This is a genomic window from Enterobacter cloacae complex sp. S2 (genome assembly GCF_015159675.1).
Lineage (GTDB): Bacteria > Pseudomonadota > Gammaproteobacteria > Enterobacterales > Enterobacteriaceae > Enterobacter > Enterobacter intestinihominis.
The window spans coordinates 1-48,764 of the sequence record NZ_JADDTS010000055.1; the positions used below are offsets into that span (position 1 = coordinate 1).

Here is a 48,764-nt window from a genome sequence, read left to right on the forward strand (position 1 = left end):
TCTGCTTATAGCTGCCGCGTGTGGCTTCATTCACCGGCGGGAAGTCGTTGGCCTCGGCCAGACGCTGCACGTCACGCAGGCCGGTGTCACCGCTGATAGGACGCGCGCCCTTGCGCACCAGCTTCATGCCGTTGTAGTCCATCGGGTTATGGCTGGCCGTCACTTCGATACCGCCGTCCACGCCCAGGTGGAAGGTGGCAAAATAGATCTCTTCGGTACCGGAAAGGCCAATGTCCAGCACGTCGACGCCCGCGTCCTGTAGCCCTTTCGCCAGCGCCAGCTTCAGGGATTCGCTTGTCAGACGCACGTCGCCGCCCAGCACGATAGTTTTTGGTTTCAGGTATTCGCCGTACGCGCGACCGATGCGCCACGCAATGTCTTCGTTCAGCTCTTCGCCCAGCTTGCCGCGAATATCGTAGGCTTTAAAACAGGTTAATTTTTCCATGATGACCCCTTTTTCAGGCAACAGTTGGCCCTGACCATGTAATGGCCAAATTTATTTTTGTCATTCGTAGGCCCGGTAAGCGCAGCGCCACCGGGCATGATGCGGAGTGCTACACGCGCCCGTAGCGATCCTGGAAGCGGATGATGTCGTCCTCTTCCAGATAGGAGCCGGAACGCACCTCAATTAAGTCGAGCGGAATTTTCCCCGGGTTTTCCAGACAATGCGTGGCGCCCAGCGGAATATAAATGGACTCGTTTTCACCGAGCAGCTTCACTTCACCATCGATGGTCACTTTGGCGGTCCCCGCCACCACCACCCAGTGTTCGGCGCGGTGATGGTGCATCTGCACCGACAGCCCTTCTCCCGGCTTCACGGTGATGCGTTTCACCTGATAACGCTCGCCAGCGTCGATGGAGTCATATTTGCCCCACGGGCGGTAAACTTCACGGTGAATATGGTGTTCGTGGCGGCCATCGGCCTTGATCTTCTCCACCACTTTTTTAACGTCCTGCACGGCATTACGGTCGGCAATCAGCACCGCGTCTTTGGTCTGCACGACCACCAGATCTTTCACCCCTACCGTAGTGACGAGGCCTGATTCGGCGTAGACGTAGCTGTTTTCCGTTTTGTGGCTGATCACATCCCCGTGATGGACGTTACCCTCCGGGGTATGCGCGCTAATCTCCCACAGTGACGACCAGGAGCCGACGTCGCTCCAGCCCGCATCCATCGGTACCACTACCGCATCTGCCGTACGTTCCATCACCGCATAGTCAATGGACTCTTCCGGACAGGCGAGGAAGGCTTCTTCGTCCACGCGGATAAAATCGAGATCCGGATCCACCACCGCCATCGCTTTTTCGCAGGCGCGCAAGATATCCGGGCGATATTTTTCCAGCTCTTCCAGGTAGCGACCGGCGCGGAACAGGAACATACCGCTGTTCCAGTAGTATTCACCGCTGGCGACATACGCCTGCGCGGTTTCCAGATTCGGTTTTTCGACAAACTGCGCCACGTCAAAGGCCACGCTGTCGCCTTCACCCGGCGTAACGCTGCCGCGGCGAATATAGCCATAGCCGGTTTCCGGGAGATCCGGCACGATGCCGAAGGTCACCAGCTTGCCGTTCTCGGCGTAAGGAATCGCCGCGCGTACCGCGTCGCGGAAGGCCTCTTCCTGCTGGATGACGTGGTCAGCCGCCAGCACCAGCATCAGCGGGTCGCAGTCCGGGCTGCTGCGTTTTGCCGCCAGCGCCGCAAGGGCAATGGCAGGCGCCGTGTTGCGTCCGGCAGGCTCCAGAATGATATTTTCGGTCAGTTTGTTCAGCTGGCGCAGCTGCTCGGCAACGATAAAGCGGTGCTGTTCGTTACAGATCACCACCGGGCTTTCACACTCCACGCCGTGCAGACGGTTAACCGTCGTTTGCAGCATGGTGAGGTCGCCTTTCAGGCACAGAAATTGTTTTGGATAAAGCACGCGGGACAGTGGCCACAACCGGCTCCCGGATCCACCCGCCATTACGACCGGATACAAAGTGGTTTGACTCATGATTTATCCCCGTATATCTGCAATAAATTGGCTCAGCACGTTCTCTTTCTCGAGCGTGCGTTCGGCATATTCACGTGCCACCGTGTTCTCTTTTGGCATGGCGAGTGCCTGCTCAATTCCGGTCACCAGCGCAGGAACCGATTCCGGCTCCACGCAAACGGCAATGCCCGGGTAGCTGTTGCACAGCTGGCCTAATTCTGTTGCGGCTTCTGCCGTAATCACCGCGTTTCCGCCCACTGCCAGAATGTTGGTCAGCTTGGACGGCAGCACCGCATCCGCCGCGCCGCGTTTTTGCACCACCAGATGGCAATCCGCCATTTTCAGCAGCGCGGGCAGCGCGTCATAAGACTGAAGCGGGAAGAAGCGGATGTTGGTCAGTCCGCGCTCGCTGGCCATTTTTTCCAGCCGCGCTTTACCGCCGCCCTGCCCGACTATCACGAACATCCACGGGTGTTCGCTCAGCTGAAGCGCGGCGTCAATCACGCTCTCCAGCCCCTGTTTTTCGCCGATGTTGCCTGAGTAAAGAATGATTTTTTGCTCAGCAGGCAACCCGAGCTGCGCGCGTAACGCCTGCGCATCCTGGTCTGTCACATCGCGGAAGCGCGCCACTTCGGACCAGTTCGGAAAGAAGATCACTTTTTCCGCCGGGACGCCCTTCTCCTGCGCCTTGTTCATCATCGAGCGCGAGATGGTCGAGACGTAATCCACGTTGTGCAGGCCGCTGCGCTCAAAGGCGCTGGCGAGCTTCGCCACCTTGCCGCCCTTGCCTTTCCCGGCCATCCCCAGCCCGAGCATGGCGTCCACTTCATAATCCTGAATGTGCAGCAGGGTGCGCGCGCCGGAGAGTTTGCCCAGCAGGCGCATGCCTGGCGTGCAGAACAGCGTCGGCACCACGCCGATGATGCGATCCGGCTTCCAGCGACGCTGCGCCATCAGCGGGAAGAAACTGCTCAGGGCAAAGCTGCCCAGATGAATTAAACGTTTCAGCGTCGAGGGCTGTTTCGGCACGTAGAGCGGGCAGCGCCAGACGGTCGCGGCGCCCTCTTCGCGGCGGTAGCGCCAGCTGGAATAGCGTTCGCCTACCTTCCACTCCGGGTAATACGGCGGGGCAGTAATCACCCGCACGTCATGTCCCTGGCTCGCCATCCACTCGACCATCTCGCCGGTGTATTTCCCGATACCGGTAAGCTCCGGCGAGTAGTTAATTCCGTAGACGAGGATTTTCATAGACCTGGCACCTCGGCCTGACGTTCCGCAAGGAAGTACGCCCGACTGTTGTCATGGACGTTGTCGCTTGCCAGCAGCGCCTCTGGCGTTAACCAGCGGTAATCGTCATGCTGAGAATCAGGCAGACGCAGGTCTGCCTCACTCACCTTCAGGCGGAACCCCAGCACGATGTAGTGCGTGGTGAACCCGGTGCCTGAAAAGTTATCGTCATAGAAGTGCTGCCAGACCCCGTAAAACTGGCCCGCTGCCATCGGCAGTTGCAGACCCAGTTCCGCCAGAGTGAGACGCTCAAACGCATCGGTAAGCGTCTCATCCTTCTGCACGCGCCCGCCGGGCACGAACCAGAAGCCCTGTGCAGGACGATTGGTTCGTTTCCCCAGCAAGAACTCGCCGCGTTCGTTCTCCACGATCAAATCAATTGAGATCAGCGGAGTGGAACGCACTACCGTGGCAAAATCTTCCTGACTTAAAAACATCATTACCCCCGGAAGCGGTGCTGGTTTTCCAGGAACCACTGGTAGGTGCTGGCCAGCCCCTGCTCCAGTGAGACCTCGTGATACCAGCCCAGCTGATGCAGACGGGTCACGTCCAGCAGCTTGCGCGGCGTGCCGTCCGGTTTGGTGGCGTCAAACACCACGCGTCCTTTGTAGCCCACCACCTGCGCGATGGTCTGTGCCAGCTCGCGAATGGTGCAGTCCACGCCGGTCCCGACGTTAATGTGCGACAGCATCGGCTCGGTGTTTTCCTGCCACACCTCGCGATCCAGCTCCATGACGTGAATGCTGGCCGCCGCCATGTCGTCCACGTGCAGGAACTCGCGCATTGGCGTACCGCTACCCCACACCACCACATCCGGGGCGTTTTCGGCAGTCGCCTCGTGGAAACGACGCAGCAGCGCCGGGATCACGTGCGAATTGCTCGGGTGGAAGTTGTCGTGCGGTCCGTACAGGTTGGTCGGCATCACCGAGCGATAGTCGCGGTTATACTGACGGTTGTAGGATTCACACAGCTTGATCCCGGCAATTTTGGCAATCGCATACGGCTCGTTGGTGGCTTCAAGCGTGCCCTGCAACAGTTCGCTCTCGGCGATCGGCTGCTTCGCCATTTTCGGGTAGATACAGGATGAGCCGAGGAACAGCAGTTTATTCACGTTGTGCAGATGCGCCGCGTGAATGATGTTGCTCTCAATCATCATGTTCTCGTAGATGAAATCCGCCGGGTAGGTGTTGTTAGCGACAATGCCGCCCACCTTCGCCGCCGCCAGATACACCTGGTCGATACGTTCGCTGGCGAAGAAGTCCTGCACCGCAAGGCTATCAAGCAGGTTCAGCTCGTCGCGGGTGCGAACAATCACCTCAACGTCGCCGCGCTGTTCCAGCTGGCGAACAATCGCGGAACCCACCATTCCGCGATGACCGGCGACAAAAATACGTTGTTTTGTCATTCTCAGGACTCCAGCGCGATGGCAACCTCGTAGCCATGAGACTTGAGCAGGGAGTGTTTTTTCGCTGCTTCAAGATCTTTGGCCACCATCTCGGATACCATTTCTTGCAGGGTGGTTTCTGGTTTCCAGCCCAGCTTCTCGTGCGCTTTGGTTGGGTCGCCCAGCAGGGTTTCCACTTCAGCAGGACGGAAGTAACGCGGATCAACCTGGACAATCACGTCGCCTGGCTTCACGCCCGGTGCGTCGTGGCCGGTCACGGAAACAACGATACCCTTCTCTTCCACGCCGGTGCCTTCGAAGCGCAGCTTGATGCCCAGCTGTGCCGCAGCCATCTCAACGAACTGACGCACGGAGTACTGCACGCCGGTCGCGATCACGAAGTCTTCTGGCTGTTCCTGCTGCAACATCATCCACTGCATTTTCACGTAGTCTTTCGCATGGCCCCAGTCACGCAGGGAATCCATGTTGCCGAGGTGCAGGCAAGACTCCAGGCCCTGAGCGATGTTGGCGATCGCGCGGGTGATTTTGCGGGTCACGAAGGTTTCGCCGCGACGCGGAGATTCGTGGTTGAACAGAATGCCGTTACAGGCGTACATGCCGTAGGATTCACGGTAGTTCACGGTGATCCAGTAAGCGTACAGTTTCGCCACAGCGTACGGAGAACGTGGGTAGAACGGCGTGGTCTCTTTCTGCGGAATTTCCTGCACCAGACCGTACAGCTCAGAGGTAGATGCCTGGTAGAAGCGGGTTTTCTTCTCAAGACCAAGGAAGCGAATCGCTTCCAGCAGACGCAGCGTACCCATCGCATCCACGTCAGCGGTGTACTCCGGGGACTCGAAGGAAACCGCAACGTGGCTCATTGCCCCCAGGTTGTACACTTCATCCGGCTGTACTTCTTGCAGGATGCGGGTCAGGTTGGAGGTATCGGTCAGGTCGCCGTAATGCAGATGGAATTTCGGGTTTGCCGCATGCGGATCCTGGTAAATGTGATCGACACGCTCGGTGTTGAATGAAGAGGCACGACGCTTAATACCGTGAACTTCATACCCTTTTTCCAGCAGCAATTCTGCCAGGTAAGAACCATCTTGTCCGGTAACGCCGGTGATGAGAGCGACTTTAGACATGTTTATATTCCTCTGTACTTATCAAAGTTTTTCAGTTTCAACGCGTTCGCGTATCACCACTGCGGGGTTGCCACGGCAAATTTTATTTGCCGGAAGCGATTTAAAAACGCTGCTGCGGGCACCGACTACCGTGCCATCGCCAACAGAAACACCGGGTGCAACAAAGACGTCTGTTGCCAGCCAGCATTTTTCACCGATCACAACAGGCGAAGCGGTAATATCAAAATGCGGGCTCATAAAATCGTGGCTGCCGGTGCACAAATAACACTTCTGTGAAACCACCGAATTTGCGCCAATCGTAATCTCGCCAAGGGTATATAACACCGCGTCATCCCCAACCCAGGCGTAATCCCCAAGCGTTAATTTCCAGGGATAAGTAATTTTCACCGAAGGTCGAATGACTACGTTTTTTCCTATTTTTGCGCCAAACAGACGCAGTAAAAATGCGCGCCAGCGGTACAGTATTTGCGGCGACCAGGCAAATAACGTTGCCTGTACAGCCCACCACAGTTGAACTTTAATACCGCTCCCGCCCCGAAAACCTTTCGGCACGGAGAATCCATTTAATTCCTGCATTACGTTTCCTTATATCTCAGGCTTTGTTATATAAGGCTTTCGCTTTACCCGTCGTTTTCAGACGTAAGAAATAAGATAATTCCGCCCAGAACCCCGGCACGCGTAATATTTTACGCTGCACGTTTTTGGCATCCTGGCACAGTTCCAGATTATTCGAGGTTGACACGCCACCCATTGAAAATTCAGATACCAGTCCTTTAATTCGACGGAACGGGTAGCCAGATTTGTACAGGCTGGCCGCCAGGGCATAATCTGATGACACTTTATAGCGCAAATCGTAAGGCTGTTTTTTCAGGCCGCTCATTGGGAAGAAAATAGCCTGATGGCTGGCCGGCAGACTGTGGTAGATATACCAGCCTGGTTTCGCGCCGCGCAGCACTTTTTTCCCCTCGCCGAAATCAAGCAGCGCATCACCAATAAACATGGCATCTTCTTTCTGGCGCGCCAGCTGACGGGCAAACAGCGCCACATCTTCATGGAACACATCGCCGGAATTGAGGAAGATCGCGTAACGCCCCTGCGCCATGTTGATGCCTTTATTCATGGCATCGTAAATACCTTTATCTTTCTCGCTGATGTAACGTAAGTTGAACTCACCGTTGAGTTTTTCCAGGAACTCCGCCGTGCCGTCGTTCGAGCCGCCATCGACCACGATCCACTCAAAGGTGAGGCTCGGATCGCGCGCCAGGTTGCGCAGCGAGCGCCAGGTTTTTACCACCCCTTCGTAGTTACGAAAGGCGACAGTAATGACGCTAAGAAACATAAATCACCTCATTTCGTCATACGCTCGTAATATTCAGCGCTTTGCGCAAAATAAACGGACATACAATTAAGAATGCATATTCCGGGCTAAATATTGACCCGGTAAAAAACAACGACACCGGTGTGAACAGATAAAGTTGCACGCGAAAGTTCTGGTTATCACCAAACGCGTTAATCATCATTTTGAAAACTTTAAACAGATACCACAGTGTCAACAGTACGGCGAACCAGGAAAAATAGATAATTAACAGATACAGACCATTGTCTATGGTTTTACCGACATCCGCACCGTTAAAGATTCCGAATGATGCAACATATTCGTAAAGTGAGCCGAATCTTACTACGCCATCAATATGGGTTAAGGAATAACCCACCATCACCAGTGGACCAATGATGCGATAATAGGACGACGAACCTTCCGTTCCCAAATCACCCAGACGTTCAGAAATGTACGGAAACGCAAATATTACGCCCACTAAAAATACCGTCAGAGAGATTATCGCCAGCGGCAGTTTTTTCTTAATCGCCTCTTTGTTCAGGTACTGGAACGCCCACTCCAGCAGGTAAAACAGAATAAACGTCATTACCCCGGAGAACGACCCTGACAGAACGATTCCTGCAAGAATCATAGCATCGGTCTTGGGGGTTTTGATACCGAACTGTTTGATGCTGAGCCAAATTGAGATTAATGCCAGAGCAAAAAACGCCGGTTCAAAATAGAGCGCGGTTGTACGCTTGCCACCAAACTTAATGAAGTTCAGTACATAGCTGTTACTGTATATAAGATATTTCGAAATTATTTCCATCAGGCTACTGCCGCCTGTGAGAATAATTTGCGCCATCTCCATTGCCGCAAGCACAACAATCAGCCCGACGACAATATAAAAGAACCTGAGGATTTTCCTATAATTGTGCGGAGAAATAGTTTTAAAGCGAATACTCCACACCATGCCAATAATGATAACGATATAAACAAACAGCATGGTGGAGGTGACATATTTGCTGGCGTCCAGCGACTGACCAAAGATGTAGTTAAACGCCGTCAGACCAAACCCGATGCCCAATGAAATCATCAGCTTTTTGAGGTTAAGCTTGTCAACGTAAAGCAACAGCAGAACCGGCAGGAAGGTGACGATAGTGATCGGGAAGCTTTCACCGAGCTGGGCAATCTTAACGTTGACCAGCAGGTAGATCAGCGGCAGCAGCAGATAACTACAGATTCTGATAGAACGAGACATACTCCTCCAGCATCTGTTGTCCACTGTACGCTTTGCGGCTACGGTTGCGGAACGATTCCAGGTCCGTGCCAAAAACAGCCTGCGCGATATCGGCCTTCGACAACTGCACCAGCGGCAGCACCTCATTTTCACTGAAGGTTTTACCGCCGGATTTCTCCAGCACTTCCCGCGCGGCGTCGCTGTGGGTGGCAATCACCGGTACGCCGATGGAGAGCGCTTCGCACAGGATCAGCGGGTAGTTGTCCACGCGGGAGCTGAACACCAGCGCGTCCATACCGTTCAGCGCGCTCATCAGTTTGCGCTTGTCGGTTTCAAACCCGTGGTTCACCACGTTAGCGCCATCAAACGGCGAGAATTTGCCAAAGGTATGCAGCTCAATTTTGTCGCCGAGCGCCATCATGTCGCGCACCAGCTGCTGGTTGGTTTTGCCGTCGTAGCGCAGGTCATGGGCGACGACCGCAATTTTCGGCTTACCGGGGGTAACGGCTACGGGCATCAGTTCGGCCAGGATCGCTTCCGTTGCAACATCAATACCGTTGTTGATGATCTGGCAGCGCCCTGCTCCGTACAGGCTATTAAAAGCGTCCGCCACGTGCTGGCTTGGGGAGATAAAGGTGCAGCCGAGCGAGAGCATATCGCGGAACAGCTGACGCTTACCCTCAACCAGCTGATGCGCGCGATCGACCTTCACCGGCGGGTAGTTGCTGAGCGTAGGGCATTTCTGGCAGTTATCTTTCCAGCCTTCGCAGCCGTCGGTAAAGGCGCAACGTCCGGTCACGCTCCAGTGGTCGTGCAGCGTCCAGACAAATCGGGTATCCGGCTTGTGCGCCTTCACCTTGCCACAAAACGCCACTACCTCTTCCAGATTCAGCCAGTAGCTGTGCAGCACGTGGAAGTGCAGCACAACCGGGCCGCGAGTGCGGGTGACGGTGCGGTAGAGATTATTCAGGTTGCCGAACAGGTCGCGGTTAAACAGGCGGAACAGCGCAATATTGGCGATGGAGGTCAGACGTGGCGTCTGCTTCAGCACCTGCGGATAGTTATCATGGCTAACGCTTTTCTTGCCGCCTTTACCGTAACCGTAAACAAAGCGCGACTGGAGTCCTTTTTGCAGCGCGCGCTGGTGCAGATCCAGCGCTACGCCTGCCGCCCCGCCCTCTGCGAGGCGTACGTTAAATTGCAGAATGTTCATTTAATCACCTTCACGCGGGCTTTCTCGCCCACCGCCAGCGCGTTGTCCGGAATGCTGTCCAGCACCACGCTGCCTGCGCCAATCGTCACGTTATTACCCACGGTAATGTCCCCGATCATCACCACGTTGGCGCCCAACTCGACGTTATTGCCAATCACCGGGCAAGCCAGGCTGTCTGGCCCGCGGTTGCCGATTGTCACCCCGTGACGAATGGTGAAATCATCACCCGCGACGACGAACTTGTTGATGACCACCGCATAGCCGTGATGAATGGTAAAGCGGCGGCCAATGGTGGCAGCGGCCTGAATTTCATAGCCAAAAAAGCATTCGGTGATGATGCGGTACAGCACCAGCACTGGCGCGGCCCAGATATTGTTCAGCACATTTTTTTTGCGCCACACCGAGCAAAAGTGCGCAATACGGTAGGCCAGAACCATGCAGCACGGGCGCAGGCTCCAGCTGTTAGCGCGGCAATCTTCCAGAAACATTATTTCCCCCGAAGCCCGTCAGCCAGACGCTTGCCGTTACGTACCGACAGCAGCGTCAGCAGCGTGCGCCAGTTCATGCGCTTATTACGGATCTGATACAGGGTGAAGAGCTGATACTTCCGGCTGGCACGGTCAAACTTGTCCTTGTGCTTGCGGTAAAAATGGAAGTAGCCCGAGAATTTCTTCGGTGACGAGGTGATTTGCATCTCCCCGTGATTGATGTGCAGGATCTGCGTGGCCTCTTCCACCTTCCACGGCTCGCCGTACTCCACAACCATCCGCAGGAAGATGTCGTAATCCTGCGCGGCCTTCAGCTCGGTATCGAACAGGCACTCCTTAAAGCGCCATGCCCAGGTAAACACCTGATTGCCGATAATGTTGCGCTTGTAGAACAGGCGGCGGGAATACGGTGATTTCGGATACAGCGGCAGGCTGGCTGGCTGCGAATAGACCTCGCCCTGGCAAACATAGTCATTGGCATACAGAAACGCGTGGGTCACCAGCTGCGCTTTGTGCGACAGGAAGATGGACAGACGGTTTGGCGTCCATTCGTCATCGTCGTCGATACCGGTCAGATACTGCCCTTTCGCCTGCATAATCGCCTGGTTGCGCACCGCACACGCCCCGGAGTTGATGGCGTTGTGAGTGTACACCACGCGCGGGTCGTTCAGGTCTTCAACAAACTTTTGCAGTTGTTCGTAAGAGGAGGAACAGTCATCCACGATAATCAGTTCCCAGTTATCGTAATCCTGACGCAGGACCGATTTAATCGCGCGGATCGCCAGCTGCTGACGATTCCATGTCGGCATATAGATAGAAATCAAAGGGCGTTGTGTGGTCATGGTCTTCCCCTTATCCCTCACCCCGACCCTCTCCCGGAGGGAGAGGGAGAAAAGCTGCACCATGCAGTCCTCTCTCCCCCCTGGGGAGAGGGTTAGGATGAGGGGGATTATTATTTACTGTCAGACTTGTATTCGTACTCGTAGTAGCCGTAATCCTGATACCCGGTCGCGCGGCGGAAGATGGAGTTCAGAATGACCCCCTTCACCTCAATACCGTTCTGCTCAAAGCGGCTCAGGCTGGTTTCCACTTCCTTCAGGGTGTTCACCGCATAGCGTGCGACCATCAGCGTGGTGCCCGCATGACGCCCTACCACGGCAGCGTCGGTGACCGCCAGAATTGGTGGGGTATCGATCAGCACCAGGTCATAGTTTTTGCTCGCCCACTCAATCAGCTGCGTGAAGCGCTCGCTCATCAGCAGTTCAGACGGGTTCGGCGGCACCTGGCCACGCGGGATCAGGTCAAATTTCGGAATCGACGTCGGCTTGGCGCTCTCGCTGATTTCCCCTTTACCGAGCAGGATTTCCGACAGACCGTTAACGTTGTTGGTCCCCAGCAGCTCATGGGTGTAGCCCTTACGCATATCGCAGTCGATCAACAGCACGCGCTTGTTGGTCTGGCTCACCACCGCCGCCAGGTTGGCGCAGACGAAGGTTTTACCGATTGACGGGCTGACACCGGTCATCATCAGGACGTTGTTTTTGGCCTGCATCATGGCGAAATGGAGGCTGGTACGCAGGCTGCGCACCGCTTCAATCGCCAGGTCAGTCGGGTTACCCACGGCCAGCAGCTGGCTCTGTTTGTAACGCTTGACGCCCTTAACGGTTTTGACGCTGTCACGGGACTTCTGCCACTCTGAAAGCGGGATGCTGGCGTACACGCTGATCCCGTTCTCTTCCAGCACCTGCGGGCTTTCGATACCGCGGTTGAACAGCGAGCACAGCAGCACGCCGACAATGGAAAGCATCAGGCCGAGAATAATGCTGCCGAGGATAATCAGCGCTTTCTTCGGCTTCAGCACGCCCGGCTGGGTAATCGCCGGGTCAACGATACGCACGTCGCCGACGGTGCTGGCTTCGGTGATTTTCAGCTCCTGCTGTTTGTTCAGCAGCTGCATGTAAACCTGCTGGCCGGATTCCACATCACGCGTCAGTCGTACAATTTCCTGCTGCGTCTTCGGCATCGCGGTCACGCGGTCATTCAGCTTCGCCTTCTCTTCTTCCAGGGTACGACGTTTCTCCAGCAGCGTGCGGTACGCCGGGTGACGTTTGGTATAGAGCTTGGAAATCTCCGCCTCTTTGAAGGTCAGCTCGTTCAGCTGCGCATCAATATTCACCATGGAGTCGAGAACCGATTTCGCCTCCAGCGGCAGATCGACGGAATCCTTGTCCTGACGGTACGCGTTCAGCTTGTTCTCAGCGTCATCCAGACGGGCACGCACCTCCGGCAGCTGTTTACTGAGAAACGCCAGGCTTTTTGCAGCTTCCGCTGACTTACGCTCAACGTTCTGCTCCAGATAGTTGCGGGTGATGCTATTGAGGATGTCGCGAATTTGATCCTTGTCTTCACCGGTGAAGGTCATGCTCAGGACGCCGGTGTCCTTGCCGTTTTCGGTGACGGTCAGGTTGTTTTGCAGGTTGTTGATCATCCCGAGCGTCGAGAATTTGGTGACCGTAAACTCCCCGCCCTCATGCGCCTGAATTGCGCTGACCTTGATGCTGACGCCCTCTTTGGTCAGCATCTGCCCCACCTCGCCGCGTGCGCTGAAGCCCGCGTCGCTGGTCAGCTGATACTGTTTTGGTCCCAGCACTGTCAGGGTAAAGGTTTGGTCCCCTGCCCCTTTTGGGATCACGAAGTCGGTCACTTTTACCGTATCGTTACTGCGCCCCATCAGGCGATCCCAGCCTGCGCCAAATACCGGGAAGGTGTTTTTGGTGACCGCGATATCCAGCCCCAGGTCATGAACCGTTTTGCCCAGTACCAGGCGCGACTGGATCAGCTGAATTTCGGCTTCCGATGCCGGCGGCTTGTTGGCCAGCGCCGAGCCGATATCCTGAACCAGCGAGTTTCCGGTATTTTGTTCGATCTGCACCAGCGCGTCGGCGCTGTAAATAGGCGTCGCGAACAGCGTATAAACGATCGCCGCCACGGCAAAGATGGCGGTAATACCCAGCACCCACCATTTCGCTTCAATAACGGTCCCGACCAGGCGACCGATATCGATTTCATCACTGCCCGACGTCGGGGCGGCAGAAGGTCTTGTTTTTTCTGTCATTGTTATCCCTGCTGAGCTTTCAGTGCCTGCGCCCACTGACGGGCAGACTGGTCTAGTAAGGTGTATACCGCCTCAAAGGCCTCGCGGCTCTTGCGATACGGATCGGGAATTTCGCGCTCACCATCCCAGTGACCAAACAGCATCACCTTGCCGCGCATCTCCGGTGCGATATCGCACAGCGCGTGAATGTGGCGTTTTTCCATCGCGAGGATCAGGTCATATTCCCGGCACATCCGGCCAGAGACCTGACTGGCAACGTGCCCGTCGAGTGAGAGGTTATGCTCAAGGGCAACGCTTGCGGCACGTTCGTCGGCACCTTTTCCGACCAGCGCGCCCAGCCCTGCGGAGTCGACCGTTAACGCAGGCTGGTAATTTTTCAACAGCCTTTCAGCCGTGGGGGAACGGCAAATGTTCCCCACGCACACCACCAGAATTTTGTTAAACATCGCGGCTTACCAGTTATGAACGTCGCTCGCCGTATCCGTCATGTAGCGAACGCCACTGATGGTAGGCAGCAACTGGTTGATCAGACGGTTCCAGCGGGCAACCGGCGCGGTGGTGACATAGACCACATCGTACGGCTGGAGACGGAACGACGTTGCCATGACCAGGGACGTCGCGTCGGACATATCCAACTGGTAGATGTTGGCAATCTTGCCCTTCGCGTTTTCGCCTTTGATAGGACGGATCACGAAGATACCGCTGGCGTTGGAGGCGGTCAGATCGATGCCTTCCGCATTGCCCAGCGCTTCGGTCAGGGTCATACCGCTGAAGTCCATCTTGAGGGTGCTCTGTTTTTTCACTTCACCCATCACGAACACTTTCAGATCGTCGTTGCGCGGCACGTACAGAATATCGCCCGGATAAAGGAGGCGGTTCTGGGTCAGGTCACCGTTTTGCATCAGCGCCTGAAGCGAAATGCGCTGCTCTTTGCCGTTGTGGGTCAGCACCACGTTGCGCCAGTCAGCGCCGTCGGTTAAGCCCCCTGCGGCATTGATCGCATCGAGAACGGTGAGCGGGACGTTAGTGATAGCCTGCTGGCCGGATTTATTGACCTGGCCAGAGATATAGGCTTTCTGGGATCGGAACGCGGCGATATTAACGTCCACCTGCGGGTCAGCAATGTACTGCGCCAGGCGGCCGGTAATATCACTACGGATCTCAGCAAGCGTTTTGCCCGCGACGTGCACTTTGCCAATGTAGGGATAGAACATGGTGCCATCGGACTGTACCCAGTTACCGGTGTCGCTTGAGCTGCGGTACTGGCCCGCAGGCGTGGTCAGTTCAGGGTGATCCCAGACGGTCACATTAATGACGTCACCCGGACCCACGCGATACTGGTAAGAGGCAATTTCCTGGTCCAGAGACATATTTGGCTGAGCAACATTTGGACGTGGGCGTAATTGTTCCACCAGACGTGGGGTTAATGGATACACATTCACCATTTTGTCGAGATCAAAATCAGCATCCTGCTGTTTAATCACATCCTTGCCCATTGTCGACATATTGCTGCCGGGAAAGACCGTGCAACCACTCATCAAGGTCACAGACACCAATAATGGCATCAATTTCATTTTGGATTTCATCATTGATTATTTATCACTTTGGCAGAGTAATTATCCTGTGCAATTAAAATAAGCGCGGGTCGTGGTGACAATCAGAATGCAGTTAATCATTTAGCAATATAACTGGCATCAGTCCTAAAAAAAGCTTATTCATCCATTGGCTATTGACAGAATAATTGAGGCTGATTCACACGCTTTCAGGCACGCTACCGCCCTTGGCTTTCAGTTACCAATCCACTGACTAAACAATGCGTTATGGTTAGACACCCTCTTGGATAAGGCCTTTTGCGAAATATATCAAACGCCTCACAGGGGCGATTGATAATGTATAACCTTCACCAAAGACCGAAACAAAAATAGCAACAAGGAGATTTAACATTTGATGCTGGAAGAATTGTTGCAGCTAACCTAATAGCAGGCAAGGAGACAACCGTCCTAATATTCGTTTTTAAGATTAATATTAAGAGCAAAGTTTTAAGGTTTTCGGATTTTCTTTATATTGACAAAATAGATCGCCGGACCATTTATTGCGATATATCCTAAATATCGTCTTATGTAATTAAATCTTCGCAATTAACTTATTTACACCGCCCGGCAAATGGGGTTTACCTGAGTGTAGCATTAAGAGAAATCTCACCCCGGCATTGCAATTTCCGTCGGCTTTATCCATGATCGAAGTGTGACATTAGTCATATAACAGAAGGTATTGCATTTACTATGGAATGGATTGCCGATCCATCAATCTGGGCCGGGCTGGTGACGCTGGTCGTCATCGAATTAGTGCTCGGCATTGATAACCTGGTGTTTATCGCCATCCTTGCCGATAAATTACCCCCTTCACAACGCGACCGCGCCCGCGTGACGGGTCTTCTGTTCGCCATGGTGATGCGTCTGCTGTTACTGGCCTCAATCTCCTGGCTGGTGACGCTGACCAAACCCTTATTCAGCGTGCAGGGTCTGAGCTTTAGCGCCCGCGACCTGATCATGCTTTTCGGCGGATTGTTCCTGCTGTTCAAAGCCACGGTTGAGCTTAATGAGCGGCTGGAAGGAAAAGACAGTGAAAACCCCACCCAGCGACGCGGTGCAAAATTCTGGCCAGTGGTCGCGCAGATAGTGGTGCTGGATGCCGTCTTTTCTCTCGACTCCGTGATCACGGCCGTCGGGATGGTTGACCATCTGGCGGTGATGATGGCCGCGGTGATCATCGCCATCACCCTGATGGTGCTCGCCAGTAAAGCCCTGACGCGCTTCGTGAACAGCCACCCGACTATCGTCATCCTCTGTCTGAGCTTCCTGCTGATGATTGGCTTTAGCCTGGTCGCGGATGGTTTTGGCTTCCATATCCCGAAAGGGTATCTGTACGCCGCCATTGGTTTCTCGGTGCTGATTGAGTTTCTCAACCAGCTGGCCATTTTCAACCGTCGCCGTTTTCTCTCCGCGAACCAGACATTACGACAGCGCACCGCAGATACGGTGATGCGCCTGCTGAGCGGCAAAAAAGAGGATGCCGAGCTGGATGCTGAATCCGCGGCGATGCTTGCCGACCACAGCGACGGGCAGATCTTCAACCCGCAGGAACGCCGGATGATAGAGCGCGTGCTTAACCTCAACCAGCGCTCGGTGAGCAGTATCATGACCTCCCGCCATGACATTGAGCATATTGACCTGACGGCGCCGGAAGAGCAGATCCGCGCCCTGCTGGATAAAAACCAGCACACCCGCGTGGTCGTGACCGGCGGTGAAGAGGAAGAGGAGCTGCTGGGCGTGGTACACGTGATTGACCTCCTGCAACAGCAGCTCCACGGCGAGCCGCTCAACCTGCGGGCGCTGGTGCGCCAGCCGCTGGTGTTCCCGGAAGCGCTGCCGCTGCTCTCCGCGCTGGAGCAGTTCCGCAACGCGCGTACCCACTTCGCGTTTGTCGTTGATGAGTTTGGTTCTGTGGAAGGGCTGGTAACGCTCAGCGACGTGATGGAAACCATCGCTGGTAATCTGCCTAATGAGGTGGATGAGATCGATGCGCGTCACGATATTCAGAAAAACGCCGACGGCAGCTGGATCGCCAACGGCCATATGCCGCTCGAAGATCTGGTGCAGTTCGTTCCGCTTCCGCTGGATGAGAAGCGCGAATACCACACCATCGCCGGTTTGCTGATGGAATATCTGCAACGTATTCCGCAGCCGGGCGAAGAGGTCCAGGTGGGGGATTACATGATTAAAACCTTGCAGGTAGAGAGCCATCGCGTGCAGAAGGTGCAGCTGATACCGCTGCGCGGTGAAGATGAGATGGATTTTGAGGTGTAAAAAAGCCGGGTGGCGCTTCGCTTACCCGGCCTACGGTGTCTGGCTTTTGTAGGCCGGGTAAGGCAAAGCCGCCACCCGGCACAACAGGCATCACAGCTTATCGAGCAGCTTTTTCACGTCCTTACCTGACTGAGACTCTTTATTGCGGTCCGCCCAGTCATTCAGCCGACGTTTCGCTTCATCCTGAAGGTGCTTCCGCAGGATCTGATCGACCTGCAAACTGTAATTCAACTCCTGCCATTTTCCGTACACGCGCAGCGGTATCGGCGTCTCTTTCAGGAACTCCACAAGCTGGCCTTCGCCTTCCCAGCCAGCCTTCACGCGGACGTTGAAGCGGGTGTCTGCCGTCTCTTTCACCAGATCCAGCGCGCCGGTTCCGGTCAGCGCCAGCAGTGACGACGTCCCCTGCATGTCGTCAAGCGAGAGCTGACCGTTGTCGAGGGCAAGCTCGCTGGTAAAGCTGTCCAGACGGGTTGCGCTGTCGTAGTTTTCATTCGCTTTCACGCTGCTGCTGCGCTCTACCGCCTGCTGCACCAGCTGCTGGAAGTTCAGCCCTTCCATGCGCGAATCTTTCAGCTCAACGTGCGCCTGCCCCTGCCAGCTACGACGGAAGGCGTCCGCATCAATCTTCGTACCAGAGAAATCCCCTGCCAGCGACAGCTGCCCCGTGAGGGCAATCGGGTAATTAAAGGCTTTCAGGATGGTGCCAATCTCAACGTTTTCCAGACGCGGCTGGAACGCGGCGCTGGCAACGTCTTTGCGTACATCCAGCGAGCCCGGCAGGGAGAGGTTCCCTGCTCCCATTTTTCCGCTGAGCTCGGAGATGACCAGCAGGCCGTTGTGGTTGAACATCTGGCTGCTGACGTCAGTAAAATCAATCCCACGCCAGCGCACGCTGTTCGCTTTCAGCAGAATGTCGGCGGTAAATCCGCGCAGGCCATTGTAGTCAGGCTGATCGAGATTTGAGGAGATCACCGGACGCGACTGCGTAACCTGGCTTTGCCCCACCTGCGTGGCTCCCTCATCGGTCGCGTTCACCGGTTGGGGCGGAAGCAGGTTCTCGAGGTTCAGCTTGTCGAATTGCAGATCCAGCACCCACTTAGGTTTCTCATCAAGCGTGACGCTCGCCTGCCCCTTCAGGGCGCTGTCGTTGGCCTGGAGGTTGAGCGCGTTCAGTTCGAGCTGTTTGCGCTCTTCATGCCACACCGCCTGCATCGTGCCCTGGCCGGCAATCCCCTTCGCGGGTAAATCCGCGCCGGTCAGCTGCCAGTTAAGCTGCTGAACGTCCGCCGTCAGCTGGTGCGGATAATCAGAGGCGTTCACGTTCGCGTTCATCGACAGGTTGAGATCGCGCTGATTGCGGTTGATCCGCCCGGAGAACTCCATGGTGGCGTGATGGTTGGCATCCTGCTCCATCCTGAGGTTGATATTGCGTACGGTGATCTGTTCGTCATCTTCATGCTGGAAAACCAGCACGCTGTCAGCAACTTTCAGATTACCAATATCGAACGACCAGCCGGTGTCAGACGGGACGTCAGGCAAGGTGTTTTCACGCGGTGCGACCGGAGCATCCGCCTGACGAACGGCTTCGGTTTGCGGCGTAAGCTGAATCACCGCCCCTTTCAGCATCACCTGTTCAACCTGGAGCTGATGGGATAAGAGCGGGATGAGCGCGACATCAAGACGCATGTTATCCGCCGTGACCAGCGGCTGCGCGGCACCCGGCGCGGTGAGGGACATACGTCCGGAGAGAATGCTGAGCTGAGGCCAGACGTGCCAGCGCAGCGGCCCGTCCAGCTTGAGTTCATACCCGCTGCGCGCTTCCACCTGCCGCACCATGTAGGCCCGGAAGTCATTCGGGTTAACCAGCAGCACCAACGCTGAAAGGCCAGCCACCAGCACCACCAGCAAAATCATCAGCGTTGTCAGAACTCTTCTCATGGCTTCCTCAGTGAACTCACAGATCAGTCTTTATCGATACGACTGGCAACCGCACCCTGCTGGTCGCGATATTTTGCGTCCTGACGGCGGTTATAAGGACGGTCTGCCGGGCCGGTTAGCGGTTCGAAGCTCAACGCACCAATCATCATTCCCGGGCGAAGCGCCAGCGGCAGTTTACCGGCGTTAAAGAACTCCAGCACGATACGGCCAGACCAGCCCGGATCGATACGGTGCGCGGTGACGTGCACCATCAGGCCCAGACGCGCCAGGGAAGAGCGTCCGTCAAGCCAGCCGACCAGGTCCGCAGGCAGCGTGACCGATTCAAAGGTCACCGCCAGCGCCAGTTCGCCAGGATGGAGATAAAACGCCTCTCCTTCTTCGATGACGATTTCGTCGCTCATGACGCGATCCAGCGCCGCACTGACTTCGTCTTTCGGCCCGCTGAGGTCGATAAACGGTGCCGTGTGGCCGCTGAAGGTGCGGAATTTATTCCCCAGACGCACATCGACGGTCACGCCGTTAATACGCTCAACCGGCGGACGCGGGGTGATAGACAGGCGGCCTTCATCCAGCCAGGCTTCTATATCGCGGTCACAAAGACGCATGGCACTTTCTCCTTTCGTGCATCGCGCCCTGAAGCCTTACGGCGTCAGGACAAAACCAGGTTATCTCTGAACGGTACACAATTCACACGGCTTATTCAAAAAACTGACTGATTTTCGCTTTTAAGATATCAATGGCAATACGGTTTTTACCGCCGCGAGGCACGATAATATCGGCGTATTGTTTCGAAGGCTCAATAAATTGCAGGAACATCGGGCGAACGGTTTTCTGATATTGCGCCATCACGGAGTCCATGGAGCGGCCGCGTTCGTTAACGTCGCGTTTAATACGCCGCATCAGGCAGATATCCAGCGGAGTGTCGACGAAAATCGAGAAGTTCATAGATTCGCGCAAACGGGCGTCGGTGAGCAGCAAAATCCCTTCAAGGATAATCACCTTCTTGGGCTCGATACGGATCGTTTCCTGGGTGCGGGTATGTTCCACGTAGCTGTAGACGGGCAGCTCAATCGCCTCGCCGCGCTTCAGCGCTTCCAGATGCTGGAACAGCAGGCTGTGATCCATCGCACTGGGGTGGTCGTAGTTGGTTTTTACGCGCTCTTCCATCGAAAGATGGGATTGATCTTTGTAATAGCTATCTTCGGGAATCACACCGATATGCTCATCACCCACTTGTTCACGCAGTTCGCGATAAAGCGTACTGGCAATAAGACTTTTACCTGAAGCCGATGCGCCGGCGATGCCTATGATGACGCACTGATGAGACTTATCAGTCATAAATTTAGCGACCTGATTAACCTGGATGTAAGGAAGGACGACGCCGGAGCGTCAAACGCGGCAATTATAGGGATTTCGGGGGCGTGATACCAGTCGAATGCGCAGGTTATGCGAGGCGGGCTGAAAAGCGCCGTTTCACGCCTTTAGCGAAATTTTTACGCGCGGTTTTTCGCCATTTCATCACCCTTCTTCGCAGAGTAACTATTTTATAAGTCTATGAAGTCAAAATCTGACCACTCAGCATATGAATTGTAAAATGTTTGTACTAGCATAAACCAAATTATTAATTTCACGCGTCCGGACCTGGCTCCTGACAACATGGCGTCCCTGGATAGAGCGGTAATGAATAAACAATACCAGCGGGTTTTGGTTACTACCCCACATCCTTTACTGCGGCTTGTCTGTCTGGGTCTGGTCACGTTCATCTTCACCTTATTTTCCCTCGAGCTGACTCGCTTCGGTACGCTGCTGGCGCCACTATGGTTCCCGACTTCAATTATGATGGTGGCGTTTTACCGCCATGCGGGAAAAATGTGGCCCGGCATTGCGCTCGCCTGCTCCTTTGGCAATATTTTTGCCTCGTGGATGCTCTTCTCATGGGCATCGATCAACATCACCTACACGGCGATCAATATCATTGAGGCCACGGTTGGCGCGCTGTTACTGCGTAAGCTGCTCCCCTGGTATAATCCGCTGCAAAACCTCAACGACTGGGTCCGGCTTGCCCTCGGCAGTGCCCTGGTGCCGCCGCTGGTGGGGGGCGTTCTGGTTCATTTTCTGGTGCCGAGCGCGGAGCCGCTGCGTAATTTCCTTGTCTGGGTACTTTCAGAAGCCATTGGCGCACTGGCGCTGGTGCCGTTAGGTCTGCTGTTTAAGCCGCATTACCTGCTGCGCCACCGCAACCCGAAACTGCTGCTGGAAACGCTGGTGACCCTGGTCGTCACGCTGGTTCTTAGCTGGACGGCAATCACCTGGCTGCCGTGGCCATTCACCTGCATTATCGTTCTGCTGATGTGGAGCGCGGTACGTCTGCCGCGTATGGAAGCGTTCCTGATATTTTTATTCACCATCATGATGGTGTCCCTGATGATGGCGCGAAATCCGCTCTCCATGACGCCCTCCAGCATGATCGTCACCTTCAACGCGCCGTGGCTCCCCTTCCTGATGATGCTGCTCCCCGCCAACATTATGACGATGGTGATGTATGCCTTCCGGGCCGAGCGTAAACATATTACGGAAAGCGAAGAACGTTTTCGCAATGCGATGGAGTATTCCGCGATTGGTATGGCGCTGGTGGGCATTGAGGGCCAGTGGCTCCAGGCCAACAAGGCGCTGTGCAATTTCCTCGGTTACAGCCAGTCCGAGCTTCAGTCGCTCACGTTCCAGCAGTTAACCTGGCCGGAAGATTTAAATACCGACCTGGAGCAGCTGCAACAGCTGATTCACGGCGAGATCAACACCTACACCCTCGAAAAACGCTACTACACCCGCAGCGGCGAGGTGGTGTGGGCGCTGCTGGCCGTCTCCGTTGTGCGCCATGCCGACGGCACCCCGCTCTACTTTATTGCCCAGATTGAAGACATCAACGATCTGAAACAGACCGAGTGGGTGAATAAGCGTCTGATGGAGCGTATCACTCTCGCTAACGAAGCCGGCGGAATCGGGATTTGGGAGTGGGATCTCGAGCCGGACGTAATCAGCTGGGATAAACGGATGTTTGAGCTGTACGAGATCCCCTCGCACATTAAACCCACCTGGCAGCTCTGGCATGCGGCCATGGTGCCTGAAGATCGTACGCACGCCGAACAGGTCCTGCGTGAGTCACTCCAGGCCAGGGTACCTTTCAAGCTGGAATTTCGCATTCGCGTCAAGGATGGCATTCGCCACATTCGTTCGCTGGCGAACCGGGTGCTGAACAAACAGGGCGAAGTGGAGCGGCTGTTAGGGATCAACATGGATATGACCGAGGTGAAGCAGCTGAACGAGGCGCTGTTCCAGGAAAAAGAGCGCCTGCATATCACCCTCGACTCTATCGGCGAAGCGGTGCTGTGTACCGACATCGACATGAACATCACCTTTATGAACCCGGTCGCCGAGAAGATGAGCGGCTGGTCGCAAAGCGAAGCGCTGGGTCAGCCCATTCTGAAGGTGCTACACATTACCTTCGGCGAGAACGGTCCGTTAATGGAAAACATCCACAGCGGCGATATGTCCCGTACCGATATCGAACAGGATGTGGTGCTTAACTGCCGCAATGGCGGCAGTTTCGACATTCATTACAGCATAACCCCCCTCAGCACTCTGGAAGGACACACCATCGGCTCGGTGCTGGTGATTCAGGACGTCACCGAGTCGCGCAAAATGCTGCGCCAGCTGAGCTACAGCGCTTCCCATGACGCCCTTACCCACCTGGCGAACCGCGTCAGCTTTGAAAACCATCTTAAGCGCCTGTTGCAGACGGTACAGGAGACCCATCAGCGTCACGCGCTGGTCTTTATCGATCTTGACCGTTTTAAGGCGGTGAACGATACGGCAGGCCACGCGGCGGGCGACGCTCTCCTGCGCGAACTCTCTTCGCTGATGCTGACCATGCTGCGCTCCAGCGACGTGCTGGCGCGTCTGGGCGGCGACGAGTTTGGCCTGCTGCTGCCGGACTGCAACGTCGAAAGCGCACGCTATATTGCGGGCCGGTTGATCGACGCCATCAACAACTATCATTTTTCCTGGGAAGGACGCCTGCACCGCATTGGCGCCAGCGCGGGGATTACGCTGATTGACGACACCAATTACCAGGCTGCGGAAGTGATGTCTCAGGCCGATATCGCCTGCTACGCCTCGAAAAACAGCGGGCGCGGCGTGGTCACCGTCTACGAACCCCAGCAGGAGCGGATCCACAGCGCGCGCAGCATGATGTCGCTGGATGAGCAGTGGCACATGATTAAAGATAACCATCTGCTGATGATCGCCCGCAGCGTCGCCTCGCCGCGCATTCCCGAGAGCAGTAGCTTCTGGCTGATTTCCTTGCGGCTGTGGACCAGCCAGGGAGAAGTGCTGGAAGAGCATGCCTTCCGCGCCGGGCTGGCGGAGCCGGAGCTGCTGCACGCCCTGGACCGACGGATATTCAGCGAATTTTTCCGTACCTATGCCGCACAGGTGGCGGCCAAAGGAATGGGCGTCGCGCTGCCGCTCTCAGAAGCGGGTTTAGCCAGCGTCACGCTGGTGGATGAGCTGCTCGACCTGATCACCAGAGGTCCGCTGCCGGCGCGGCTGCTGCATCTGGCGATCGCCGTTGATGTGCTGAGCAATACGGATGAAAACGTGCAGCAGGGTCTGCAAAAGCTTCGTCAGGCCGGCTGTCGCGTGGTGCTGACCCGGGTCGGACGCGATATGAACGTCTTCAGCCAGCTCAGCGCCAACACCGCCGATTATCTGCTGCTGGATACAGACATGGTGACCAACGTCCACGGCAATCTGATGGATGAGATGATGGTGACAATCATTCAGGGCCACGCCCAGCGTCTGGGCATAAAAACCATTGCCGGGCCATGCCATCAGTCGATCATGATGGATACGCTGTCGGGCATCGGCGTTGATTTTATTTACGGCGACACCATCGGGGAAGCGCAGCCGCTTGATCTACTGCTGAATACCAGCTATTTCGCCATCAACTGACGGCGACCAGCCGTCGGTGTACCAGATATGTAACAGCGCATACGAGCGCCACGGCTGCCAGCGTTCGGCATAGCGACGGATCTGCGCGGGCGTCATACCGGCAAAGCGCTGTTTAATCAGATAGTCATCCGGCAGGAAAACATCCTTCGCCTGCCAGCCGCGCAGGGCCAGATAATTCGCGGTCCAGCGCCCGATGCCGGGGCGCTGCTGTAGCGCCTTCATCCCGGCCTCAACGTTCGCAGGCGGGAACAGCGGGAATTCACCGTCCACCGCCGACTGCGCCAGATGAATCAACGACTCCGCACGCCTGAGCGGCATCCCGAGGGCTTTCAACGCCAGCGGATCTGCCGCGGCCAGCACCTCTGGCGGAGGAAAGCAGAGATAGCCCGGCGCATCCTCAATGGGTTCACCGCACAGCGCCACCACCCGTGACGCCAGTTTTGCCGCCATCGCCACGCTCACCAGTTGCCCGAGAATGGCGCGCACGCCCTGCTCGTATGCATCCATCGCGCCGGGCAAACGTAAGCCCGGCCGCGCCGCGCCGAGCTCGCCGAGAGTCTGCGCAATGTGCAGCGGGTCGCAATCGAGGTCAAACAGGCGGGAGATGCGGTCGAGGCAGATATCCGCCACCGGGATCAGGCCAGGGCTGAGCGACACCGCCAGCGTAGGGGTTGCGCTGTCTGGCGTAACCCGGAAAACGCCCTGGTGCCCGGCATAGCCAAAACTGCGCTCGTAGTAATCCTCCGTAACGGTCTCAACCCCCCTGACCGCACGCGCGGCAAGAAAGCCAAACATCCACGACCAGTCGTAGGGCGGTTGCCAGTTCAGGGTGTACATCGTCTCTCCTTTTGTATTTACCTCAGCATAAACCGAAAGATCGCCTTGCGCCTTGCTTTCATATTCCTGTTGTCGCCTGGCAGACATTTCGCTAAAGTCTCGCCCCTTCTCACCGGCATGGGGATTTATTGTGTTTATTGGATTCGACTACGGCACCGCAAACTGCTCGGTTGCGATAATGCAAAATGGACAACCGCAGCTCCTGAAAATGGAAAACGGCAGTACGCTGTTGCCGTCAATGCTTTGTGCGCCCACGCGTGAAGCGGTGAGCGAGTGGCTGTTCCGCCACCATCAGGTTCCGGCCACGGCGGCGGAGACCCAGGCGCTGCTGCGCCGTGCGGTCAGCTTTAACCGCGAGGAAGATATCGACGTTACCCCGTCCAGCGTGCAGTTCGGCCTCTCTTCCCTCGGGCAGTACATTGAAGACCCGGAAGAGGTCTACTTCGTTAAATCGCCGAAATCCTTCCTCGGCGCCAGCGGCCTGAAGCCGCAGCAGGTGGCGATGTTTGAAGATCTGGTCTGCGCGATGATGCTGCACATCCGCAATCAGGCGCAGTCCCAGGTGCCGGATGCCATCACCCAGGCGGTGATTGGCCGTCCGATTAACTTTCAGGGGCTGGGCGGCGACGAAGCCAACCAGCAGGCGCAGGGGATCCTTGAGCGTGCAGCGCACCGGGCAGGCTTCCGTGACGTGGTGTTCCAGTATGAGCCGGTTGCGGCGGGGCTGGATTTTGAAGCCACGCTGACGGAAGAGAAACGGGTGCTGGTGGTGGACATCGGCGGCGGTACGACGGACTGTTCATTACTGCTGATGGGTCCCCAGTGGCATCACCGTCGCGATCGTGAAAATAGTCTGCTGGGGCACAGCGGCTGCCGCGTGGGCGGTAACGATCTTGATATTGCCCTGGCCTTCAAGAGCCTGATGCCGCTGCTCGGTATGGGCGGTCAAACCGAGAAAGGCATCGCCCTGCCGATCCTGCCGTGGTGGAACGCGATTGCCATCAACGACGTCCCTGCCCAGAGTGATTTTTACAGCACCGCGAATGGCCGTTTCCTCAACGATCTGGTGCGTGATGCGCAGGATGCAGAGAAGGTCGCACTTCTGTATAAGGTGTGGCGTCAGCGCCTGAGCTACCGCGTGGTGCGCACCGCCGAAGAGAGCAAAATTGCCCTATCCGATCGTCCAGAGCATGCGGTTTCGCTGCCGTTTATCAGTGACGATCTGGCTACGGCTATCACTCAGGAAGGGCTGGAAATGGCGCTGACTCAGCCGCTTCAGCGTATTCTGGAGCAGGTGCAACTGGCGCTTGAGAACGGCAACGTGAAGCCGGACGTAATTTACCTGACTGGCGGTAGCGCCCGTTCGCCGCTGATCAAGAAAGCGCTGGCGGAACAGCTGCCGGGGATCCCGATTGCCGGCGGCGATGACTTTGGCTCCGTTACGGCAGGGCTGGCGCGCTGGGCGCAGGTGGTGTTTAGCTAATGGGGTTGTGCCGGGTGGCGGCTTCGCCTTACCCGGCCTACAAGATCCTCCAACCGTAGGCCGGGTAAGCGCAGCGCCACCCGGCGAAGGCGAAACCGCTGCGCCACACTCAGACAATTCCCGACAGTCTTCCATATTTCCTCCATTTTTTCGCTGTGTTAGCTGACTAAACTAGTATCATTCCCCGAAAGAGTTTCAGGATGAGAACGTATAACGATGAAAGGCAGTAACAAATCCCGCTGGGCAATCGCCGTTGGTCTGATTGTGGTGGTCCTGGCCGCCGCCTGGTATTGGCACAGCCAGTCCGCGAACTCCACGGCACCTGCTGGCGCTAATAGCCCCTCACAACGCTCAACGGGCGGCGGGCGCCACGCTATGCGCGGCGGTGCGCTGGCACCGGTGCAGGCGGCAACGGCGGTGAATAAAGCGGTGCCTCGTTATCTCTCCGGGCTGGGAACCATCACCGCCGCCAACACCGTGACGGTACGTAGCCGCGTGGACGGTCAGCTGATGGCCATCCATTTCCAGGAAGGTCAGCAGGTAAAAGCCGGCGATCTGCTGGCGGAAATCGATCCAAGCCAGTTTAAGGTTGCCCTGGCGCAGGCGCAGGGGCAGCTCGCGAAAGACAAAGCCACCCTCGCCAATGCCCGCCGCGATTTAGCCCGCTATCAGCAGCTGGTAAAAACCAACCTCGTGTCGCGCCAGGAGCTGGACACCCAGCAGTCTCTGGTCAGTGAATCTCAGGGCACCATCAAGGCCGACGAAGCCGCGGTCGCCAGCGCCCAGCTCCAGCTCGACTGGAGCCGGATCACCGCGCCGATTGACGGCCGCGTAGGCCTGAAACAGGTTGATATCGGCAACCAAATCTCCAGCGGCGATACCACGGGCATCGTGGTGATCACCCAGACGCACCCTATCGATCTCGTCTTTACCCTGCCGGAAAGCGACATTGCGACGGTGATACAGGCGCAGAAGGCCGGAAAAGCGCTGGTGGTTGAAGCCTGGGATCGCACCAACAAGCAGAAGCTGAGCGAAGGTTCGCTGTTGAGCCTGGATAACCAGATCGACACCACCACCGGCACCATTAAGCTAAAAGCACGCTTCAACAATCAGGACGATGCCCTGTTCCCGAATCAGTTCGTCAACGCGCGAATGCTGGTCGCGACCGAAGAAAACGCGGTAGTGATCCCGACGGCGGCCCTGCAAATGGGGAGTGAAGGCAACTTTGTCTGGGTGCTGAACAGCGAAAACAAGGTCAGCAAACACCTGGTGAAAACCGGCATCCAGGACAGCCAGACGGTGGTGATCAGCGCCGGGCTGTCCGCTGGCGACCGCGTCGTGACCGACGGTATTGACCGTCTGACCGAAGGGGCGCAGGTCGAGGTGGTGGAAGCGCAGAATACAGGAGCAAAAGCCTGATGCAGGTGATGCCGCCGAGCTCTACAGGTGGGCCATCACGCCTGTTTATCTTACGTCCGGTTGCGACGACCCTGTTGATGGTGGCGATCCTGCTGGCCGGGATCATTGGCTACCGTTTTCTGCCCGTGTCGGCGCTGCCGGAAGTGGACTACCCGACCATTCAGGTTGTCACCCTCAATCCGGGCGCCAGTCCGGATGTGGTGACGTCCGCCATCACCGCCCCGCTGGAGCGTCAGTTTGGCCAGATGTCTGGCCTGAAGCAAATGTCCTCCCAGAGCTCCGGTGGCGCTTCGGTCGTCACGCTTCAGTTCCAGCTCACGCTGTCGCTGGACGTCGCTGAGCAGGAGGTGCAGGCCGCGATTAACGCCGCCACAAACCTGCTGCCGTCTGACCTGCCGAATCCACCTGTTTACAGCAAGGTCAACCCGGCGGATCCGCCGATCATGACCCTTGCCGTCACCTCCTCCGCCATGCCGATGACCCAGGTGGAAGACATGGTTGAAACCCGCGTGGCGCAGAAGATTTCGCAGGTGACCGGCGTGGGGCTGGTGACGCTGGCGGGCGGTCAACGCCCCGCCGTGCGCGTCAAACTGAATGCCCAGGCCATTGCCGCGCTGGGGTTAACCAGCGAAACCATTCGCACCGCCATCAGCAGCGCCAACGTCAACTCAGCGAAGGGTTCGCTGGACGGCCCGACCCGCGCGGTCACGCTCTCCGCCAACGACCAGATGCAGTCCGCCGATGAGTACCGTCAGCTGATCATTGCCTACCAGAACGGCGCGCCGATCCGTTTGGGCGACGTGGCAACCGTTGAACAAGGCGCGGAAAACAGCTGGCTCGGGGCGTGGGCCAATAAGCAGCAGGCGATTGTCATGAACGTTCAGCGCCAGCCGGGCGCGAACATTATTGATACCGCCGACAGCATTCGCACCATGCTGCCGCAGCTGGTGGAAAGCCTGCCAAAATCGGTCAGCGTGAAAGTGCTCTCTGACCGCACCACGAATATTCGCGCGTCAGTGACCGACACCCAGTTCGAGCTGATGCTGGCGATTGCGCTGGTGGTGATGATCATCTACCTGTTCCTGCGCAACGTCCCGGCAACCATCATTCCCGCCGTCGCCGTGCCGCTCTCGCTGGTCGGAACGTTCGCGGTGATGGTGTTCCTCGACTTCTCGATTAACAACCTGACGCTGATGGCGCTCACCATCGCCACCGGGTTTGTGGTGGACGACGCCATCGTGGTAATCGAGAACATCTCGCGCTATATCGAAAAAGGTGAAAAGCCGTTAGCCGCCGCGCTGAAGGGCGCGGGGGAGATCGGCTTTACCATTATCTCGCTCACCTTCTCGCTGATTGCGGTGCTGATCCCGCTGCTGTTTATGGGCGATATCGTCGGGCGGCTGTTCCGCGAGTTTGCCGTGACGCTGGCGGTCGCCATTCTGATCTCTGCCGTGGTGTCGCTGACGCTGACGCCGATGATGTGCGCCCGCATGCTGAGCCACGAGTCCTTGCGCAAGCAAAACCGCTTCTCGCGCGCCTCCGAGCGGATGTTCGAGCGCATTATTGCCGCCTATGGCCGCGTGCTGGCGAAAGTGCTGAACCATCCGTGGGCAACGCTCGGCGTGGCGCTCGGCACCCTGGCGCTCAGCGTCATGCTGTGGATTTTCATTCCGAAAGGCTTCTTCCCGATTCAGGACAACGGCATTATTCAGGGCACGCTTCAGGCGCCGCAGACGGTCTCCTTCGCTAACATGGCGCAGCGCCAACAGCAGGTATCTGAGATCATCATGAAAGATCCGGCCGTGGAAAGCCTGACTGCCTACGTGGGCGTGGACGGCACCAACCCGTCGCTCAACAGCGCGCGCCTGCAAATTAACCTTAAACCGCTCGATGACCGCGACGATCGCGTTAACGCGGTGATTGAACGCCTGCAAAGCGCGGTGGCGCGCGTGCCGGGCATTGAGCTGTATCTGCAACCGATCCAGGATTTAACCATTGATACGCAGGTGAGCCGCACGCAGTACCAGTTTACGCTCCAGGCCACCTCGCTTGAGGCGCTGAGCACCTGGGTGCCGCAGCTGGTGGACAAGCTGAAAGCACTGCCGCAGGTTTCTGACGTCAGCAGCGACTGGCAGGATAAAGGGCTGGCGGCGTACGTGAACGTCAACCGCGACACCGCCAGCCGTCTGGGCATTACCATGTCCGACGTGGATAACGCCCTGTATAACGCCTTTGGCCAGCGCCTGATCTCCACCATTTACACCCAGGCCAACCAGTATCGCGTGGTGCTGGAACATAACACCGAGAACACGCCCGGGCTGGCCGCGCTGGACACGGTGCGCCTGACCAGCAAAGACGGCGGGATTGTGCCGCTCAGCGCCATTGCCAGCGTGGAAGAGCGCCACACCCCACTGTCGATTAACCATCTCGATCAGTTCCCGTCCACCACCATTTCCTTCAACGTGCCGGACGGGTATTCCCTGGGCGAAGCGGTGGAGGCCATTCTGGGCGCGGAGAAAGAACTCAGCTTCCCGTCCGATATTCAGACCCAGTTCCAGGGCAGTACGCTGGCGTTCCAGGCCGCGCTGGGCAGCACCGTCTGGCTGATTGTCGCGGCGGTGGTGGCGATGTATATCGTGCTTGGCGTGCTGTATGAAAGCTTTATCCATCCGATCACCATCCTCTCCACCCTGCCGACGGCGGGCGTGGGGGCGCTGCTGGCGCTGATGCTGGCGGGGAGCGAGCTGGACGTCATTGCGATCATCGGCATCATCCTGCTTATCGGCATTGTGAAGAAAAACGCCATCATGATGATCGACTTTGCGCTGGCCGCCGAGCGCGAGCAGGGTATGGCGCCGCGCGAGGCCATTTACCAGGCCTGTCTGCTGCGTTTTCGTCCGATCCTGATGACCACCCTCGCCGCCCTGCTGGGCGCGCTGCCGCTGATGCTGAGCACCGGCGTGGGGGCCGAACTGCGCCGTCCGCTGGGCATCGGGATGGTGGGCGGCCTGCTGGTGAGCCAGGTGCTGACGCTGTTTACCACGCCGGTTATCTACCTGCTGTTTGACCGTCTGGCCCTGTGGACGAAAAGCCGCTTCCCGAAACGTGAAGAGGAGGCGTAAGTGAAGTTTTTCGCCCTCTTCATTTACCGTCCGGTGGCGACGATTTTACTCTCCGTCGCTATTACCCTGTGCGGCGTGCTGGGCTTCCGGCTGCTGCCGGTGGCCCCGCTGCCGCAGGTCGATTTCCCGGTGATCATGGTCAGCGCCTCGCTGCCGGGTGCCTCGCCGGAAACCATGGCGTCATCGGTGGCGACGCCGCTTGAGCGCTCGCTTGGGCGAATTGCCGGGGTTAACGAGATGACCTCCAGCAGTTCGCTGGGCAGCACGCGCATCATTCTGGAATTTAACTTCGACCGGGACATCAACGGCGCGGCGCGTGACGTGCAGGCCGCGATAAACGCCGCCCAAAGCCTGCTGCCAAGCGGCATGCCGAGCCGTCCAACCTACCGTAAGGCTAACCCATCCGACGCGCCGATCATGATCCTGACGCTCACGTCAGAGACCTACTCCCAGGGCGAGCTGTACGATTTTGCCTCCACCCAGCTGGCGCAAACCATCGCCCAGATTGACGGCGTGGGCGACGTGGACGTCGGCGGCAGCTCCCTGCCCGCCGTGCGCGTGGGGCTGAATCCGCAGGCGCTGTTTAACCAGGGCGTATCGCTGGACGACGTGCGTTCCGCCATCAGCAACGCCAACGTGCGTAAGCCGCAGGGCGCGATTGAGGACAACAGCCACCGCTGGCAGATCCAGACCAACGACGAGCTGAAAACCGCCGCCGAGTATCAGCCGTTGATTATTCACTACAACAACGGTGCGGCGGTGCGCCTGAGCGACGTCGCCAGCGTCACCGATTCGGTGCAGGACGTGCGTAACGCCGGGATGACTAACGCCAAACCGGCGATTTTGCTGATGATCCGCAAACTGCCGGAAGCCAACATCATCCAGACGGTGAACAGCATCCGCGCGCGCCTGCCGGAGCTTCAGGAAACGATTCCGGCGGCCATCGACCTCCAGATTGCGCAGGACCGCTCCCCTACCATTCGCGCCTCGCTTGAGGAGGTAGAGCAAACGCTGATTATCTCCGTCGCGCTGGTGATCCTGGTGGTGTTCCTGTTCCTGCGCTCGGGGCGCGCCACGCTGATCCCGGCGGTGGCGGTTCCGGTATCGCTGATAGGCACCTTTGCCGCCATGTACCTGTGTGGGTTTAGTCTTAACAACCTGTCGCTGATGGCGCTGACGATTGCCACCGGGTTTGTAGTGGATGACGCCATCGTGGTGCTGGAGAATATCTCGCGCCATCTGGAAGCGGGCATGAAGCCGCTCCAGGCGGCGCTTCAGGGGACGCGCGAAGTGGGCTTCACGGTCCTGTCCATGAGCCTGTCGCTGGTGGCGGTGTTCCTGCCGCTGCTGCTGATGGGCGGCCTGCCGGGGCGACTGCTGCGCGAATTTGCCGTCACGCTTTCCGTCGCCATCGGTATCTCCCTGGTGATTTCGCTGACGCTGACGCCGATGATGTGCGGCTGGATGCTAAAGCGCAGCCAACCGCACTCGCAGCCGCGCAGGCAAGGCTTTGGCCGCGTCCTGATAGCGATGCAGTCAGGCTATGGCAAATCGCTGAAATGGGTGCTGAACCACTCGCGTCTTGTCGGGCTGGTGCTGATCGGCACCATCGTCCTCAACGTCTGGATGTATATCACCATCCCGAAAACCTTCTTCCCGGAGCAGGATACCGGCGTGCTGATGGGCGGTATTCAGGCGGACCAGAGTATTTCGTTCCAGGCGATGCGGGGCAAACTGCAAGACTTTATGAAAATCATCCGGGAAGATCCGGCCGTGGATAACGTCACCGGCTTTACCGGCGGCTCGCGCGTTAACAGCGGGATGATGTTTATTACCCTTAAGCCGCGCGGTGAACGTCACGAAACGGCGCAGCAGATCATTGACCGCCTGCGGCTGAAGCTTGCCAAAGAGCCGGGGGCAAATCTGTTTTTGATGGCCGTTCAGGATATCCGCGTCGGCGGACGACAGGCTAACGCCAGCTATCAGTACACCCTGCTCTCAGATGACTTAGCCGCCCTGCGCGAATGGGAGCCTAAGATCCGTAAAGCGCTGGCCGCGCTGCCGCAGCTGGCGGACGTGAACTCCGACAGCCAGAATAACGGCGCGGAGATGGCGCTCACCTACGATCGCGAAACCATGTCCCGCCTGGGCATTAACGTTGAAGCGGCCAACAGCCTGCTTAACAACGCCTTCGGGCAGCGTGAAGTCTCCACCATCTATCAGCCGATGAACCAGTACAAGGTGGTGATGGAAGTTGATCCGCGCTACACCCAGGACATCAGCGCGCTGGACAAGATGTTTGTGATCAATAATGACGGCAAGGCGATCCCCCTGTCGTACTTCGCCAGCTGGCAGCCGTCGAACGCGCCGCTGTCGGTGAACCACCAGGGGCTTTCCGCCGCCTCGACCGTGTCGTTTAACCTGCCAACCGGCTCGTCGCTGTCTGAGGCCAGCGACGCCATCAACCGCGCCATGACCCAGCTCGGGGTGCCCTCCTCCGTGCGCGGCAGCTTTGCCGGTACGGCGCAGGTGTTCCAGGACACCATGAACTCGCAGGTCATTTTGATCCTGGCGGCTATTGCCACGGTTTATATCGTGCTGGGCGTGCTGTACGAAAGCTATGTGCACCCGTTGACCATTCTCTCCACGCTGCCTTCTGCGGGCGTGGGGGCGCTGCTGGCGCTGGAGCTGTTCGGTGCCCCGTTCAGCCTAATCGCGCTCATCGGGATCATGCTATTAATAGGTATTGTGAAGAAAAACGCGATTATGATGGTCGACTTTGCCCTGGACGCCCAGCGTAACGGCAACCTGACGCCGGACGAGGCGATATTCCAGGCCTGTCTGCTGCGTTTTCGCCCGATCATGATGACCACGCTGGCCGCGCTGTTCGGTGCGCTACCGCTGGTCATATCCGGTGGTGACGGCTCTGAACTGCGCCAGCCGCTGGGGATCACGATTGTCGGCGGCCTGGTGATGAGCCAGCTGCTGACGCTCTACACCACGCCGGTAGTCTATCTGTTCTTTGACCGACTGCGGCTGCGTTTTTCGCGTAAAAAGAGAACCACGGTGACCGAGTAAATGACCGACCTACCCAGTAACGTTCGCTGGCAATTGTGGATCGTCGCGTTCGGCTTCTTTATGCAGTCGCTGGACACGACCATCGTGAACACCGCCCTCCCCTCGATGGCGAAAAGCCTGGGGGAGAGCCCGCTGCACATGCATATGGTGATTGTCGCCTACGTGCTGACGGTCGCCGTGATGCTGCCCGCCAGCGGCTGGCTGGCGGATAAAGTCGGTGTGCGAAACATCTTCTTCACCGCCATTGTGCTGTTTACCACCGGGTCGCTGTTTTGCGCCCAGGCCAATACCCTCGACCAGCTGGTGATGGCGCGCGTGCTACAGGGCGTCGGCGGCGCGATGATGGTGCCCGTCGGGCGGTTAACGGTGATGAAAATTGTTCCGCGCGCGCAGTATATGGCGGCGATGACCTTCGTCACCTTGCCCGGTCAGGTCGGCCCGCTGCTTGGCCCGGCGCTGGGCGGTATTCTGGTGGAGTATGCCTCCTGGCACTGGATCTTCCTGATCAACCTGCCGGTCGGTATTATCGGCGCGATTGCCACCCTGACGCTGATGCCGAACTATAAAATGCAGACCCGGCGCTTTGATTTCGTTGGCTTTATCCTGCTGGCGGCTGGCATGGCGACGCTCACCCTGGCCCTCGACGGGCAAAAAGGGTTGGGGATCTCCTCCCTGTCGCTCGCCCTGCTGGTGGCGCTGGGGATCACCGCGATTCTCTGGTATCTGTGGCATGCCAGAGGCAACGCTAACGCGCTGTTCAGCCTGAATCTGTTCAGGAATCCCACCTACCGTCTTGGTCTGTTCGGCAGCTTTGCCGGACGCATCGGCAGCGGCATGTTGCCGTTTATGACGCCGGTGTTTTTACAGATTGGGATGGGCTTCTCGCCGTTCCACGCCGGGCTGATGATGATCCCGATGGTGCTCGGCAGCATGGGGATGAAGCGTATTGTGGTGCAGGTGGTGAACCGCTTTGGCTATCGCCGGGTGCTGGTGACCGCCACGATCGGGCTGGCGTTGGTTTGCCTGCTGTTTATGGCCGTGGCGCTGCTGGGCTGGTACTACATCCTGCCGCTGGTGCTGTTCTGCCAGGGGATCATCAACTCCATGCGCTTCTCGTCGATGAACACCCTGACGCTAAAAGATCTGCCGGACGAGCTGGCGAGCAGCGGTAACAGCCTGCTGTCGATGATCATGCAGCTCTCCATGAGCGTGGGGGTCACGGTCGCCGGATTGCTGCTCGGCATGTACGGGCAGCACCATCTCAGCGCCGACACCCCCGTCGCGCATCAGGTATTTTTATACACTTACCTCAGCATGGCGGTAATTATCGCCCTGCCCGCTTTTATCTTTGTCAGAGTACCGAATGACACGACCAAAAACGTCGTGATCCGACGCGGCAAAAGGAGTGCACCATGAAATTCTGGCGTCCGGGGATCACCGGTAAGCTTTTTGTGGCGATTTTCGCCACCTGTATCGTTCTGCTGATTACCATGCACTGGGCGGTGCGGGTCAGCTTTGAGCGCGGCTTTATTGACTACATTAAACACGGTAACGAACAGCGACTACAGGGCTTAAGCGACGCGCTGGGCGAACAGTATAGCCTGCACGGTAACTGGCGTTTTCTGCGCAATAACGATCGCTTTGTGTTTCAAATCCTGCGCTCGCTGGAGCACGATAATGACGACGACCGCCCGGGGCCGGGCATGCCGCCGCACGGCTGGCGCACCCAGTTCTGGGTGATAGATCAGGAGATGCGCGTGCTCGTTGGCCCACGCTCTCCGGTACCGCCGGACGGTACAAAGCGCGCCATCACCTCGAACGGCGCGACGGTGGGCTGGGTTATCGCCTCGCCGGTCGAGCGGCTGACGCGCAACACCGACATCAACTTTGACCGCCAGCAGCGTCAGACCAGCTGGCTGATTGTCGCGCTTTCTACCCTGCTTGCGGCGCTCGCCACCTTCCCGCTGGCGCGCGGCCTGCTGGCGCCGGTTAAGCGCCTGGTGGAAGGCACGCACAAGCTGGCGGCGGGTGATTTCTCGACCCGCGTGGACACCCGCAGCCAGGATGAACTGGGCAAGCTGGCGCAGGACTTCAACCAGCTCGCCAGCACGCTGGAAAAAAACCAGCAGATGCGCCGCGATTTTATGGCCGACATTTCGCACGAGCTGCGCACCCCGCTGGCGGTGCTGCGCGGCGAGCTGGAGGCGATTCAGGACGGCGTGCGGCAGTTCACCCCCGAGTCCGTGGCCTCGCTTCAGGCGGAAGTCGGCACGCTGACCAAGCTGGTGGACGATCTGCATCAGCTTTCCATGTCCGACGAAGGCGCCCTGGCCTACCAGAAAGCCCCAGTCGACGTGATCAATATCCTTGAAGTCGTGACCGGCGCATTCCGCGAGCGCTTCGCCAGCCGTGACCTGAAAATCAACCTCTCGCTGCCGGACAGCGCGGTGGTATTTGGCGACAGAGATCGCCTGATGCAGCTGTTCAATAATCTGCTGGAGAACAGCCTCCGCTACACCGACGGCGGCGGCGCGCTGCATATCTCCGGCAGGCAGGAAAACGGGCGCTTTGCCCTGACCTTTGCGGACTCCGCCCCTGGCGTGAAAGATGCGCAGCTGGAAAAACTGTTCGAGCGCTTCTATCGCACCGAAGGTTCACGCAACCGCGCCAGCGGCGGTTCCGGCCTTGGGCTGGCGATTTGCGTTAACATTGTGGAGGCCCACGGCGGCACCATCCGCGCCGCCCATTCGCCTTTTGGCGGGGTTAGCATTACAGTAGAGTTACCTCTGGAACGGGATTTATCGAGGGAAGCATGACCGAGTTACCGATTGACGACAACACACCGCGTATTTTGATCGTGGAAGACGAGCCTAAACTTGGACAACTGCTGATCGACTATTTGCGTGCCGCAAGTTACGCGCCAACGCTTATCAGCCACGGCGACCAGGTGCTGCCCTACGTGCGCCAGACGCCGCCGGATCTGATCCTGCTGGATCTGATGCTGCCGGGTACCGACGGCCTGACCCTGTGCCGGGAAATTCGTCGTTTCTCCGATGTGCCCATCGTGATGGTGACGGCCAAAATCGAAGAGATCGACCGTCTGCTGGGGCTCGAAATCGGCGCCGACGATTACATCTGCAAGCCTTACAGCCCGCGGGAGGTGGTCGCTCGGGTGAAAACCATCCTCCGCCGCTGTAAGCCACAGCGTGAATTGCAGGTGCTGGATGCGCAAAGCCCGCTGATTGTCGACGAAAGCCGCTTCCAGGCGAGCTGGCGCAGCAAACTATTGGATCTTACCCCAGCGGAGTTCCGCCTGCTGAAAACGCTCTCCCACGAGCCGGGAAAAGTGTTTTCCCGCGAACAGCTGCTCAACCATCTGTATGACGATTACCGCGTAGTGACCGACCGCACCATCGACAGTCACATCAAAAACCTGCGCCGCAAGCTGGAGGCACTGGACGCCGACCAGTCGTTTATTCGCGCGGTGTACGGCGTGGGTTATCGCTGGGAAGCGGATGCGTGCAGGATTGCTTAATATTTGCTTTAACGATGATTACCTGCCCAGGTAATCATCGTTCTTCATAACATTCACTTTCTAACAACACCCCTACCTGATTTGACAATTGCAAATTGTAATGTTTGATGTTAAAAACGAAATAAATCACAATATTACGGCTTCAAGAAATGCAAAATGTTATTGGTAATTTATTCATTATCATCACCACAGCTATAAGCGTTGCCAGCCTTTTCTTGGGGTTATTTGCTTATAATAAAAAAATGAAAACAAAAGCAATACAAAAAATAGAACTCCTCATACCTAAAAAAAACAGAATAACCAAGTTTTCCGAGCAATGGGTAAGCGCTTTTTTCCTGGCATTCGGTAATCATGCATTCTCAAAAAGGCAATTAATTACCATACCGTTTTTATTGATTTTATATTCCAGTATCTTATTTGTAGTTTGGTATCTCTGGGTGCTGACTTTTAGAAATCCTGAGCACATCATTCCTCAACATCTGCCATTGACCATTAAAGTTGCATTACATGACTTTATTCATTTTGGCTTTTGGTACTCTTTACTGCTTGATGTGATGTCAATTTATCTTATCAGAGCTTACATTAACGCAGGTCTATCGAAAGGGTTTTCGTCTGTAAAATCGATCGTTTATTTTTCTTCAATTGTTCTGGGCGTTATGCTCTCATTTACACTTATCGTCACCCATCTTAAAAATGCTTCGATTGAGGACCTCTATATCCAGCAAGGCCTGTATTTTGAAGACAGACCTGTAATGACATGGAACCCGCTGGAAGTGATACGGTCTTCACTGGATTTCATCGATAACGAAACCATGATTATCTTTACCTCAAAAGGGGCAATATCTAACTACTTCATTCCGCAGGCTATCATGTTTTACCTTTCCATGTTTACGCAATTGACGCTGCTTATTGTTTTCATCAGCTATATGATCACAAAAATACTGCATAACATTCGAACAGTTGCCATCTGGACAGTCAAGTATTCTGGAACGGCTACGATGAATGCCATTGGTTTCATTCTTATCGCCGGTATTATTCTACTTGCTTTAATATATTTGTGTTTGTATGTCATATCGCTAATGGTTTAAAGATACGAAGTATTATGTCATCTGAAAGGGGTGAGGCGCTTTACCTCCCCGCCCCGCAGCGCTACAATGCCCGCCCTTAAAGTGGGGGATCTCCCCTTACCGCTGCACCAGGTGCACGCGGATCTGACCTGTCATCAGAACGAGAACAAACATGTTTAAACCGGAACTCCTTTCCCCGGCGGGAACGCTGCAAAATATGCGTTACGCTTTCGCCTATGGTGCCGACGCCGTTTACGCGGGCCAGCCGCGCTACTCGCTGCGCGTGCGTAACAACGAATTCAACCACGAGAATCTTCAGCTCGGCATCAATGAAGCGCATGCCCTGGGCAAAAAATTCTACGTGGTGGTGAACATCGCGCCGCACAACGCCAAGCTGAAAACGTTCATTCGCGACCTGAAGCCGGTCGTGGAGATGGGGCCGGACGCGCTGATCATGTCGGACCCGGGTTTAATCATGCTGGTTCGGGAGAACTTCCCGGAGATGGACATTCACCTCTCGGTGCAGGCTAACGCCGTCAACTGGGCAACGGTGAAATTCTGGAAACAGATGGGGCTGACCCGCGTCATTCTGTCCCGCGAGCTGTCCCTCGAAGAGATCGAAGAGATCCGCACCCAGGTGCCGGATATGGAGATCGAAATCTTCGTTCACGGCGCGCTGTGCATGGCCTACTCCGGCCGCTGCCTGCTCTCTGGCTACATCAACAAGCGTGACCCGAACCAGGGCACCTGCACCAACGCCTGCCGCTGGGAATATAATGTTCAGGAAGGCAAAGAAGATGACATCGGCAATATCGTGCACAAACACGAGCCGATCCCGGTCACCAACGTTGAGCCAACGCTGGGTATCGGCGCGCCTACCGACAGCGTGTTTATGATCGAAGAAGCCAAACGTCCGGGCGAATACATGACCGCCTTCGAAGACGAGCATGGCACCTACATCATGAACTCCAAAGATCTGCGCGCCATCGCACACGTCGAGCGTTTAACCCAGATGGGCGTACACTCCCTGAAAATCGAAGGCCGCACCAAGTCTTACTACTACTGCGCCCGTACCGCACAGGTGTATCGCAAAGCCATCGACGATGCCGCCGCCGGCAAACCGTTCGACACCAGCCTGCTGGAAACGCTGGAAGGTCTGGCGCATCGCGGCTATACCGAAGGTTTCCTGCGCCGTCACACCCACGACGACTACCAGAACTACGAGCATGGCTACTCGATTTCCGAACGCCAGCAGTTTGTAGGCGACTTCACCGGCGAACGTAAAGGTCCGCTGGCCGCCGTCGCCGTAAAAAACAAATTCACTAAAGGCGACAGCCTGGAGCTGATGACGCCTCAGGGCAACATGAACTTCCGCCTGGAGCACCTGGAAAACAAAAAAGGTGAGGCGATAGAGGTCGCTCCTGGCGACGGCCATGTGGTCTGGCTGCCGGTTCCTGAAGAGGTAGAGCTGGAGTTTGCGCTGCTGATGCGTAATTTTGAAGGTGAAAATACCCGAAATCCACACGGCAAATAGTCAATCAACGGGATTTTTTCACGCTGGGATAATTCTTAGAATCGGATCACATACCGCTTCGTTCAATACGGGTATTATCCCCCCGCTGAAAAACATAACCCATAAATGCTAGCTGTACAAGGAACCACCTCCTTAGCCTGCGTAATCTCCCTTACGCGGGCTTATTTTTTGCCTTTCATCCTGTTCTTACCCGCTTTTTCCTTCTCTGGGATACACTCTTTCTATAGTTAAAAAAGGGAGCAACCCGGATGGCATCCTATCCAGACAGTTTATTAATTCTCAATGGCAAAAGTGCAGGCAACGATCTGTTGCGCCAGGCGATCACCGAATTGCGTGAAGATGGCGCGCGCATTCACGTGCGGGTGACCTTTGAAAAAGGCGATGCGGCACGCTATATCGACGAAGGCATCAGGTTAGGCGCTGAGACCATCATTTCAGGCGGCGGCGACGGAACAATCAACGAGATCGCTGGTGCGCTTATTGACCTCAACACAGCACATCGCCCGGTGATGGGCATTTTACCGCTCGGTACCGCCAATGATTTTGCCACCAGCGCCGGCATACCTGAGGATTTAGGCAAAGCGCTGCAACTGGCTATCCTCGGGAAAGCGACCGCCGTCGACATTGCGCAGGTGAATGAAAGAACTTGTTTTATCAACATGGCAACGGGCGGTTTCGGCACGCGGATCACCAGCGAAACGCCGGAGAAGCTGAAAGCCGCGCTGGGCGGCGTCTCGTACCTCATTCACGGCCTGATGCGCATGGACACCCTCAAGCCCGACAGCTGTGAAATCCACGGTGAGAACTTCCACTGGCAGGGCGACGCGCTGGTGATTGGTATCGGCAACGGACGTCAGGCAGGCGGCGGACAGCAGCTTTGCCCGGAAGCCCTGATTAATGATGGTCAGCTACAGTTGCGCATTTTTACTGGCGACGGGCTGCTGCCCGCGCTGTTTACGACGCTGACGCAGCCAGAGGAGAGCCCCAATATCATCGCCGGGAAATCCGCGTGGTTTGAAGTGATCGCCCCACACGGCATGACCTTTAACCTTGATGGCGAACCGCTGAGCGGAGAGAAATTCCGCATCGAAGTTGTTCCGGGCGCGTTGCAGTGCCGATTACCGCCGGATTGTCAGCTCTTGCGCTGATGGTTTGCCGGGTGGCGGCTACGCCTTACCCGGCCTACAGGACCGATCGCGTAGCCGCCACCCGGCTACCTAATACACCGCCACCTCCCGCGCCATCTCGCGGGAATACTGCTGTGAGGCATTGACCAGCATCCGCGTATAGTCGGTTTTGGCCTGCCCGGCGACCAGTTCGTCCACCGTCAGGCTTTCAAGGATTTTGCCATACTGCATTACCGCCACCTTCTGACACAGATGGGCAATCACGCCCAGATCGTGGGTGACCATCAGGTAGGTCAGGTTCGACTCACGCTGAAGTTCCGCCAGCAGGTTGAGGATTTCCGCCTGAACCGAGACGTCCAGCGCCGAGGTAGGTTCATCCAGCAGCAGCACCTGCGGCTCCAGAATCAGCGCCCTGGCAATCGCCACGCGCTGGCGCTGCCCGCCGGAAAGCTGGTGCGGATAGCGATCGCGAAACGCCCGGTTAAGCCCAACTTTATCCAGCAGGGCGTGAACGCGCCGCTCCCGATTTTTTATGCGGTGAATGTGCAGCGGCTCTTCCAGAATATCGCCGATGGTGTGACGCGGATGCAAAGAGCCGTACGGATCCTGAAATACCATCTGCACCCGGCGGCAGCGTTCCTGGCTGATACGTTTTTCCAGCCGCTTGCCGTTAATCGCCAGCTCGCCCTCCCAGTGGGTAAACAGCCCGGCAAGGCATTTCAGCACCGTGGTTTTGCCCGAACCGGACTCCCCCACCAGGCCGTAAATCTCGCCGTCCCTCACACTGATATTCACATCGTCCAGCACCTGATTACGCTTCTCGCCCTCGCCAAACGTCAGGTTAAGGTGTTGTATCTCGATCATCTCTGCTCCTTACTCGGTGAGCCAGCTGGCCTGACGCTGTAATACCGGCAGCGTCGGTCGGCGATGGTTGATTTCCGGTAGCGCGCTGATGAGCCCCTGGGTGTAGGGATGCCTGGCGTTGTGCAGATCCTTCGCGGCAATCGACTCCACCACCCGTCCGGCGTACATCACCAGCACCCGGTCGCAGAAGCTGCGCACCAGGTTGATGTCGTGGCTGATAAAGATCAGCCCCAGACCGCGGGACTGCACCAGGTCATCCAGTAACCCCAGCACCTGCAAACGCACCGACACGTCCAGCGCCGAAGTCGGCTCGTCGGCAATGACCAGCTCGGGATCGGCGATCAGCATCATGGCGATCATGATGCGTTGCCCCTGCCCGCCGGAAATCTCGTGCGGACAGAGGTGATACACCCGCTCCGGCTGGCGAATGCGCACCACGTCGAGCATCTCCAGCACTCTGGCTTTGGCTTCCGCCTTGCGCCCCGGATGATGGGTCAGCCAGGCTTCGGCAATTTGGTCGCCCACGCACACCACCGGGTTAAGGGAGTATTTCGGGTCCTGCATGATCATCGAGATGCGCTTGCCGCGAATGCCGCGCATCTGCGCCTCGCTGACGGCCTGTAAATCGACATCGCCAAACTGCATCCGCGCGGCGCGGATCTGCGCTTTGGCCGGATGCAGGCGTAGCAGCGCCCGCCCGACGGTAGATTTACCGGAACCGGATTCACCGACAATCGCCAGCTTTTCGCGTCCGAGCTGGAAAGAGACGCCGCGCACCGCGTGGGTGACCGCGTCGCCGTTGATAAAATCGACGTGGAGATCGCGCACGTCGAGCATCGGGTTATTCGCTACGAGGATCGAGGATGTCACGCAGGCCATCTCCTAAGAAGTTGAACGCCAGACTGTTGATCAGGATCGCCAGCCCCGGAATAGTCACCACCCACCAGCACTCCATCATGTAGGTACGACCGCTGGAGATCATCGCTCCCCACTCCGGCTCCGGCGGCTGTGCGCCAAGGCCAAGAAAGCCCAGCCCGGCGGCGGTGAGAATGATCCCCGCCATGTTCATGGTGATGCGGATAATCACTGACGGCAGGCACAGCGGGACAATGTGACGCCACAGTACGCGCACCGGGGAAGCACCCTGAAGCCGCACGGCGGAGATAAAATCGGCCTGGCGCAGAGAGAGGGTTTCGGCGCGCGCCAGACGGGCAATCGGCGGCCAGGCGGTGAGCGTAATCGCAATCACCACGTGCTCCAGCCCCGGCCCGAGCGCCGCGACAAACGCCAGCGCCAGCACCAGGCTCGGGAAGGAGATAAAGATATCGGTGACGCGCATCAGCACCGCGTCCACCCTGCCGCCGAAGTAGCCTGCGGTGACGCCCAGCAGCAGCCCCAGCGGGCCAACGGTCACGGAGACCAGCAGCACGATGTAGAGCGTGATGCGCGCGCCGTACACCAGCCGGCTGAAGATGTCCCGGCCAAACTCGTCGGTGCCGAACCAGTGCAGTGCGTTCGGGGCGACCAGCGCGTTATTGAGGTCCTGCACCAGCGGGTTGTACGGCGCGATCAGCGGGGCAAACGCCGCCACAATCAGCAGCAGCAGGATAATCCCGCCGCCGATGGCGGTGAGCGGATTGCGCGCCATCTTGCCGACGAAGCCCGCGGCGCGGCCCAGCGTGCGTCTGATACGCTGGCGGCGTTCGGATGGCCCGGTCCCCAGCGGCGAATCCAGAGAAACGGTCATGATTTCGTCCTCGGGTCAAAGAGTTGATACAGCATGTCGGAGAGCAGGTTCAGCATCACGAAGATGACCCCCACCAGCAGCACGCAGCCCATGACCGCGTTCATATCCCCGAGCAGCAGGCTGCCGGTGAGATACGAACCGAAGCCCGGCCAGGAGAAGACGGTTTCAATCAGCACCGCCCCCTCCAGCAGCGAGCCGTAGGCCAGCGCCACTACCGTCAGGAGCTGCACGAGAATGTTGCGAAACGCGTGATTCCAGATCACCTGACGTTCAGTTAAGCCCTTCACCCGGGCAGTGATAATGAACTCCTGCGACAGCTGCGCCAGCATAAAGCTGCGGGTCATGCGGCTGATATAGGCCAGCGAGTGGAAGCCAAGCAGCGACGCGGGCAAAACCAGATGGTTAATGGCGTTCCAGAACACCGCGCCGTTCCCGGCCAGCAGCGCATCCACCGTCATCAGTCCGGTGCGGCGTGGGACTACCCCCTCCAGTCCGAGATCCAGACGTCCCGCGCCTCCCACCCAGCCAAGCCAGGCGTAGAACAGCAGCAGCCCCATCATCCCGACCCAGAAAATCGGCGTGGAATAACCCGCCAGACTGATGATGCGCACCACGTAGTCGGAAACGCTGTTGCGCCGCGCCGCCGCCAGTACGCCCAGCGGAATGCCCAGACCCGCACCGACGATAATCGCCATCGTCGCCAGCTCGAGCGTCGCCGGGAAGACGCGCAGAATATCGGCAGTCACCGGTTTACCCGTCAGCAGGGCATTGCCCAGATCGCCGTGCAGCAGGTTATTGAGGTAAATACCGAACTGAGCCAGCAGCGACCGGTCGAATCCCAGCTGGTGATAGACCTGCTGATAGGTGCTGTGGTCGGCATCCGGTCCGACAATCGCCAGCACCGGATCAACGGGCATTACGCGGCCGATGAAAAAGGTCAGCAGCAGAAGGCCGAACAGCGTCACCACCACCTGCGTTAACCGCTTTGAGAAGCGCCGGGTCCGTGAGCCGGGCGCGAGAATTGCCACGCTCATTTGTCACCTCCGGTTTTGTAGACCTCACGCAGGAAGGTGGTGGCCGACGGGTGCGACTGGAAGTTCTTCACCTCGTTACGCACCACCACCGAATCGACCATCTGTGACAGGGGGATCATCGCCGGGATCAGCGCGTCGTAGCGGACCTGGATCTGCTGGTAGTCGGCGATCTGTTTTTCCGGATCGCGCTCCAGCAGGGCCTTGTCGATCATTTCGTTGAGCGGCTTGTCGTAGAAGCTGGTACGCCAGCCCTGGAAGTTGGTCAGACGGGCTTCATCGCTGTTGTCCGGGTTATAGACCAACGCCCGCAGGCTGGAGTGCGGATGGGGTTCGACGCCGCTACCGCCGCGCCCCACCAGCATGTCGAACTTGCGCTCGCGCATTGCGCCGTAAATCTGGTTCCCGGTGCCGGTGATGATTTTGGCGTTGATGCCCGCCTGCATCAGCGTCGACTGCACGGCGATGGCGATATTGAGGAACGGCTGATCCGCCAGCACCCGCAGGGTGGTGTCAAACCCGTCCGGGTAGCCCGCCTCCGCCAGCAGCTTTCTGGCGCGCGGGATATCGAGCCTATAGCCCGGGTCCGGCAGCGTGGACGGCATACCCGCCTTGATCGGGCGCTGGTGCAGCACGCCGTAGCCCGGCATCAGCGCGCTGTTGATGCCCTGATAGTCAATCAGATAGCGCACCGCTTCGCGCACCTTCGGGTTAGCGAAATGGACCTCTTTCATGCTCATCGCCACGTAGTAGACCGTGCCTTTCTGCACGGCTTCGACGGTGAGCTGCGGGTCTTTGCGCAGGGCGTTAATGTCCGCCACCGCCATGTTGTTGGCAACGTCGAGGTCGCCTTTCTCAATCATCAGGCGCAGGGTTTGTGACTCCTGGAAATGACGCAGCACCACCCGACTCATTTTGGGTTCTTCCCGCCAGTATTGCGGGTTGCGCTGCATGCGCAGCATGTCCTTCGCCTGCCAGGTTTCCAGCATAAACGGGCCGGAACCCGCTTCGTTGGTGGTAAGCCAGCGGTTGCCCCAGTCGTTATTCACCGCGTGCTGCTGCACCGTTTTGCTGTCGAGCACGCCGAGGTTGCCGAGCGCGCCGAGGGAGTAGATCACCAGCTGCGGATCGTTAGGCTTAGGCAGAACAATTTGCACCGTGTAGGCATCGGGGGCGCTGATTTGGCTGTCGATGTTTTGCTTAGAAAATCCATACGACTTCCACACCGACGCCTGGGCAAGGTTGAGGTGCAGCAGACGGCGCATCGACCAGACCACATCCTCCGCCGTCAGCGGGTTGCCAGAGTGGAATTTAACGTCGTCACGCAGGTGAAAGGTCAGGGTTTTACGGTCCGGCGAAATATCCCAGGACGTCGCCAGCGCGGGCCTGACGTTGGTGAGCGCGTTCGGGTCCAGCTCCACCAGCGAATCGTAGAGATTGACCACTATGCCGACCACTTCGTTACCGGTCATCGCCGCCGGATCGAGGGTCAGGAGGTTGTTCATATTCATGCCGATGATGAGCTGGTCGGGCGGCGTTTTCGCGTACGCCGCACCGCTCCCCATCATCAGCGAGAGCGCGAGCAAGCACGCCCCGGCTAAGGGAGATCGTTTCATGTATATATCGCCTGTAGGGTACGTTTTTATCTGTCAGTCGTGGCTGACGGTATTGGCTTCGATATATGCAAAATTAATGTCTTCGCCCAGTCCCGGGCGTGTCGGCAGACTGACCATGCCGTGTTCGTCCATCGGGTCCACCAGGCTGTTGAGGTACGCCGCCGGTTGGTCGTAGTCGAGGAACGGGTGCAGCAGGCCGCGCTCGTACCAGCGGCAGTTTTTGATGGCGCCAATCACCGCCAGGCTGGCCGCGCCGTTGCCGTGTATTTCGCAGTCCATGCCAAAAGATTCCGCCAGGTTCGCCGCCTTCAGCGTTGGGGAAATGCCGCCCACGCCGTTCGACCCTGCGCGCAGGATGTCGCAGGCCCCGGCTTTGATCCAGTCCGCGCGGCTGTGGTGCTTTCCGCCCAGGCTTTCCGGCCCGATAACCGGAATCGAGAGGTTCTCCGCCAGCCACGCGTAGGAGGCCATGCTCTCCTCTTCCATCGGCTCTTCAAACCAGGCGAAGTCAAGCTTTTCCAGCGCTTTGCCGATGTACAGCGCCTCGGTACGGCTGTACCAGTGGTAGCCGTCAATCATCAGGTCAATGTCCGGGCCAACCGCTTCACGCACGGCGGCACAGGCTTTGACGTCCATCTTTGGATTGGGGGCGAAAGAGACCGGCGGCATCCAGGTGTGCAGCTTGATGGCCTTGTAACCGCGCGCCACCAGCTTTTCGGCAAAGCTGGCGTACTCCTCCGGCGTGGATAATCCGCCCGGCAGATCGTCGCCGCACATGGTGCTGCCATAGGCCGGCACCTTATCGCGATAGCCGCCAAGCAGTTTCCAGACCGGCAGGTTGAGCTTACGGCCAATCAGATCCCACAGCGCCTGTTCAACGAAGCCCAGCGCACGCTCGGTCAGCTGATGCGCGCTTCCCCGCTGCCAGTGCGCCAGATCCTGCCAGATGCGTTCCCGGTTGAATGCGTCCTGCCCCACCAGCACTTTGCGAAAGAAGGTATTGACCACAAAGGGGCGCACCACTTCCGGCGGCGCGAACGAATATCCGCGGGTGCCCTCTTCTGCCGTGATGGTCAGCATCGCCATTTTGGCCATGCTCTCCGGCCCCGGATGCGAATGCCCCGCGGCGTCAGAGACCCGACGCGTCGGGTACTGAAAAACAGTGACGTTTACAGATTCAATTTTCATTATCGGTCCTTAAGTCCGGCGATAAGCCCAGAAGCAGAAAATGACAAAGGGGTTTTATGATTTTAAAAATGCGTTTCAGTATGTAATTTAAGCATAAAAAATCAGCACGTCCTCGGACAAAACGCGTTAAGGAGAGGCTATTTTTTGGGCATATGCACGGTCGGACGTGACAATTTTCACAAAAGCGCGGGGAAATGTGAGGTTGATCGGGGGACGTTATTTGAAGGTAAGCGCAGAAGCAGGAATATGCTGACCGGCAACAACCCGCGGAAACTTCTGCGCTTACAAATCAGTCAACTAACCCGCTTCCGGGGCTGGAACGGCAAGCTTTTCCAGCAGCGCATGCATAGACGCATACCGGCCACTGGCATTGTTAAAGCTGGCATGATGGCACGCTGGCGAGACGATGAGGGTTTTGAGTCCCGCACTAAGGGCGGCACGGTAGCCGCTCTGGCTGTCCTCAATCACTATGCACTGCGAGGCCGTCAGGCCTAATTTTCGCAGCGCCGAGAGATAGACGGCAGGGTGCGGTTTTCCGTAGCGTTCATCGTCGGCGCTGCAAATGACCTCAAAATAGTGACCCATCCTGAGTTTCTTAAGCACCGCATGCACGATTTCATGCGACGAAGAGGTGGCAAGTGCAATCCGGTAACCTGCCTCACGAAAATACGACATCACGTCGTAGATGCCCTCTATCGCTTTGCCTTCCCGGCCAATCAGTTCGATGATGCGCAGACGAATGGCCGCTTCAATCATTTCAGGATCGGCCTCAAGTTTGCAGTATTCGCACCAGGTCCGGGCAATCTCATCCAGCCGCTTGCCTTTCGTCAGTGACTCACACTCTTCGTCGCTGACCTCAGCACGCCAGCCTGCCAGAGCTGCTTTCTGCGCCTGACGCCACAGGCCTTCGGAGTCAATGATGACGCCATCCATGTCAAAAATTACCGCCTTAACATCCATCATACGTCTCCGTGAATGGCCCGACGCTGCCGTCAGGCCTGGATAAATTACGAAATTCCGACCGTTTCACCCTTACAGGTTTCCTGACGAACAAACCCAGGCTGTTCAACCCGAATAAACGGACACAGGATGAAGGCCACGACATACAGCGCCGTGTAGGCAATGACCACGCCGAGCGTGCT

General features: G+C 57.3%; 37 protein-coding genes and 1 pseudogene. 12 read left to right on the forward strand and 26 right to left on the reverse strand.

Translation table 11 applies throughout. The annotated features are described in order from the left end of the window. The 15 genes and pseudogenes from cpsG to IPZ49_RS21230 form a co-directional block, all read right to left on the reverse strand. Positions 1-445, reverse strand: a pseudogene (gene cpsG / locus IPZ49_RS21160) (colanic acid biosynthesis phosphomannomutase CpsG); the annotation flags it as partial. Between the two features lie 109 nt (positions 446-554). Next, positions 555-1,991: a mannose-1-phosphate guanyltransferase gene (cpsB, locus tag IPZ49_RS21165; protein WP_017383276.1), complete on the reverse strand. Its 1,437-nt coding sequence runs from the start codon at positions 1,989-1,991 to the stop codon at positions 555-557. A gap of 3 nt (positions 1,992-1,994) precedes the next feature. Next, positions 1,995-3,218, reverse strand: coding sequence for a colanic acid biosynthesis fucosyltransferase WcaI (gene wcaI / locus IPZ49_RS21170; protein WP_022651482.1), 1,224 nt, complete (start codon positions 3,216-3,218; stop codon positions 1,995-1,997). After that, positions 3,215-3,694, reverse strand: coding sequence for a GDP-mannose mannosyl hydrolase (locus IPZ49_RS21175; protein WP_065186924.1), 480 nt, complete (start codon positions 3,692-3,694; stop codon positions 3,215-3,217). The genes wcaI and IPZ49_RS21175 overlap by 4 nt, the downstream gene beginning before the upstream one ends. 2 nt (positions 3,695-3,696) lie before the next feature. Then, entirely contained in the window at positions 3,697-4,662 is a 966-nt protein-coding gene (locus IPZ49_RS21180) for a GDP-L-fucose synthase (protein ID WP_032671736.1), read from the reverse strand. 2 nt (positions 4,663-4,664) lie between these two features. Further along, complete coding sequence (gene gmd / locus IPZ49_RS21185; RefSeq protein WP_003863514.1) at positions 4,665-5,786, reverse strand: GDP-mannose 4,6-dehydratase; 1,122 nt, start codon at positions 5,784-5,786, stop codon at positions 4,665-4,667. Between the two features lie 21 nt (positions 5,787-5,807). Then, entirely contained in the window at positions 5,808-6,362 is a 555-nt protein-coding gene (wcaF, locus tag IPZ49_RS21190; protein ID WP_015572376.1) for a colanic acid biosynthesis acetyltransferase WcaF, read from the reverse strand. 16 nt (positions 6,363-6,378) lie between these two features. Further along, a complete protein-coding gene (wcaE, locus tag IPZ49_RS21195; protein WP_003863510.1) occupies positions 6,379-7,125 on the reverse strand; it encodes a colanic acid biosynthesis glycosyltransferase WcaE in 747 nt (248 codons plus the stop codon). Positions 7,126-7,141: 16 nt separating this feature from the next. Next, a complete protein-coding gene (gene wcaD / locus IPZ49_RS21200; RefSeq protein WP_015572375.1) occupies positions 7,142-8,362 on the reverse strand; it encodes a colanic acid polymerase WcaD in 1,221 nt (406 codons plus the stop codon). Next, positions 8,337-9,554 carry a colanic acid biosynthesis glycosyltransferase WcaC gene (wcaC, locus tag IPZ49_RS21205; protein ID WP_032669515.1) on the reverse strand — a complete coding sequence of 406 codons (1,218 nt, stop codon included), beginning with the start codon at positions 9,552-9,554 and terminating at the stop codon, positions 8,337-8,339. Before wcaC ends, wcaD begins: the two co-directional genes overlap by 26 nt. Further along, positions 9,551-10,042, reverse strand: a complete 492-nt coding sequence (gene wcaB, locus IPZ49_RS21210; RefSeq protein WP_063932717.1) for a colanic acid biosynthesis acetyltransferase WcaB — start codon at positions 10,040-10,042, stop codon at positions 9,551-9,553. Before wcaB ends, wcaC begins: the two co-directional genes overlap by 4 nt. Next, the gene (gene wcaA / locus IPZ49_RS21215) at positions 10,042-10,884 is read right to left on the reverse strand and encodes a colanic acid biosynthesis glycosyltransferase WcaA (protein WP_017383272.1); all 843 of its coding nucleotides are present in this window, start codon (positions 10,882-10,884) and stop codon (positions 10,042-10,044) included. The genes wcaB and wcaA overlap by 1 nt, the downstream gene beginning before the upstream one ends. A 110-nt stretch (positions 10,885-10,994) precedes the next feature. Beyond that, positions 10,995-13,157, reverse strand: coding sequence for a tyrosine-protein kinase Wzc (gene wzc / locus IPZ49_RS21220; RefSeq protein ID WP_058689068.1), 2,163 nt, complete (start codon positions 13,155-13,157; stop codon positions 10,995-10,997). Positions 13,158-13,159: 2 nt separating this feature from the next. Beyond that, entirely contained in the window at positions 13,160-13,603 is a 444-nt protein-coding gene (wzb, locus tag IPZ49_RS21225; protein WP_063932716.1) for a low molecular weight protein-tyrosine-phosphatase Wzb, read from the reverse strand. Positions 13,604-13,609: 6 nt separating this feature from the next. Next, entirely contained in the window at positions 13,610-14,746 is a 1,137-nt protein-coding gene (locus IPZ49_RS21230; RefSeq protein ID WP_003862079.1) for a polysaccharide export protein, read from the reverse strand. A gap of 693 nt (positions 14,747-15,439) precedes the next feature. Between IPZ49_RS21230 and IPZ49_RS21235 the strand changes: the two genes are divergently transcribed. Then, positions 15,440-17,023, forward strand: coding sequence for a TerC family protein (locus tag IPZ49_RS21235; RefSeq protein WP_058689069.1), 1,584 nt, complete (start codon positions 15,440-15,442; stop codon positions 17,021-17,023). Between the two features lie 90 nt (positions 17,024-17,113). Here IPZ49_RS21235 and asmA read toward each other — a convergent pair whose 3' ends face one another. The 3 genes from asmA to udk all read right to left on the reverse strand — a co-directional run bounded on the left by asmA (position 17,114) and on the right by udk (position 20,302). Then, positions 17,114-18,964, reverse strand: a complete 1,851-nt coding sequence (asmA, locus tag IPZ49_RS21240; RefSeq protein WP_039270418.1) for an outer membrane assembly protein AsmA — start codon at positions 18,962-18,964, stop codon at positions 17,114-17,116. Positions 18,965-18,987: 23 nt separating this feature from the next. Continuing rightward, positions 18,988-19,569 carry a dCTP deaminase gene (gene dcd, locus IPZ49_RS21245; RefSeq protein WP_006811250.1) on the reverse strand — a complete coding sequence of 194 codons (582 nt, stop codon included), beginning with the start codon at positions 19,567-19,569 and terminating at the stop codon, positions 18,988-18,990. Positions 19,570-19,660: 91 nt separating this feature from the next. Then, positions 19,661-20,302: a uridine kinase gene (udk, locus tag IPZ49_RS21250; protein ID WP_000130320.1), complete on the reverse strand. Its 642-nt coding sequence runs from the start codon at positions 20,300-20,302 to the stop codon at positions 19,661-19,663. Between the two features lie 342 nt (positions 20,303-20,644). On the opposite strand from udk, the gene IPZ49_RS21255 reads away from it, so the two are divergent. Beyond that, positions 20,645-23,974 carry a diguanylate cyclase gene (locus tag IPZ49_RS21255; protein WP_058689070.1) on the forward strand — a complete coding sequence of 1,110 codons (3,330 nt, stop codon included), beginning with the start codon at positions 20,645-20,647 and terminating at the stop codon, positions 23,972-23,974. Here IPZ49_RS21255 and alkA read toward each other — a convergent pair. Beyond that, a complete protein-coding gene (gene alkA / locus IPZ49_RS21260; RefSeq protein ID WP_023295022.1) occupies positions 23,939-24,811 on the reverse strand; it encodes a DNA-3-methyladenine glycosylase 2 in 873 nt (290 codons plus the stop codon). The genes IPZ49_RS21255 and alkA overlap by 36 nt on opposite strands. 130 nt (positions 24,812-24,941) lie before the next feature. On the opposite strand from alkA, the gene yegD reads away from it, so the two are divergent. The 10 genes from yegD to yegS all read left to right on the forward strand — a co-directional run bounded on the left by yegD (position 24,942) and on the right by yegS (position 41,197). Then, positions 24,942-26,294, forward strand: coding sequence for a molecular chaperone (gene yegD / locus IPZ49_RS21265; protein ID WP_017383266.1), 1,353 nt, complete (start codon positions 24,942-24,944; stop codon positions 26,292-26,294). A 216-nt stretch (positions 26,295-26,510) separates the two neighbouring features. After that, a complete protein-coding gene (locus IPZ49_RS21270; RefSeq protein ID WP_032103515.1) occupies positions 26,511-27,713 on the forward strand; it encodes an MdtA/MuxA family multidrug efflux RND transporter periplasmic adaptor subunit in 1,203 nt (400 codons plus the stop codon). Continuing rightward, positions 27,713-30,835, forward strand: a complete 3,123-nt coding sequence (locus IPZ49_RS21275; protein WP_063932715.1) for an MdtB/MuxB family multidrug efflux RND transporter permease subunit — start codon at positions 27,713-27,715, stop codon at positions 30,833-30,835. Before IPZ49_RS21270 ends, IPZ49_RS21275 begins: the two co-directional genes overlap by 1 nt. Continuing rightward, a complete protein-coding gene (gene mdtC, locus IPZ49_RS21280; RefSeq protein WP_063932714.1) occupies positions 30,836-33,913 on the forward strand; it encodes a multidrug efflux RND transporter permease subunit MdtC in 3,078 nt (1,025 codons plus the stop codon). Next, positions 33,914-35,329: an MFS transporter gene (locus tag IPZ49_RS21285; protein WP_015572366.1), complete on the forward strand. Its 1,416-nt coding sequence runs from the start codon at positions 33,914-33,916 to the stop codon at positions 35,327-35,329. After that, positions 35,326-36,729: a two-component system sensor histidine kinase BaeS gene (baeS, locus tag IPZ49_RS21290; RefSeq protein WP_015572365.1), complete on the forward strand. Its 1,404-nt coding sequence runs from the start codon at positions 35,326-35,328 to the stop codon at positions 36,727-36,729. The genes IPZ49_RS21285 and baeS overlap by 4 nt, the downstream gene beginning before the upstream one ends. Beyond that, a complete protein-coding gene (gene baeR, locus IPZ49_RS21295; protein ID WP_015572364.1) occupies positions 36,726-37,448 on the forward strand; it encodes a two-component system response regulator BaeR in 723 nt (240 codons plus the stop codon). The genes baeS and baeR overlap by 4 nt, the downstream gene beginning before the upstream one ends. Positions 37,449-37,597: 149 nt before the next feature. Beyond that, complete coding sequence (locus IPZ49_RS21300) at positions 37,598-38,536, forward strand: hypothetical protein (protein ID WP_015572363.1); 939 nt, start codon at positions 37,598-37,600, stop codon at positions 38,534-38,536. Between the two features lie 151 nt (positions 38,537-38,687). Beyond that, complete coding sequence (gene yegQ, locus IPZ49_RS21305; RefSeq protein WP_017383261.1) at positions 38,688-40,049, forward strand: tRNA 5-hydroxyuridine modification protein YegQ; 1,362 nt, start codon at positions 38,688-38,690, stop codon at positions 40,047-40,049. 248 nt (positions 40,050-40,297) lie between these two features. Next, positions 40,298-41,197, forward strand: coding sequence for a lipid kinase YegS (gene yegS / locus IPZ49_RS21310; RefSeq protein ID WP_015572360.1), 900 nt, complete (start codon positions 40,298-40,300; stop codon positions 41,195-41,197). Between the two features lie 69 nt (positions 41,198-41,266). On the opposite strand, the gene IPZ49_RS21315 is transcribed toward yegS, so the two are convergent. The 7 genes from IPZ49_RS21315 to IPZ49_RS21345 form a co-directional block, all read right to left on the reverse strand. Beyond that, positions 41,267-42,040 carry an ABC transporter ATP-binding protein gene (locus tag IPZ49_RS21315; RefSeq protein WP_023295028.1) on the reverse strand — a complete coding sequence of 258 codons (774 nt, stop codon included), beginning with the start codon at positions 42,038-42,040 and terminating at the stop codon, positions 41,267-41,269. Between the two features lie 9 nt (positions 42,041-42,049). Then, positions 42,050-42,910: an ABC transporter ATP-binding protein gene (locus IPZ49_RS21320; RefSeq protein WP_032104614.1), complete on the reverse strand. Its 861-nt coding sequence runs from the start codon at positions 42,908-42,910 to the stop codon at positions 42,050-42,052. Then, positions 42,882-43,787: an ABC transporter permease gene (locus IPZ49_RS21325; RefSeq protein ID WP_015572358.1), complete on the reverse strand. Its 906-nt coding sequence runs from the start codon at positions 43,785-43,787 to the stop codon at positions 42,882-42,884. The genes IPZ49_RS21320 and IPZ49_RS21325 overlap by 29 nt, the downstream gene beginning before the upstream one ends. Next, on the reverse strand, positions 43,784-44,821 hold the full coding sequence (locus IPZ49_RS21330; protein WP_017693076.1) for an ABC transporter permease: 1,038 nt from the start codon (positions 44,819-44,821) through the stop codon (positions 43,784-43,786). Before IPZ49_RS21330 ends, IPZ49_RS21325 begins: the two co-directional genes overlap by 4 nt. Continuing rightward, the gene (locus IPZ49_RS21335) at positions 44,818-46,434 is read right to left on the reverse strand and encodes an ABC transporter substrate-binding protein (RefSeq protein WP_063624470.1); all 1,617 of its coding nucleotides are present in this window, start codon (positions 46,432-46,434) and stop codon (positions 44,818-44,820) included. Before IPZ49_RS21335 ends, IPZ49_RS21330 begins: the two co-directional genes overlap by 4 nt. Positions 46,435-46,467: 33 nt before the next feature. After that, positions 46,468-47,622: a mandelate racemase family protein gene (locus IPZ49_RS21340; protein WP_063932713.1), complete on the reverse strand. Its 1,155-nt coding sequence runs from the start codon at positions 47,620-47,622 to the stop codon at positions 46,468-46,470. Positions 47,623-47,919: 297 nt separating this feature from the next. Next, positions 47,920-48,585, reverse strand: coding sequence for an HAD family phosphatase (locus IPZ49_RS21345; RefSeq protein ID WP_080296615.1), 666 nt, complete (start codon positions 48,583-48,585; stop codon positions 47,920-47,922). Between the last annotated feature and the right edge of the window lie 179 nt (positions 48,586-48,764).

Excerpts from the sequence above, each read along its gene's own strand:
- IPZ49_RS21275 (WP_063932715.1), top strand. The coding sequence starts at position 27,713 with ATGCAGGTGATGCCGCCGAGCTCTACAGGTGGGCCATCACGCCTGTTT.
- baeR (WP_015572364.1), top strand. The coding sequence starts at position 36,726 with ATGACCGAGTTACCGATTGACGACAACACACCGCGTATTTTGATCGTG.
- IPZ49_RS21330 (WP_017693076.1), bottom strand. The coding sequence starts at position 44,821 with ATGAGCGTGGCAATTCTCGCGCCCGGCTCACGGACCCGGCGCTTCTCA.
- IPZ49_RS21345 (WP_080296615.1), bottom strand. The coding sequence starts at position 48,585 with ATGATGGATGTTAAGGCGGTAATTTTTGACATGGATGGCGTCATCATT.
- wcaB (WP_063932717.1), bottom strand. The coding sequence starts at position 10,042 with ATGTTTCTGGAAGATTGCCGCGCTAACAGCTGGAGCCTGCGCCCGTGC.
- wzb (WP_063932716.1), bottom strand. The coding sequence starts at position 13,603 with ATGTTTAACAAAATTCTGGTGGTGTGCGTGGGGAACATTTGCCGTTCC.
- IPZ49_RS21325 (WP_015572358.1), bottom strand. The coding sequence starts at position 43,787 with ATGACCGTTTCTCTGGATTCGCCGCTGGGGACCGGGCCATCCGAACGC.
- IPZ49_RS21340 (WP_063932713.1), bottom strand. The coding sequence starts at position 47,622 with ATGAAAATTGAATCTGTAAACGTCACTGTTTTTCAGTACCCGACGCGT.
- yegQ (WP_017383261.1), top strand. The coding sequence starts at position 38,688 with ATGTTTAAACCGGAACTCCTTTCCCCGGCGGGAACGCTGCAAAATATG.
- gmd (WP_003863514.1), bottom strand. The coding sequence starts at position 5,786 with ATGTCTAAAGTCGCTCTCATCACCGGCGTTACCGGACAAGATGGTTCT.
- IPZ49_RS21285 (WP_015572366.1), top strand. The coding sequence starts at position 33,914 with ATGACCGACCTACCCAGTAACGTTCGCTGGCAATTGTGGATCGTCGCG.
- udk (WP_000130320.1), bottom strand. The coding sequence starts at position 20,302 with ATGACTGATAAGTCTCATCAGTGCGTCATCATAGGCATCGCCGGCGCA.
- wcaF (WP_015572376.1), bottom strand. The coding sequence starts at position 6,362 with ATGCAGGAATTAAATGGATTCTCCGTGCCGAAAGGTTTTCGGGGCGGG.
- wcaD (WP_015572375.1), bottom strand. The coding sequence starts at position 8,362 with ATGTCTCGTTCTATCAGAATCTGTAGTTATCTGCTGCTGCCGCTGATC.
- IPZ49_RS21255 (WP_058689070.1), top strand. The coding sequence starts at position 20,645 with ATGAATAAACAATACCAGCGGGTTTTGGTTACTACCCCACATCCTTTA.
- wcaA (WP_017383272.1), bottom strand. The coding sequence starts at position 10,884 with ATGACCACACAACGCCCTTTGATTTCTATCTATATGCCGACATGGAAT.
- wcaC (WP_032669515.1), bottom strand. The coding sequence starts at position 9,554 with ATGAACATTCTGCAATTTAACGTACGCCTCGCAGAGGGCGGGGCGGCA.
- IPZ49_RS21315 (WP_023295028.1), bottom strand. The coding sequence starts at position 42,040 with ATGATCGAGATACAACACCTTAACCTGACGTTTGGCGAGGGCGAGAAG.
- wcaI (WP_022651482.1), bottom strand. The coding sequence starts at position 3,218 with ATGAAAATCCTCGTCTACGGAATTAACTACTCGCCGGAGCTTACCGGT.
- cpsB (WP_017383276.1), bottom strand. The coding sequence starts at position 1,991 with ATGAGTCAAACCACTTTGTATCCGGTCGTAATGGCGGGTGGATCCGGG.
- baeS (WP_015572365.1), top strand. The coding sequence starts at position 35,326 with ATGAAATTCTGGCGTCCGGGGATCACCGGTAAGCTTTTTGTGGCGATT.
- IPZ49_RS21230 (WP_003862079.1), bottom strand. The coding sequence starts at position 14,746 with ATGATGAAATCCAAAATGAAATTGATGCCATTATTGGTGTCTGTGACC.
- IPZ49_RS21175 (WP_065186924.1), bottom strand. The coding sequence starts at position 3,694 with ATGTTTTTAAGTCAGGAAGATTTTGCCACGGTAGTGCGTTCCACTCCG.
- IPZ49_RS21335 (WP_063624470.1), bottom strand. The coding sequence starts at position 46,434 with ATGAAACGATCTCCCTTAGCCGGGGCGTGCTTGCTCGCGCTCTCGCTG.
- IPZ49_RS21180 (WP_032671736.1), bottom strand. The coding sequence starts at position 4,662 with ATGACAAAACAACGTATTTTTGTCGCCGGTCATCGCGGAATGGTGGGT.
- yegS (WP_015572360.1), top strand. The coding sequence starts at position 40,298 with ATGGCATCCTATCCAGACAGTTTATTAATTCTCAATGGCAAAAGTGCA.
- IPZ49_RS21235 (WP_058689069.1), top strand. The coding sequence starts at position 15,440 with ATGGAATGGATTGCCGATCCATCAATCTGGGCCGGGCTGGTGACGCTG.
- IPZ49_RS21300 (WP_015572363.1), top strand. The coding sequence starts at position 37,598 with ATGCAAAATGTTATTGGTAATTTATTCATTATCATCACCACAGCTATA.
- alkA (WP_023295022.1), bottom strand. The coding sequence starts at position 24,811 with ATGTACACCCTGAACTGGCAACCGCCCTACGACTGGTCGTGGATGTTT.
- IPZ49_RS21270 (WP_032103515.1), top strand. The coding sequence starts at position 26,511 with ATGAAAGGCAGTAACAAATCCCGCTGGGCAATCGCCGTTGGTCTGATT.
- wzc (WP_058689068.1), bottom strand. The coding sequence starts at position 13,157 with ATGACAGAAAAAACAAGACCTTCTGCCGCCCCGACGTCGGGCAGTGAT.
- asmA (WP_039270418.1), bottom strand. The coding sequence starts at position 18,964 with ATGAGAAGAGTTCTGACAACGCTGATGATTTTGCTGGTGGTGCTGGTG.
- wcaE (WP_003863510.1), bottom strand. The coding sequence starts at position 7,125 with ATGTTTCTTAGCGTCATTACTGTCGCCTTTCGTAACTACGAAGGGGTG.
- dcd (WP_006811250.1), bottom strand. The coding sequence starts at position 19,569 with ATGCGTCTTTGTGACCGCGATATAGAAGCCTGGCTGGATGAAGGCCGC.